This is a genomic window from Lentzea sp., assembly GCF_036380075.1.
In the GTDB taxonomy this organism is placed as follows: Bacteria; Actinomycetota; Actinomycetes; order Mycobacteriales; family Pseudonocardiaceae; genus Lentzea.
On the sequence record NZ_DASVFL010000322.1, the window covers coordinates 1 to 51,285 of the forward strand.

General features: G+C 71.8%; 54 protein-coding genes and 1 pseudogene. 19 read left to right on the plus strand and 36 right to left on the minus strand.

Translation table 11 applies throughout. The features are described 5' to 3' along the window. Window positions 1-1,002, minus strand: a pseudogene (locus VF330_RS33535) (serine/threonine protein phosphatase); the annotation flags it as partial. An 85-nt stretch (window positions 1,003-1,087) separates the two neighbouring features. Here VF330_RS33535 and VF330_RS33540 point away from each other — a divergent pair. Then, window positions 1,088-3,397 carry an ATP-binding protein gene (locus VF330_RS33540; RefSeq protein WP_330855727.1) on the plus strand — a complete coding sequence of 770 codons (2,310 nt, stop codon included), beginning with the start codon at window positions 1,088-1,090 and terminating at the stop codon, window positions 3,395-3,397. A gap of 24 nt (window positions 3,398-3,421) precedes the next feature. On the opposite strand, the gene VF330_RS33545 is transcribed toward VF330_RS33540, so the two are convergent. Both VF330_RS33545 and VF330_RS33550 read right to left on the minus strand, forming a co-directional pair. Beyond that, window positions 3,422-3,835 carry an STAS domain-containing protein gene (locus VF330_RS33545; RefSeq protein ID WP_330855728.1) on the minus strand — a complete coding sequence of 138 codons (414 nt, stop codon included), beginning with the start codon at window positions 3,833-3,835 and terminating at the stop codon, window positions 3,422-3,424. 98 nt (window positions 3,836-3,933) lie between these two features. Beyond that, the gene (locus VF330_RS33550; protein WP_330855729.1) at window positions 3,934-4,416 is read right to left on the minus strand and encodes an SRPBCC domain-containing protein; all 483 of its coding nucleotides are present in this window, start codon (window positions 4,414-4,416) and stop codon (window positions 3,934-3,936) included. Window positions 4,417-4,562: 146 nt separating this feature from the next. Here VF330_RS33550 and VF330_RS33555 point away from each other — a divergent pair, with 146 nt between their 5' ends. Then, window positions 4,563-5,180 (plus strand): TetR family transcriptional regulator, encoded by a 618-nt coding sequence (locus VF330_RS33555; RefSeq protein ID WP_330855780.1) that lies wholly within the window; start codon window positions 4,563-4,565, stop codon window positions 5,178-5,180. Window positions 5,181-5,238: 58 nt separating this feature from the next. Then, on the plus strand, window positions 5,239-6,018 hold the full coding sequence (locus tag VF330_RS33560) for an isocitrate lyase/phosphoenolpyruvate mutase family protein (protein WP_330855730.1): 780 nt from the start codon (window positions 5,239-5,241) through the stop codon (window positions 6,016-6,018). Window positions 6,019-6,046: 28 nt separating this feature from the next. Here the strand turns inward: VF330_RS33560 and VF330_RS33565 are convergent, their stop codons facing one another. The 11 genes from VF330_RS33565 to VF330_RS33615 all read right to left on the minus strand — a co-directional run bounded on the left by VF330_RS33565 (window position 6,047) and on the right by VF330_RS33615 (window position 14,526). Beyond that, complete coding sequence (locus VF330_RS33565; protein ID WP_330855731.1) at window positions 6,047-6,343, minus strand: hypothetical protein; 297 nt, start codon at window positions 6,341-6,343, stop codon at window positions 6,047-6,049. After that, window positions 6,340-6,822 (minus strand): Asp23/Gls24 family envelope stress response protein, encoded by a 483-nt coding sequence (locus VF330_RS33570; protein WP_330855732.1) that lies wholly within the window; start codon window positions 6,820-6,822, stop codon window positions 6,340-6,342. The genes VF330_RS33565 and VF330_RS33570 overlap by 4 nt, the downstream gene beginning before the upstream one ends. 199 nt (window positions 6,823-7,021) lie before the next feature. Next, window positions 7,022-7,681, minus strand: a complete 660-nt coding sequence (locus VF330_RS33575) for a response regulator transcription factor (protein ID WP_330855733.1) — start codon at window positions 7,679-7,681, stop codon at window positions 7,022-7,024. Continuing rightward, window positions 7,678-8,937, minus strand: a complete 1,260-nt coding sequence (locus tag VF330_RS33580) for a sensor histidine kinase (RefSeq protein ID WP_330855734.1) — start codon at window positions 8,935-8,937, stop codon at window positions 7,678-7,680. Before VF330_RS33580 ends, VF330_RS33575 begins: the two co-directional genes overlap by 4 nt. 58 nt (window positions 8,938-8,995) lie before the next feature. Beyond that, on the minus strand, window positions 8,996-9,691 hold the full coding sequence (locus tag VF330_RS33585) for a DUF998 domain-containing protein (RefSeq protein WP_330855735.1): 696 nt from the start codon (window positions 9,689-9,691) through the stop codon (window positions 8,996-8,998). An 84-nt stretch (window positions 9,692-9,775) separates the two neighbouring features. Beyond that, window positions 9,776-9,982, minus strand: coding sequence for a hypothetical protein (locus VF330_RS33590; protein ID WP_330855736.1), 207 nt, complete (start codon window positions 9,980-9,982; stop codon window positions 9,776-9,778). Beyond that, window positions 9,979-10,128, minus strand: coding sequence for a hypothetical protein (locus VF330_RS33595; RefSeq protein ID WP_330855737.1), 150 nt, complete (start codon window positions 10,126-10,128; stop codon window positions 9,979-9,981). The genes VF330_RS33590 and VF330_RS33595 overlap by 4 nt, the downstream gene beginning before the upstream one ends. Window positions 10,129-10,222: 94 nt before the next feature. Next, window positions 10,223-10,810: a TetR/AcrR family transcriptional regulator gene (locus tag VF330_RS33600; protein WP_330855738.1), complete on the minus strand. Its 588-nt coding sequence runs from the start codon at window positions 10,808-10,810 to the stop codon at window positions 10,223-10,225. A gap of 3 nt (window positions 10,811-10,813) precedes the next feature. Then, window positions 10,814-12,268 carry an MFS transporter gene (locus VF330_RS33605; protein ID WP_414675517.1) on the minus strand — a complete coding sequence of 485 codons (1,455 nt, stop codon included), beginning with the start codon at window positions 12,266-12,268 and terminating at the stop codon, window positions 10,814-10,816. A 128-nt stretch (window positions 12,269-12,396) separates the two neighbouring features. Continuing rightward, entirely contained in the window at window positions 12,397-13,266 is an 870-nt protein-coding gene (locus VF330_RS33610; RefSeq protein ID WP_330855740.1) for an ATP-binding protein, read from the minus strand. A gap of 162 nt (window positions 13,267-13,428) precedes the next feature. Beyond that, window positions 13,429-14,526, minus strand: a complete 1,098-nt coding sequence (locus VF330_RS33615) for a hypothetical protein (protein WP_330855741.1) — start codon at window positions 14,524-14,526, stop codon at window positions 13,429-13,431. Window positions 14,527-14,869: 343 nt separating this feature from the next. On the opposite strand from VF330_RS33615, the gene VF330_RS33620 reads away from it, so the two are divergent. Continuing rightward, window positions 14,870-15,532 carry a Type 1 glutamine amidotransferase-like domain-containing protein gene (locus VF330_RS33620; protein WP_330855742.1) on the plus strand — a complete coding sequence of 221 codons (663 nt, stop codon included), beginning with the start codon at window positions 14,870-14,872 and terminating at the stop codon, window positions 15,530-15,532. 27 nt (window positions 15,533-15,559) lie between these two features. Here VF330_RS33620 and VF330_RS33625 read toward each other — a convergent pair whose 3' ends face one another. Beyond that, window positions 15,560-16,060, minus strand: coding sequence for a DUF4232 domain-containing protein (locus VF330_RS33625; protein ID WP_330855743.1), 501 nt, complete (start codon window positions 16,058-16,060; stop codon window positions 15,560-15,562). 179 nt (window positions 16,061-16,239) lie between these two features. Continuing rightward, the gene (locus VF330_RS33630; RefSeq protein ID WP_330855744.1) at window positions 16,240-17,445 is read right to left on the minus strand and encodes an FAD-dependent monooxygenase; all 1,206 of its coding nucleotides are present in this window, start codon (window positions 17,443-17,445) and stop codon (window positions 16,240-16,242) included. A gap of 194 nt (window positions 17,446-17,639) precedes the next feature. On the opposite strand from VF330_RS33630, the gene VF330_RS33635 reads away from it, so the two are divergent. The 3 genes from VF330_RS33635 to VF330_RS33645 are packed head-to-tail and all read left to right on the plus strand — an operon-like array spanning window position 17,640 to window position 20,702. Then, a complete protein-coding gene (locus VF330_RS33635) occupies window positions 17,640-18,770 on the plus strand; it encodes an acyltransferase family protein (RefSeq protein ID WP_330855745.1) in 1,131 nt (376 codons plus the stop codon). 55 nt (window positions 18,771-18,825) lie between these two features. Next, window positions 18,826-20,076, plus strand: coding sequence for a sensor histidine kinase (locus tag VF330_RS33640; protein ID WP_330855746.1), 1,251 nt, complete (start codon window positions 18,826-18,828; stop codon window positions 20,074-20,076). Next, complete coding sequence (locus VF330_RS33645) at window positions 20,073-20,702, plus strand: response regulator transcription factor (protein WP_330855747.1); 630 nt, start codon at window positions 20,073-20,075, stop codon at window positions 20,700-20,702. The genes VF330_RS33640 and VF330_RS33645 overlap by 4 nt, the downstream gene beginning before the upstream one ends. Before the next feature lie 9 nt (window positions 20,703-20,711). Here the strand turns inward: VF330_RS33645 and VF330_RS33650 are convergent, their stop codons facing one another. Continuing rightward, window positions 20,712-21,302 (minus strand): helix-turn-helix domain-containing protein, encoded by a 591-nt coding sequence (locus tag VF330_RS33650; protein WP_330855748.1) that lies wholly within the window; start codon window positions 21,300-21,302, stop codon window positions 20,712-20,714. A gap of 91 nt (window positions 21,303-21,393) precedes the next feature. Here VF330_RS33650 and VF330_RS33655 point away from each other — a divergent pair, with 91 nt between their 5' ends. Further along, on the plus strand, window positions 21,394-22,071 hold the full coding sequence (locus tag VF330_RS33655) for a nitroreductase (RefSeq protein WP_330855749.1): 678 nt from the start codon (window positions 21,394-21,396) through the stop codon (window positions 22,069-22,071). A 27-nt stretch (window positions 22,072-22,098) separates the two neighbouring features. Here VF330_RS33655 and VF330_RS33660 read toward each other — a convergent pair whose 3' ends face one another. Then, the gene (locus VF330_RS33660; RefSeq protein ID WP_330855750.1) at window positions 22,099-23,016 is read right to left on the minus strand and encodes a LysR family transcriptional regulator; all 918 of its coding nucleotides are present in this window, start codon (window positions 23,014-23,016) and stop codon (window positions 22,099-22,101) included. A 188-nt stretch (window positions 23,017-23,204) separates the two neighbouring features. Here VF330_RS33660 and VF330_RS33665 point away from each other — a divergent pair, with 188 nt between their 5' ends. Next, the gene (locus VF330_RS33665; RefSeq protein WP_330855751.1) at window positions 23,205-23,483 is read left to right on the plus strand and encodes a hypothetical protein; all 279 of its coding nucleotides are present in this window, start codon (window positions 23,205-23,207) and stop codon (window positions 23,481-23,483) included. 4 nt (window positions 23,484-23,487) lie between these two features. On the opposite strand, the gene VF330_RS33670 is transcribed toward VF330_RS33665, so the two are convergent. Further along, on the minus strand, window positions 23,488-23,964 hold the full coding sequence (locus tag VF330_RS33670; RefSeq protein WP_330855752.1) for a nuclear transport factor 2 family protein: 477 nt from the start codon (window positions 23,962-23,964) through the stop codon (window positions 23,488-23,490). A gap of 90 nt (window positions 23,965-24,054) precedes the next feature. Between VF330_RS33670 and VF330_RS33675 the strand changes: the two genes are divergently transcribed. From VF330_RS33675 to VF330_RS33685, 3 genes are all read left to right on the plus strand, one after another. Beyond that, on the plus strand, window positions 24,055-24,711 hold the full coding sequence (locus VF330_RS33675; protein WP_330855753.1) for a TetR/AcrR family transcriptional regulator: 657 nt from the start codon (window positions 24,055-24,057) through the stop codon (window positions 24,709-24,711). 186 nt (window positions 24,712-24,897) lie between these two features. Further along, entirely contained in the window at window positions 24,898-25,896 is a 999-nt protein-coding gene (locus tag VF330_RS33680) for a prenyltransferase/squalene oxidase repeat-containing protein (protein ID WP_330855754.1), read from the plus strand. Beyond that, window positions 25,890-26,255 (plus strand): hypothetical protein, encoded by a 366-nt coding sequence (locus VF330_RS33685; RefSeq protein ID WP_330855755.1) that lies wholly within the window; start codon window positions 25,890-25,892, stop codon window positions 26,253-26,255. Before VF330_RS33680 ends, VF330_RS33685 begins: the two co-directional genes overlap by 7 nt. On the opposite strand, the gene VF330_RS33690 is transcribed toward VF330_RS33685, so the two are convergent. From VF330_RS33690 to VF330_RS33705, 4 genes are read right to left on the minus strand one after another with little or no spacing between them, the layout of a single operon-like run. Further along, a complete protein-coding gene (locus VF330_RS33690; RefSeq protein ID WP_330855756.1) occupies window positions 26,252-26,878 on the minus strand; it encodes a hypothetical protein in 627 nt (208 codons plus the stop codon). The two genes, VF330_RS33685 and VF330_RS33690, sit on opposite strands and share 4 nt — an antisense overlap. 3 nt (window positions 26,879-26,881) lie before the next feature. Next, window positions 26,882-27,568 carry a hypothetical protein gene (locus tag VF330_RS33695; RefSeq protein ID WP_330855757.1) on the minus strand — a complete coding sequence of 229 codons (687 nt, stop codon included), beginning with the start codon at window positions 27,566-27,568 and terminating at the stop codon, window positions 26,882-26,884. Continuing rightward, window positions 27,565-28,701 (minus strand): hypothetical protein, encoded by a 1,137-nt coding sequence (locus VF330_RS33700; protein WP_330855758.1) that lies wholly within the window; start codon window positions 28,699-28,701, stop codon window positions 27,565-27,567. The genes VF330_RS33695 and VF330_RS33700 overlap by 4 nt, the downstream gene beginning before the upstream one ends. Beyond that, window positions 28,698-29,027, minus strand: a complete 330-nt coding sequence (locus VF330_RS33705; RefSeq protein ID WP_330855759.1) for a hypothetical protein — start codon at window positions 29,025-29,027, stop codon at window positions 28,698-28,700. The genes VF330_RS33700 and VF330_RS33705 overlap by 4 nt, the downstream gene beginning before the upstream one ends. A 147-nt stretch (window positions 29,028-29,174) precedes the next feature. Between VF330_RS33705 and VF330_RS33710 the strand changes: the two genes are divergently transcribed. Then, on the plus strand, window positions 29,175-29,810 hold the full coding sequence (locus VF330_RS33710) for a transglycosylase SLT domain-containing protein (RefSeq protein WP_330855760.1): 636 nt from the start codon (window positions 29,175-29,177) through the stop codon (window positions 29,808-29,810). A 14-nt stretch (window positions 29,811-29,824) separates the two neighbouring features. On the opposite strand, the gene tatA is transcribed toward VF330_RS33710, so the two are convergent. Both tatA and VF330_RS33720 read right to left on the minus strand, forming a co-directional pair. Further along, the gene (tatA, locus tag VF330_RS33715) at window positions 29,825-30,094 is read right to left on the minus strand and encodes a Sec-independent protein translocase subunit TatA (protein ID WP_330855761.1); all 270 of its coding nucleotides are present in this window, start codon (window positions 30,092-30,094) and stop codon (window positions 29,825-29,827) included. 141 nt (window positions 30,095-30,235) lie between these two features. Further along, window positions 30,236-31,504, minus strand: coding sequence for a hemolysin family protein (locus VF330_RS33720; protein ID WP_330855762.1), 1,269 nt, complete (start codon window positions 31,502-31,504; stop codon window positions 30,236-30,238). Between the two features lie 171 nt (window positions 31,505-31,675). On the opposite strand from VF330_RS33720, the gene VF330_RS33725 reads away from it, so the two are divergent. After that, window positions 31,676-31,939 (plus strand): GlsB/YeaQ/YmgE family stress response membrane protein, encoded by a 264-nt coding sequence (locus VF330_RS33725; RefSeq protein WP_330855763.1) that lies wholly within the window; start codon window positions 31,676-31,678, stop codon window positions 31,937-31,939. Window positions 31,940-32,032: 93 nt separating this feature from the next. Here the strand turns inward: VF330_RS33725 and VF330_RS33730 are convergent, their stop codons facing one another. Continuing rightward, window positions 32,033-33,532, minus strand: a complete 1,500-nt coding sequence (locus VF330_RS33730; RefSeq protein WP_330855764.1) for an FAD-dependent oxidoreductase — start codon at window positions 33,530-33,532, stop codon at window positions 32,033-32,035. Between the two features lie 147 nt (window positions 33,533-33,679). Here VF330_RS33730 and VF330_RS33735 point away from each other — a divergent pair, with 147 nt between their 5' ends. Further along, window positions 33,680-36,889 (plus strand): BTAD domain-containing putative transcriptional regulator, encoded by a 3,210-nt coding sequence (locus VF330_RS33735; protein ID WP_330855765.1) that lies wholly within the window; start codon window positions 33,680-33,682, stop codon window positions 36,887-36,889. A 15-nt stretch (window positions 36,890-36,904) separates the two neighbouring features. On the opposite strand, the gene VF330_RS33740 is transcribed toward VF330_RS33735, so the two are convergent. After that, entirely contained in the window at window positions 36,905-38,140 is a 1,236-nt protein-coding gene (locus tag VF330_RS33740; protein WP_330855766.1) for a DUF1501 domain-containing protein, read from the minus strand. A 4-nt stretch (window positions 38,141-38,144) separates the two neighbouring features. Further along, on the minus strand, window positions 38,145-39,422 hold the full coding sequence (locus VF330_RS33745; protein WP_330855767.1) for a DUF1800 domain-containing protein: 1,278 nt from the start codon (window positions 39,420-39,422) through the stop codon (window positions 38,145-38,147). A 219-nt stretch (window positions 39,423-39,641) separates the two neighbouring features. Here VF330_RS33745 and VF330_RS33750 point away from each other — a divergent pair, with 219 nt between their 5' ends. From VF330_RS33750 to VF330_RS33760, 3 genes are read left to right on the plus strand one after another with little or no spacing between them, the layout of a single operon-like run. Beyond that, window positions 39,642-40,826, plus strand: a complete 1,185-nt coding sequence (locus tag VF330_RS33750) for a sensor histidine kinase (RefSeq protein WP_330855768.1) — start codon at window positions 39,642-39,644, stop codon at window positions 40,824-40,826. Next, on the plus strand, window positions 40,823-41,479 hold the full coding sequence (locus VF330_RS33755) for a response regulator transcription factor (RefSeq protein WP_330855769.1): 657 nt from the start codon (window positions 40,823-40,825) through the stop codon (window positions 41,477-41,479). Before VF330_RS33750 ends, VF330_RS33755 begins: the two co-directional genes overlap by 4 nt. Next, entirely contained in the window at window positions 41,476-42,135 is a 660-nt protein-coding gene (locus VF330_RS33760) for a hypothetical protein (RefSeq protein WP_330855770.1), read from the plus strand. The genes VF330_RS33755 and VF330_RS33760 overlap by 4 nt, the downstream gene beginning before the upstream one ends. A 9-nt stretch (window positions 42,136-42,144) precedes the next feature. On the opposite strand, the gene VF330_RS33765 is transcribed toward VF330_RS33760, so the two are convergent. The 6 genes from VF330_RS33765 to VF330_RS33790 form a co-directional block, all read right to left on the minus strand. Further along, window positions 42,145-43,149, minus strand: a complete 1,005-nt coding sequence (locus tag VF330_RS33765; RefSeq protein ID WP_330855771.1) for a DUF1996 domain-containing protein — start codon at window positions 43,147-43,149, stop codon at window positions 42,145-42,147. Window positions 43,150-43,292: 143 nt separating this feature from the next. Continuing rightward, window positions 43,293-43,679 carry a hypothetical protein gene (locus VF330_RS33770; protein WP_330855772.1) on the minus strand — a complete coding sequence of 129 codons (387 nt, stop codon included), beginning with the start codon at window positions 43,677-43,679 and terminating at the stop codon, window positions 43,293-43,295. 173 nt (window positions 43,680-43,852) lie between these two features. Beyond that, window positions 43,853-45,697, minus strand: coding sequence for a diguanylate cyclase domain-containing protein (locus tag VF330_RS33775; protein ID WP_330855773.1), 1,845 nt, complete (start codon window positions 45,695-45,697; stop codon window positions 43,853-43,855). 341 nt (window positions 45,698-46,038) lie between these two features. Further along, a complete protein-coding gene (locus VF330_RS33780; protein ID WP_330855774.1) occupies window positions 46,039-46,485 on the minus strand; it encodes an ATP-binding protein in 447 nt (148 codons plus the stop codon). 139 nt (window positions 46,486-46,624) lie between these two features. Next, window positions 46,625-47,062, minus strand: a complete 438-nt coding sequence (locus VF330_RS33785; RefSeq protein WP_330855775.1) for an SRPBCC family protein — start codon at window positions 47,060-47,062, stop codon at window positions 46,625-46,627. A gap of 130 nt (window positions 47,063-47,192) precedes the next feature. Beyond that, window positions 47,193-47,849 carry a hypothetical protein gene (locus tag VF330_RS33790; RefSeq protein ID WP_330855776.1) on the minus strand — a complete coding sequence of 219 codons (657 nt, stop codon included), beginning with the start codon at window positions 47,847-47,849 and terminating at the stop codon, window positions 47,193-47,195. A 200-nt stretch (window positions 47,850-48,049) separates the two neighbouring features. On the opposite strand from VF330_RS33790, the gene VF330_RS33795 reads away from it, so the two are divergent. Then, window positions 48,050-48,220: a CsbD family protein gene (locus VF330_RS33795; protein WP_330855777.1), complete on the plus strand. Its 171-nt coding sequence runs from the start codon at window positions 48,050-48,052 to the stop codon at window positions 48,218-48,220. A gap of 90 nt (window positions 48,221-48,310) precedes the next feature. Here VF330_RS33795 and VF330_RS33800 read toward each other — a convergent pair whose 3' ends face one another. Together VF330_RS33800 and VF330_RS33805 are read right to left on the minus strand one after the other, a co-directional pair. Then, a complete protein-coding gene (locus tag VF330_RS33800; protein WP_330855778.1) occupies window positions 48,311-49,213 on the minus strand; it encodes an oxidoreductase in 903 nt (300 codons plus the stop codon). Window positions 49,214-49,299: 86 nt separating this feature from the next. Beyond that, the gene (locus VF330_RS33805; protein WP_330855779.1) at window positions 49,300-51,177 is read right to left on the minus strand and encodes a DUF1996 domain-containing protein; all 1,878 of its coding nucleotides are present in this window, start codon (window positions 51,175-51,177) and stop codon (window positions 49,300-49,302) included. Window positions 51,178-51,285 lie beyond the last annotated feature (108 nt).

Genomic DNA, 51,285 nt, shown 5'->3' on the forward strand with positions numbered 1-51,285 from the left:
CCGCTGGCTGTAGAGGGTCGCGTTGTCGATGGCGAGCGCCGCGCGGGCGGCGATGTCCAGCACGAACTCGCGTGTGGGCACCCGGCGTGCCCCGGCGCGGTGGAAGAACGTCAGCACGCCGAGCACCCGGCCCCGCGCCCGCAGGACCGCGCTCGTCATCAGCTCCAGGCCGACGTCCTCCGGCAGCAGCGACGGCGCAGGGGCGGCCTCATCCTCGGTCAACGGCAACCCGGCCCAGCGGCCGTGGCGCAGGTGGTCCTCCAGCAGGCGTTCGCGCTGCGCGTCGACGTGGGCGGCGGCGATCTGCACCAGGGCGTCGTCGCGCCGGACGTGCACGGCGGCCCCGTCGGCGAGCCCCGGCACGGCCATCCGCACGACGGACCGCAGGGTCTCCTCCACGTCGAGGGACCGGGCGAGTCGCAGCGACACCTCGGCCAGCACGGCGTCCGCCGCGAGCCGGTTGTCGAGCAGCGCCTGGTCGGCGATCCGGTCGTCCGCGGCGATCACGACGTCGGCGATCTGCTCCAGCGCCCGCCCGACCACGTCGTCCTCCGGCTGCTCCGCGAGGCCGACAAGCAGCAGGCCGTTGTCCCCCGCCGCCGCGCGGAACGACGCGGCGACCACCGCGGTCCCGCCGCACTCGCGCACCCGCCCGGCCAGGGCGGGGGCGAACGACGACAGCCGGTCGAGGTCGACCTCGGTGATCCTCGCCTGGCCCGCGGCGCGCACCGGCAGCGCGGAGGCGTTCTCGAACCACGGCACGACGTCCTCGGCGAGTCCCTCGGGGCCGCTGATCACACCGTGCTCGTGGTCGGCCCACCGCACGACCAGCACGCCGCCGTCCGGGCCGATCCGCACGCCGAGCACGCTGCGGACGTGCGGCAGCTCCAGCAGTCCCAGGTAGAGTTCCTTCGCGAAGACCTTGGTACTGCCCGCCGCGAACGCGGTGCGCCACAACGCGTGCAACAGGTCCGGCCAGGCCGGCCCCTCCCCTTCGGTCATCCGGCCGACACCTCCGTTCCGTGTTCACGCCGTCCCGCGAGAGTCTCAGCGACGAACCGCACGCCCACCGGAAGCAGGAACGAGTATGCACGACGATCAGCGACCTCACGGTCCGGGCGAGGACGAGCTGGGTGCCGAGTGGGCGCGCGCCGCGCGGGCGGAGGCGGAGGCGGGCACGACGTCGTTCGACCTGACCGTGTGCCTGACGGAGCCGATCCACCTGCTGGGCGGCATCCAGTCGTACGGCGCGCTGCTGGCGGTGGACAACGCGGGTGTGGTGGAGGTCGCCAGCGAGAACACGACGGCCCTGCTGGGCCACGCGCCGGAAGCCCTGATCGGGTCCGCCGTGGAGGCGTTGATCGGTGGCGAGGGCGTCGCCGCCGTGCGCGCCACGCTGGACGCCCCGACCGGCGACCGTGGGCTGTGCGGGCTCGCGCTGCCGGCCTCGGGCGAGAACTTCGACGTCACGGTGTACCGCGCGGACGGCAGGACCGTGCTGGAGTTCGAGCCCCGCCCCGCGCAGGAGGTGTTCCGGTTCTCCCAGTTCTACCCGCGTCTGCGCACCTCGCTGACGAAGTTGCAGCACGAACGGACCGTCGTCGACGTGTGCGCCTCGGCGGTGGCGGAGATCCGGGCGCTGACCGGCTACGACCGGGTGGTGGCCTACCGGTTCGAGGGCCAGGCCGGTCCCGGCGAGGTGATCGCCGAGTCGGTGGCCGACGGGCTGGAGCCGTGGCTGGGCCTGTGGTTCCCGGCGACCGACATCCCGCCCCAGGCGCGGCGGCTCTACGAGCGCAACTGGATCCGCGTGATCAACGACGTGGACGACGCGACGGCCGCCCTGCTCCCGCGGGTGCTGCCGGGCACGACGGCGCCGCTCGACCTGTCCGACTCGGCGTTGCGCACGGTCTCGTCGTTCCACCTGGAGTACCTGCGCAACATCGGCGTGGCGTCGTCGATGTCGGTGTCGTTGCTGCACTCCGGTTCGCTGTGGGGCCTCATCGCGTGCCACGGCATCACGCCCCGGCGCCTGGACGCCGAGGTGCGGTCGGCCTGCGAGTTCTTCGGCGTCACGCTGTCGCTGCAGCTCGCCGCGCTGGAGGAGGCGCAGACCTCCCAGGCCCGCCACCACACCCGCACGGCGTTGGCGCGACTGGTCACCGAGCTCAACACGGACATCACCCAGTCGGTGACGACCAGCGTCGACCTGCTGCACGAACTGGTCGACGCCGACGCCGTGGTGCTGCGGCTCGACGGGGAGACCACGGTCGTCAGCGGCGGCGACCAGGACTCGCTGCAGCCCGGCCTCGCCGCGTTGTGGGCCGTCGTTCCCGAGCTCACCGCCGGCGCGGTGTGGCGCACGGACAACCTCACCGCGCACGACGCCTCCATGACCCCGCACGCCGAGCACCTCAGCGGAGCACTCGTGCTCGCGCTGGCCGACGGCACCGGCGACCTGATCGCGTGGGTGCGCCGGGAACGCCGGGCCAGCAGGACGTGGGCGGCGAACCCGGACACCCCGGTGCGGCTGGGCGAGCGTGGCGAGCGCCTGACCCCGCGCGGGTCGTCGGCGGTCTACCAGGCCGTGACGCGAGGCCACTGCGTGCCGTGGACGGCGTCGGACGAGGCCGTCGCCGGCGAGTTCGGGCGCGCGATCTCCACGATGGTGCTGCGGCACAACGCCCGCCTCACGACGCTGAACGCCGAGCTCAACCGGGCGAACCGCGATCTCGACATGTTCGCGTTCGCCGCGGCCCACGAGCTCAAGGAACCGTTGCGCGGCATCTTCAACTCGACGGCGTTCATCCGCGAGGACGCCGACGACCTCGACGACACGACGGTCCGCAGGCTCGACACCGTGCAGCGCCTCGCGCAGCGGATGGACGAGCTGATCAACTCGCTGCTGCACTTCGCCCAGCTGGGCCACGGCTCGTTGCGGCGCGAGGAGGTCGACCTGCGCGAGGCCGCGCTGAGCGCGTTGGAGATCGCCGGTCCGAGGCTCACCGAGCGGGAGGTCGAGGTGGCGTTGCCCGCACCGGGTCAGCGGGTGCTGGCCGATCCCGACCGGTTGTCCGAGGTGCTGGTCAACCTGCTGGTGAACGCCGCGAAGTACGCCCGCGAGGAGCACCCGCGCACGGTGGAGGTCAGCCTCGACGGCGACGCGGTGCAGGTGCGGGACAACGGCATCGGCATCCCGCCCGAGCACCGCACCGAGGTGCTGCGGCTGTTCCGCAGGCTGCACAAGCGCGACGCCCGCGGCGGGGGCCACGGCGCCGGGCTGGCGATCGTGCACCGCATTGTCGAACGCCACGGCGGCGAGCTGGGCCTGCACGCCGCGCCGGGCGGTGGCACGACCGTCACGTTCACGCTGCCGCGCGACACCGACCGGCGGTGAGCAGGCCACAAAGGACGGTCGGCGTCAGCGGTCGAGGTCCGACGGCTGGAGGTCCCAGAGCTCCAGCTCCCGCAGCGCCGAGGCGACGTCCGGCACCACCGTCATCGCGTCCAGCAGGCCGAGGAAACCCAACGGCCGCAACACCGAGCGCTTGTCCGTGACGAGCACGAACCGCTGTCCCGACTTCGTGGCGCCGACGTGGGCGGTGTACAGCGCCCCCAGCACCGCGGAGCTGCAGAACCGCACCTCGGTCGCGTCGGCGAGCACCGGGAGGCCGCTGCCCACGGCGGCCTCGAGCGTCGCGGACACCTCCCGCACGGCGATCATGTCGAGCTCACCGGCCATCCGCACGACGCACACCTCATCCGTGCCCAGCGTGGCCAGTGAGAACGGAGGCGGCTGGTCGCCGGCGAGTTCGTGGGATCGGAAGACGTCCACCGAGGTACTCCAGGGAGCGCAGGCCGTGTGAAGCCGGAAGCGGCGCGCTGCTGTTTTGAACACGACCACACGCGGTGAACTCTACGGGTCGGCGTTCGTCAGGACTGCGTCAGCCGCAATGTCGTGTCGGGGCGCAGCGCACCGGTCTCGTCGAGCTCGGCGAGCAGGGCGGGCACGCCGGTGGTGAGCATCCTGGTCCGGACCGAGCCGAGCACCTTGGCCATGAAGAAGCCGCCGACGCCGGTGAACCCGGTGTGGTCGTAGGTGAAGCGGGTTCCCGCGGACGTCGCCTCCAGCCGGTAGCTGACAACGCTGGGCGCCTCGCCCTCCGAGCCGACCCAGGTGTAGCGCAGCAGCTCCTGCTCCCGGACCTCCAGCACCTCGCAGTCGACGATCCCCCGCCAGCCGGGCATCGGCTTGGCGACGAACTGGAACCGGGTGCCCGCCACGGGCCGGAACCCGACGGCACGCGCGCCCTTCCCGGTCGACGTCCAGTACGGGATCAGGTCCGGGTCGGTCATCGCCCGCCACACCTTCACGGGCGAGTGCGGGTAGTCACGAACGATGTGGATCTCGGGCACCGCGGCCTCCTCGGGAGAAAAATTCTGTCGCTGTAAAATTACAGTAGCAGAACTTTTCGTGCGGCTGACCTAAGATCGTCCCCGTGGCGACATCAGAGGCCGGCCCACCGGCCGTCGAGGGACTGCGCGAGCGCAAGAAGCGGGCGATGCGCCGTCAGCTGTCCGACACCGCCGCGCGGATGTTCCTCGAACGCGGCTTCGACGCCGTCCGGGTGGCCGACGTCGGCGCGGCCTGCGGCGTGTCCGAGAAGACCGTCTTCAACTACTTCCCCAGCAAGGAAGCGCTGGTCCTGGACCGGCTCGAGGCGATGGCGGACGCGCTGCGCACCCACCTGTCGAGCGCGGCGCTCCCCCCGGTCGCGGCCATGCTGACGATCCTCGACCACGAACGGCAGGGCATCCTCGCGTCCCTGGCCGCCGATGCCGACTCCGACCGCGCACTGGAGCGGTACCGGAAGTTCGGCGACCTGATCCGCGACACCCCGTCGTTGAAGGCGCACCAGAGCGACACCGCCGACCGGTTCGTCGACATCGCCGCCGAGGCGCTCGCCGTCAGGACCGGGCTGCGGCCCGACGACCCCGAACCCCAGATCGCCGCGGCCGCGCTCCTCGGCCTGTGGCGGTTCCAGTTCCGCTCGCTGCGGACCCACCTGCGCCCCGGCCGCCCGCTGCCGGACGCGATCGACGCCGTGGCCGGCGAGGTCCGCCGCGCCGCCCGGCTGGCCGAGGAAGGACTGGCCACGCTGACCGCGCAACGCGGCTGAGGCCCGCGCGTGCGTCATGATCGTCGCAAGGCTCCAGACGATCCACCGGAAGGCTGACATGACCTCCACGGCAGACAAGGCGGCACGGCTCCAGGCCCTGCACGCGGCACCGGAACTGCTGCTCGTCGTCAACGTGTGGGACGCGATCACCGCGAAGGTGGTCGCCGAGACGCCCGGCACGCAGGCGCTCGCGACGCCGAGCCACGGCATCGCGGCCTCGCGCGGCTACCCGGACGGCGAGAAGATCCCCCGCGACGAGATGATCGCCGAGGTCGCGCTGATCGTGCGCGTGGCGGGCGACCTCCCGGTCACCGCCGACCTGGAGGGTGGCTACGGCGATCCGGGCGGCACCATCGCGCGGGCCATCGACGCCGGCGCGGCGGGCGCCAACCTCGAGGACCAGATGAAGCCGCTCGACGAGTCCGTGCGCGCCGTCGAGGCCGCGGTCGCCGCCGCACAGGCGGCAGGGGTCGACTTCGTGCTCAACGCCCGCACCGACGCGTTCGTCAAGGCGGGCGACCGCGACCCCGAGGACGTGCTCGCCGACGCGATCACCCGCGGCCGCGCCTACCTCGACGCCGGAGCCTCCAACGTCTTCGTCCCCGGCAAGCTCGACGCGACCCAGGTCGAGCGACTGGTCGAGGCCCTGGGCGAACGCAAGGTCAACCTGATCGGCATCCCCGGCTCCATCCCCCTGGACACGGCGCAGAAGCTCGGCGTCTCCCGCGTGTCCTACGGGCCGTGGAGCCAGAACGTCGCCCTCACCGCGCTGGCCAAGCTCGCCGAGGACGTCTACGCCGGCGGCGGACTCCCCGCCGACACCCGCAAGCTGAACTGACGGTTCCGAGCAGTCGTGCTCCGGCCGGTCACCGCTCGGGGTCTGCCAGATCGGCGATGAACACGTTGACCGCTCGGTCGTGCGACCGCACGACCGAGCGGACGGCTGTCGCGACGGTGTCGGCGACGAACGGCACTTCCACCGTCACGCTGACCGTGACAGCTTCCTCGTCGATCCGGACCCCGTTCACCCGCCGGCCGGGGCCGAACGAGGCGATCAGGCCGAAGCGACCGCTGTGCAGGCCCGCCACCGACGGCAGGGACGACACCGCGGCGGCGATCCGTTCGGCCTCGGAGAGCGAGACCTCGGCCGGTGCCGGCGTCACTGGACCCGACCGGTGGGGGCGGGAGCGTCGTCCTCGCCCTCGACGGGCAGGTGCAGGTCGTCCACGGCGATGTTGACCTCGACGACCTCCAGGCCGGTCATCCCCTCGACCGCGGTGATCACGTTGTGGCGCACCACCTGGACGAGCGTGGCGATCGAGACGCCGTACTCCACCACGACCTGCAGGTCGACCGCCGCCTGCGTCTCCCCCACCTCGACCGACACGCCCTGACCGACCGAGGACGACGCACCCGGGATGCGCTCGCGCAGCGCGCTGAACGTCCGCGCCGCGCCGCCACCGAGGGCGTGCACGCCGGGAACCTCACGCGTGGCCAGGCCCGCGATCTTCTGTACCACGACGTCCGCGACCGTCGTCGTTCCCCGAGGCGTCACGGACGAGGCCGGAATCGTCGCCACCTCGCCGGGCTTCGCCACCTTGGCGGCCTGAGGAGCATTCTTCGCCACATTCGCCTCGGTCATGTTCATCTCCCTTTTCGCGTTCGGTAGAACCCGTCACCGGATAGGACCCGGTGGACGCGAAAACGGCACGGCACAGAAGAGTGACTACGGTCACCTGCGCTTTTCCGTTAGAACCGGACACGAACGGGGTAACTGGAGCAGTATTTCGACGAAATGAACCAGGAATGCGCGGACACGGCGCTCTTCTGCCGCCGGGCCGTCACACGAGGCCCAGCTCGTAGGCCGTGATGACCGCCTGCACCCGGTCGCGCGCGCCGATCTTGAACAACACCCTGCCGACATGGGTCTTCACGGTCGACTCCGACAGGTGGAGGCTCTCCGCGATCTCGGAGTTGTTCAGGCCCTTCGCGATGGCGAGGAACACCTCCGCCTCGCGCTCGGTCAGGTCGGCGATCCGCGGGCCGGAGGGTTCGTCCGGGCGCGGGATCCGGTTCGCGAAGAGGTCGAGCATGCTCCGGGTGACCCGCGGGGAGACCAGCGCCTCCCCGGCGGCGATGACCCGGATCGCGCGGGTGAGCTCGTCCGGCGGCGAGTTCTTGAGCAGGAAGCCGCTGGCCCCGGCCCGCAGGCCGCCGAACGCGAACTCGTCCAGGTCGAACGTGGTCAGCACCAGCACCCTGCTCTGGGGCGTGTCGAGCACGATCCGCCGGGTCGCCTCGATGCCGTCCATCCCGGGCATCCGGACGTCCATCAGCACGACGTCCGGCGTGAGCTGTGCCGTGTGGTAGACGGCTTCCTGGCCGTCGGACGACTCGCCGACCACCGCGATGTCGTCCTCGGCCTCGAGAACCATCCTCGTGCCCCGGCGCATCAGCTCGTGGTCGTCGACGATGAGAACGCGGATCTGCGGCGTGGTCATGCTTTTCCTCCGGCTTGCGGCATCTCGACGTGGACGCGCCATCCCCCGCCGGGCACGGGGCCCGCCTCCGCGGTCCCGCCGTAGAGCGCGGCCCGTTCGCGGATCCCGATGATGCCGCGTCCCAGTCCCACGGACTCGGGCCGCGGTCCGGCGGTGCCGTCGTCGGTGACCGTCACGGACGCACCATCCACTCCGGACTTGAGCACCACTGTGACGTGCCTGGGATCGCGGGCGTAGCGCAGGACGTTGGTCAACGACTCCTGGATGATCCGGTAGAGGGCGTTCTGCGCGCCGGGCGACGACGGAGGAGGGCCCTGCACGTCCAGGCGCACCGGCATCCGGGCCGCGCGGAAAGTGGCGACCAGTGCGTCCAGCTCGGCGATGCCGGGGCTCGGCGACAGCGACGGGCCGTTGTCCGCCGAGTGCTCCTCGCCGAGCGCGCCGAGCAGGCGGCGCATCTCCGACAGCGACTGCCGCCCGATGCCGCCGAGCTCGCGCACCGCGTCGCGGCAGCGGACCGGGTCCTTCTGCGCCAGCGCACCGGCGCCGTCGGCCAGCGACACCATGACGGACAGGCTGTGCGACAGGACGTCGTGCATCTCGCGGACGATGCGGGTGCGTTCCGCCAGGGTCGCGATGCGCGCCTGCTGGTCCCGTTCGTGCGCCAGCTGGTTCGCCCGGTCGACCAAGGTTTGGACGTAGCGGCGCCGGCCCGCGACCGAGATGCCCAACACCGCGGCGACGAGCGCGACGGTGGTGTAGAGCAGGCCGGAGACGGTGAGCGAGAACGACGACAGCGGTTCGCCCCGCACGACGACCGCGACGGCGGGCCGCACCAGGACGCCGAGGGCGACCACGGCGGCGAACCCGGTCCAACCGTCGCGAGTGGACCGGTAGACGAACAGGGCGTAGACGGCCAGCGCCATCGCCTGCGGGTCGATCGCGTCGTCCACCGCCATCGTCGCCACCGCGGCGCACATCGCCACCGCGAACGTCACCCACGTGTGCGAGCGCCGGACCGTCAGGGCTCCGGCGGTGAGGACGACCCCTGCCACCGAGACGAGCCAGGGAGCGACCGGCTGCCACCGCCCGGACGACAGCGGCGTGACCAGCGCCCACGCCGACCCCGCGACGAGGTACGCGCAGGCGACCAGCACGTCGACGAACTTCGGGTGCGCGCGCCAGAAACGGCGCAGCGCACCGGGCGGCTGCGGCAGTCCGGCCCCGCCGCCGGACGTCTCCCCCGAAGCTGACACCACGTCACTGTAACCACGGGGAACGCCCGGCCGCGGGCTGAAGTGGATCACCGGTGTCCTACCCCACGCCGACGAGGTCGCGGTTCCTCCGCACGGTTTCATGCTCCGAGGACGGGCGCTGCTGTTCCGTGCGGGACAACGCCACCGCCACGCCGATCACGACCAGCCATCCCATGCCGACGGTGGTCGCGACGAACTCCAGCAGGCTGCCGATGTCCGTGCGCACGTCGAGCAGGCACGAGAGGCCACCCGCCGCGGCGATGACGGCCACCAGCACACCGCACGCCCGCGACACGTGCCGGAGGACCGGGCGAGTGGCGGACAGGGAGACCTGTGCCATCGCGAGCACGGCGAAGGAAAACCCGGCTACAGCCGACACGACGTGCGTCAGGTCCTGCCACGAGAAGGTGTCCCCGAGCGGCACCGGGCACCCGTACGTGCACGGCACCTGCGAGGCGACCAGGAAGAACGACGCCGAGACCGCCACCGACGACGCGGGCGTCCAGCGACCGGTCGCACCGACTCCGCGCAGCGCCCACGCGACCGCGTATCCCCCGGCCACCAACAACAACAGCGCGATCTCGAACCACCTCGCGGTCGGCTCACCGTCGGCGCCCAGGCCGCTCACGTAGAGCGCCCGGTCCACGGTGGACCTCGCGGCCCAGATGTTCACGAGGGAGGCGGACACGAGAACGCTGCCACCGAGTGCCGCCGTCCGACGAAGGTGTTGTGCGGTTTCCTTTTCCCTGGCCATGAAACGACGCTATGAAGAACGTCTGCGCCACGGCGTCGGTCCGAAGTGCCGTCCTGTTGTCGGTCTGGTACCTGGGTACCACGCTCAGACGGTGGCGGCCGCGAGTTCGCCGGCGGCGAAGGCGTCGTGCTCGTAGAGCCAGGAGAGGTCGGGCGTCGTCCGCGTCGTCGGAGGAGCAGGAAGCGAGGAGCACGGCGGCGTCAGCCGTCCCCGGCACCAGGTCTCGACCGGTTCACGCTCGGCGAGCGCGTAGCGGCCGACTCGGTCCACGCGGCGCTGGAGCGTTGTCACCTCGTCGCTCCAGCCCTCGAAAGCCGCGTCTCGGCACCCGCGCAGTCACGGCCGAAGTGGACGGTGCCGGCGGGAAGCGCCTGGCGCAGTGCGGACACGAGGTCCGCCCGGCGGTGCAGCGCCAGCGCCAAGGTCAGGCCTCCCATTCCCGCACCCACGACGGCGACGCGCGTTCCCGGTTCCCGTCACCTCAGGCCACGAGCTCCATTGTGCACAGACACCGCACATGTCCAGCGGTGCTCAGCGCGGCGGGGCGAGGTGGTCCCAGGCGGGTCCGGGCGTGGTGAGGCCGACCAGGAGGGCTTCCAGGTCGGTCAGCGGCTTGCGGTCCGGGTGCTGGTGCCAGGTGGGCACGGCGCTGATGCCGTCGGCCGCGGCCGTGACCAGTGCGGTGACGTGGGGCGGGAGCCCGTCGGCGGACAGGTCGTCGTGCCAGCGGAGGGTGTCCTCGCGGGCGAGGTCGGTGATCTCCGGGACGGCCGCGAGGTGGCTGAGCAGGGGCACGAGGTCGCGGAACTTGCCGGGGTCGTGGGCGAACGCCGCGCTGACCCGGATGTAGGCGCGGGTGAGCCGCCCCGGCGTGGTGTCGTCGGCGTCCACGGCGGCGAGGACGTCGGCGCGGAACCGGTCGAACAGGTCCTGGGCGAGGCCGCGCACCAGGTCGTCCTTGGTGGCGAAGTGGTGCAGGAGGCCGCCCTTGGACACCCCCGCCTCCCTGGCGATGTGGTCGAGGGTGGCGGAGGTGCCGCGGGCGCGGATGCACACGCCCGCGGCGTCCAGCAGCGCGCGGCGGGTGTCCTCGGGGGTGCGCCCGGCTACACGCGGCATGGACTACTCCTCGGTCGACGTCGTGGTGGTGCCGCTCTTCCTACCGGAGGGGATGGTGAACCAGGCGATGAGGGCGGCGATCACCGTGATCGCGGCGGCGGCGACGGACGTGAACTGCATGGCGGTCGTGAACGCGTGCCGCGCCGCTTCGAGCACGCCGGCGCTGTCGCGGACGGCGTTGACCGCCGAGGCCAGGGAGTCCTCCACGGCCGCTCGGGCGGGACCGGTCAGGTCGGCGGGCAGGTCGAGCGCCGCCCGGTAGACCAGGGTCACCGTCGAGCCGAGCAGTGCGATGCCGAGCGCCCCGCCGAGCTCGAACGCCGTCTCGGAGATGGCCGAGGCGGCACCGGCGCGTTCGGCCGGCACCGCGGAGACCACCGCGTCGACGGTGAGCGTCATCGCCACGCCGATGCCCAGTCCCAGCGGGAGCAGGGCCGCCGCCAGCCACAGGGTGTGGCCGGCGCCCTCGGCGACGGCGACGAGCACCAGGCCGAGCGAGGCGAACAGCAGTCCCGCCGCCACCGCGCGGCCGGTGCCCAGCCGTGCCACGAGCACCCCGACCACCGCGACGGCCAGGATGGACGCCGCCGTCGTCGGCAGCTCGACCAGCCCGGCGGCCAACGGGCGCAGGCCGCGCACCAGCTGCAGGTACTGCGAGAAGAAGAACAGCACGCCCATCAGCGCGAAGATCGCGACGAAGTTGGCCAGCACCGCACCGCTGAACGCTTTGTTGGCGAACAGCTCCACGTCGATCAGCGGCGTCCTCAGCCGCCGCTGACGGCGGACGAACAGCACACCCGCGGTCACGCCGACGGTTGCGGCAAGCGCCGACTGGAGGTCCACGCCGGAGCCGATGGCGTGCTTGACCGCGTAGACCAGCGGGACGACGGCCGTCATCGACATCGCGGCGGACAGCAGGTCGAACCGGCCGGGCTGTGGGTTGCGCGACTCCGGCAGCAGGACCGCGCCGGTCACCAGGAACACCAGCACCACGGGCACGTTGATCAGGAACACCGAGCCCCACCAGAAGTGCTCCAGCAGCAGCCCGCCCACCAGCGGCCCCAGCGCCATGCCGCCCGCAGAGGCCGCGGACCAGATCGCGATCGCCCTGGTCCGTTCACCCTGGTCGGGGAACATGTTGCGGATGATCGACAGCGTCGACGGCATGATCGTCGCCCCGGCCACGCCGAGCAGCAGCCGTGCCGCGATCAGCATCTCCGCGTTCGGCGCGAACGCCGCCAGCGCCGACGCCGCGCCGAACGCCGCGGTACCCGCCAGCAGGACGCGTTTGCGCCCGAGCCGGTCGGCGAGCGTGCCCGTGGTGACCAGCAGGCCCGCGAGCGCCAGCGCGTAGACGTCGCCGATCCACAGGATCTGCGTCGAGCTCGGCGCCAGGTCGGCGGTCAGCGACGGCACGGCCAGGTAGAGCACCGTGCCGTCGATGGCCAGCAGCAACATCGAGCCGACCAGCACCACCAAGGCCGCCCACCTGCGCCGATAGGGGGCGGCCACCTTCGTCGCCGTCGAGGCGTCACCGGAGGTCACCCAGTTATTGTACCGGCTGGACGGTTTAATAAGTCGGACGATCAGGCGGTGATGTGCCGCACGACCGCGGCGAGGGCGTGTGGTCGAGCGGTGTCCACCGAGAGCGCCTCGCCGTTCCAGGACGGGAAACTCGCCAGCCGCTGCCGCACGTCGGACCAGTCGCCGGCGTCGTGCCAGCCGGGGATGCCGCGGCTGCGGCCTTCGACCCTGGCGCGGTGGACCTCCTGGTCGGAGCAGTGGCACACGACCGCGCGGAACCCGGCCCCGGCACGGTGCGCGAGGCTGCGCCAGCGGTCCCTCGTCTCCACCCGCTCGGTGGGGTGGTCGAGGATGACGGACTGCCCGGCGGCCAGCTGCCGCAGCGCGAGCGTGGTCAGCAGCTCCTCGGCGATGCCGAAGGAAGCCTCGAAGTGGCGGCCGCCGAACGGGGTCAGCGCGCCGAGCAGCCAGTCGGTGGCGAAGACCGGGATCCCGAGCTCGGCACCCGCGGCGTCGGCCAGCGTGCTCTTCCCGCTGCCGGGCACCCCGGAGAACACGACCAGCCTTGCTTTCGCGGTGGGCGACAGGTCGTAGTCGGCGAAGTCGGCCGGCAGCCTCGGCGTCAGGTCCGTCGGCACCAGTCCGGTGACCCAGGTGCTGGAGATCCGATGCGGACGGGCGTCCTCGACGACGCAGGTCACGACGTCGACGGTGCCGTCGTGGCGGCGGATCCTCCCTCGTGCGGTGGTTTCGTCGACGTCGAGGCCGACCACGACGACCGGCGCGTAGCGCGCGGCTCGACCGCGGGTGACCTCGACGTACCTCTCGGGCGTGACGAAGGCGGTGAACTCGGCCGTGAACACGTCGGACGCGTCGACTCCCCAGCCGGGCGTGCCGCCGAGGCCGTCGAGAACCCATTCCAGTCGCGCCAAGGCGGGACTGGCAGCCAGCCGGTGCACTGATTTCCTCCAGGACGAGTCGGGTGAGGCAAGCCGACCGAGGCTAGCGAGCCCGCCTGGGGAAAAACCGGATGTTCGCGTTGAGCGTGAGTGTGCGGCGCCGACTTCGCCGGCGCCGCACACGAAATCAAGCGCCTATTTCTCCCTGAGCAGGTACACGTTGCCGTTGCCGTCCGCGTCGCTGTTGAAGATCAGATCCGTGTCGTTGATGAACGAGGCGTGCGGGTGCACCGACTCCGTTTCCGACGAGCTCCGGTGTTTGAACATCCTCACGGTGTCGACCTTGTTCGTGCCCGGCCTGATGTAGTAGAAGAAGATGTAGGGCGCCGAGTCCTTCCTGCCGTCGCCCTGGATGATCGTCCGCGCGGGGTTCATCGCGAAGTGGTTGCTGTCCTCCTTGATGTCGTAGCTGAAGAACTCCTCCTTGCGGATGTTGTAGGTGACGACCTGGTCCGGCGTGTCCCCCTGGTCGCGCTGCGCGAAAGCGGCGTTGCGGCCGTTGGACTCCCAGAACGGGTGCACGCCGTTGTCGCCCGGCCCCGTCAGCATCGTGTTCTTCTTCGTGTCGATGTCGACCAGGCCGATCTTGCCGTCGTGGCCCTCGTCGTAGATGTGGTAGAGCAACGTGTCGCCGAGCACCGGGTTGATCAGCACGTGGTCGACGTCCCCGTCGATCTTCCTGACCGTGGTCAGCTCGCCGGTTCTCACGTCGACGAGGACGAGCGAGGAGCGGCGTTCGTCCTTGTCGTACAGGGAGACGGCGACGGTCTTGCCGTCCGACGTGAGCGAGGGGATTCCCTCGATGTCGTACTTCTCGGCGAAGCCGCGGATCTTCTTCTCCCGGTACGGGGGTCGCAGGCTGACGCTGGTGAGCGCCTGGTCCTCGAAGTAGAACGCCTCCTCGGTCTTGGGCGAGACGTTGGCGTGGTCGCCGTCGATGCGGTCGGAGTCCGTCACCTGGACGAACTTCCCGTTGTCGAGCGACATCAGGTAGAGGTTCTCGTGCCCGTCCCGTTCCGACATGAACAGGACCGAGTTCAGCGACGGCACATAGGGGTCCACGTCGAGGTACATCTTGTTGTCGAGCGCTTTGGACGTGGTGAGCTGCACTACCTCGTAATCGGGATCCAGAGCGGGGAGGATCTTCCACTCGGCCCCGAACCGCACACCCTTTCCGGATTCGGCCGCCACTCCTTCCGCCGCGGCGGCACAGGAGAATCCCAACATGCTCACGGAAACGAGAAAAGCCAGAGTTGCTTTCACGACTGAAGACCTTCCAGGCTGGAACGCGAAAGACAGGCCGTTCTCGACTATAGAAATCGGCTCTCCGCTCCACAATGGATCGAACCTCATCCTTTCGAGTGGAGGGAAAGCAGGTCGATCCCACAGTCGGCACACCGAGTTCTCACCACACCGATCGCTATTCCGCGCGGTTGAGAATTCCCTTCCGCGGTCTCCGAAAGACGACCGGCGGTGGGCGATGAGTTTCGCCGTTCCGTCCGGTCTGCCCTCTCGTCCACCCGATCTCGTGACTCTCGTCGCAGAGTGTCATGACCGCCAGGTACAGGAGACAACTGTGAGGCTTCTGCTCACGTCCGCAGGCGTGAAGAACCCGAGCATCCACGACGCGCTGGTCGACCTGCTGGGCAGGCCGATCTCCGACTGCACCGCTCTGTGCATCCCCACGGCGTCGTACGGCCACCCCCTGTCCGGCCCGGCCCCGGCCTGGAGCTTCATCGCCGGCCGGTCACCGCTGCCGATGTGCGACCTCGGCTGGAAGTCGCTGGGCGTACTGGAGCTGACGGCGTTGCCCAGCATCGGCCGGGAGCGCTGGGTCCCGTGGGTGCGGGAGGCCGACGTGCTGCTCGTGAACGGCGGTGACGCGCTGTACCTGTCCCACTGGATGCGGGAGTCCGGGCTGGCGGACCTCCTGCCGTCGCTGGAGGACACCGTCTGGGTGGGGCTGAGCGCCGGGAGCATGGTGCTGACACCCCGGATCGGTGAGCTGTTCGTCGAGTGGACCTCACCGGACGGGAGTGACAGCACCCTCGGGGTCGTCGACTTCTCGATCTTCCCGCACCTGGGCCTCCAGCCGCACAACACCGCGGAGGTGGCCGAGAAGTGGGCGGCCGGCATCGCGGGCCCGGCGTACGCGATCGACGACGAGACGGCCGTCAAGGTGGCCGACGGCGTCGTCGAGGTCGTTTCGGAGGGCCACTGGACGCTGTTCCCCTCGTGACCGCGGCTCGCCGCTGAGCTGAAATCCTCAGCGGTACCAGGCGCGAACGCCCATCCGTCCCGTGCTGCCGAGGTTGATGTAGATGCGCTGCTGCGGCGGCACGGCGACCAGCGGTTGCCGGACGGCACCCGGCTCGGTCGCCAGTTCGACGTGCTCGGCGACCTGCGGCGGTTCCAGCGACGTGTTCGTGTTCCGCCACACGAACTCGCTGCCCGCGGTCTCCCCCGGCTGCACGGTGATCGGCTGAGGCGGATCGTTGAAACCGGGCAGGAACGTGATCCCGCCGGTGCCTTCGAGGATCGCGACGTCCAACGGCCGCCGCTCCACGTCGAACAGGCTCACCTGCGGATACCCGTTGAGGTGCACCGGTTCCGCACCGCAGTTGGCGACCTCGACCGACATCACGCGCAACCCCGACGCCGCCTCGGTGTAGTTCGACGTGAACCGCACCCCGGCGGCGCAGCCGGGATCTTCGGACGCCTGCACCACCGGCCCGCTCGCGACCAGGCCGGCCAGAACGGCTGTCACGGCAACGGCTTTGCCTCCATGTCCCATGCACTCGAGCATGCCACCGACGGAGGAGGATGAGGTGAAACCTTCACAAGACCTCCACGAGGAGGAGAAGGTCCATTGTGGAGTGATCGACCAGGCAGGCGGAGCGCCTCCTCCGACGCGGTGCGGGCGCTATCGAAGATGCGATCAGCCGGTCAGGCCGTCGGCACCCGCTGCCCGTAGTCCTTGAGGGAGAACGGGAGCGTCAACGTCCCGAAGTCCGGCAGACCGCCGCCGGCGTCGTCCTCGCCGACGAGCACGCTGCGCCGCATCGACTCCTGCTCCACCGCGACGTCCTGGTTGCGCGTCACGTACTCGCGCAGCTCGTCCTCGTAGGCGGCGGCGCCTGCGGCCGGGTCGTCCCGGTGCGCGGCGAGCTCACCGGCCAGGACGTACGCACCCACCATCGCGACGCTGGTCGCCTGGCCGGTGCCCAGCGAGACGGCGTAGCCCGCGTCGCCGGCCAGCACGACCCGCCCGCGCGACCAGCGGTCCACGCGGACCTGGGTGAGCCGGTAGAGGTGGAAGTCGGGCGCGTCCATCATGTGCCGCACGATCTCCGGGATCACCCAGCCCCCGGCGGCCAGGCGTTCGGCCACCACGCGCTTCTGGCCGGCGACGTTCCGCGGGTCGTACTCGACCCGGTCCTCGGTGTCGAAACCCACGTAGGCCCTGGCGGGAACGTCCTTGCGCAGCCCCATCACCAGTGCGCCGATGGCCGGTTCTTCCTGCTGGCAGAGGATCTGCCAGCGTTCGAGACCGAGGAAGTTCGGCATGCTGAACACCGCGACGAGGTTCTCGCCCATGACGTGCAGGAACCGCTCGTCGGGGCCGAAGGCGAGGCGCCGCACGCCGGACCCGACCCCGTCGGCGCCGACCACGACGTCGAACCGGCGCGGCGCGGCCGTGGCGAATGTGACGTCGACGCCCGTGTCGTCCTGGGTGAGCGAGGTGATGGTGTCGCCGAACAGGAACTCGGCCTCGTCGCGCACGGCTCCGTACAGCACTTCGCAGAGGTCGTCGCGCATGATCTCGATGTCCGAGCTGTCGAGCTGCCCGCCGGTGAGAGTTCCCTCCGTGCTGCGGAAGACCTCCCGTCCGGCCGGGTCGACGACGGCGATCCCGGTGAGGTTCGTGCCCCGCTCCCGCAGGACGGCGTCCAGGCCCATCCGCTCGGCGACGGCCAGGGCGGGTCCCCGCACGTCGATCGCGTGGCCGCCGGGACGGAGCCGGGGCGCCACCTCGACGACCGTCACCTCGAAGCCGTGGCGGGTGAGCCAGTAGGCGGTGGTCAGGCCGGCGATGCTGGCGCCGGAGACGAGGACGCGTCGAGCGGAGGGTTTTTCGTTGGTGGAGAACATGAAAACCACGCTATGAGCCGCATTGCTCGCTGTCCAAGACAAAGAACAGACCGCTGTGAGACCTCCGGGGCAACGGTGTCGACTGTGGACTCCGGCCATCCTCCGATCGGAGGATGGCGGGGTCGACCGCATCCACCGCCGTCCCGGCCCGCGCGGTCGATCCGGCGCGTTCCCGCGGACGCGAGGCTGTGCGCATGGCCCTACCCGACGTCGTCCGCACCTCACGTCCGGCACGCATCCCTTCCCTGGACAACCTCCGCGTCTTCCTGACCGTCCTGGTGGTCGCGCACCACTCCGCGGCCCCGTTCGGCAACCTCGCCCTCTGGCCCAACTGGCAGCGACCCCCGTCGGCGGCCGCGGCGGTGCCGCTGGACCTGCTGCTCCTCGCGAACCAGACGTTCTTCATGGGGTTCTTCTTCCTGCTGTCCGGGTACTTCGCGCCCGGCGGTGCCGACCGGCGAGGGCCGCGCGGGTTCGCGGCGGAGCGGTTGAGGCGGCTGGGGATTCCGTTCCTCGCGTTCCTCGTGCTGCTGCGCCCGTTCTTCGTCCTGCCCATCTACCTCGACCTGCCGGCCGCGACCAGGCCGTCGTTCGCGGTCCACTACTTCACCGCCTGGGAGGTCGGGCCTGCCTGGTTCCTGGAGGTGTTGCTGATCTTCTCTCTCGCCTACGCGTTGCTGCGGCACCTGCGCGGGACCGCGGAGCCCATCACGCCGCAACCGTTGCGGCGGTGGCAACTGCTCACGTTCGTGGTCGTGCTCGGCGTGGCCACGTTCGTGTGGCGGATCTTCGTGCCGCTCGGCACCTACGAGCCGGTGCTCGGGCTGCCCAGCCCCGCCTACCTGCCGCAGTACGTGCTGCTCTTCGCCGCCGGTGTCGTGGCGTACCGCCGCCGTTGGTTCGAGTCGCTCCCGCGGAGGTCGGGCTGGTTCGGCGTGCTCCTCGTGGCGGTATCAGTCGTGCCGATGGCCTTGGGTGGCTACCGGGGTTTCGTGGAGGCGGACGAACTGGCGGGCCATGACGTCGCCTACCTGTTGCTGGCCTTGTGGGAGGCGCTGTTCGCCGTCGGCGTCGTGCTGGTCCTGCTGCGCGCGTTCGACCGCTTCGCCGCCGGTACTTCGCGCCTGAGCCGCTACCTCGCCGACAACGCCTTCGCCGTCTACCTCGTGCACGCACCGGTCATCGTCGGCGTCGTGGCCGTACTGCACCCGCTCGACGCGGCGCCCGTGCCGAAGTTCCTGCTGACGCTGGTGCTTTCCGCAGCCGCGAGCTGGGCGATCTCCGGTGCGCTGCGCCGTGTGCGTGTTGTGCGGTCCGTCGTCTAGTGGCGACTTCTCCATGCCGGGGAACGGGCGTGCGATCATTGGCGGGGTGGGCGTCGTGGCCGAGTTGCGCGAGGAGTTCGACCGCTGGGAACGCAGGGAGTCGGCGGTCCTGAAGGTTCTCCCCTACCCGCTGCTCGCGGTCAGCCTGGTCTTCACCCTGCTCCAGCCGCTGTGGAACGCGCCGGTGCACCTGCCCGGCGTGCTCGGGCTCTCGGCGCTGCTCGTCGCGTGGCTCCTGTGGTTCCACACCCTCCACCCCGGACTGCACGACCGGGCTCGGGTGATGGCGCTGTACTACGCGGGACTGGTGGCGGTGACGGCCTGCCTGGTGGTGCTCTCGCCGTGGTTCGGCTTCTTCGCCTTCATCGGTTACGTGCACGCCTTCCAGTACCTGGAGGGCCGGTGGCGGTACGTCGGCGTGGCCGTCACGGCCGCGGTCTCGGCGGTCTCGCACGTCGGAGGGGCGGACTCCATCGCGGCCGGCCTGTGGTGGCAGTGGCCGGCCGTCAGCGCCGTCACCGCGGTGCTGGCCACGGTCGCCTTCTACTCGGACGTGATGTCCGACCGGCGCGACCACCGGCAGAAGCGGGCCCTGGCCGAGCTGGAGGCCGCGCTGGCGGAGAACGCGGCCCTGCAGGCCCGGCTGCTGGTGCGGGCCCGCGAGGCCGGTGTGCTCGACGAGCGGCAGCGGATGGCGCGGGAGATCCACGACACCCTCGCCCAGGGGCTGGCCGGCGTCCTCACCCAGCTCCAGGCCGCCGAGCAGGCGTCGGACGACCCGGCGGAGTCGCGCCGGCACGTGGCGAACGCGGTGGGACTGGCCCGCGAGAGCCTCACCGAGGCCCGCCGGTCGGTGCACGCCGTGGGACCGTCCGCGCTGGCGCGGGCCCGTCTCCCGGAGGCGATCGGCGACGTGGCCAGGCGCTGGTCGGAGGTGCACCGCGTCGAGGCGGTGCTCACGACGACCGGTGAGGTGCGGCCGATGCACACCGACGTCGAGGTGGCCTTGCTGCGGACCGCGCAGGAGGCACTCGCCAACGTCGCCAAGCACGCGCGGGCCGGTCGGGTCGCGCTGACCCTGTCGTACATGGAGGACCTGGTGACGCTCGACGTGCTCGACGACGGGGTGGGGTTCGCGCCGGACGCCCGGCCCGCCGGTGGCTCCGCGGACGGGGGCTTCGGGCTCGCCGGGATGCGGCAGCGGGCAGGGCTCCTCGCGGGACGGCTGGACGTCGAGTCCGAGCCGGGCGGCGGCACCGCGATCACGGTGACGGTGCCCGCGATCCCCGCCGGCGGTGAGGGGTGATCTCGCTGCTGATCGTCGACGACCACCCGGTGGTGCGGGACGGGCTGCGCGGCATGTTCGGCGCGGATCCGCGCTTCGAGGTGGTCGGCGAGGCCGGTGACGGCGCGGAGGCCGTCGCGGTCGCGGAACGCCTGCGCCCGGACGTGGTCCTCATGGACCTGCGGATGCGCGGTACCGACGGCGTCACCGCGATCCGGGAGCTGGCGAGGCGCGGGGTGCCGTCGCGGGTGCTGGTGCTGACCACGTACGACACCGACAGCCACGTGCTGTCGGCCATCGAGGCGGGCGCCACCGGCTACCTGCTCAAGGAGGCGCCGCGGGAGGAGCTGGTCCGCGCGGTGCAGGCCGCGGCGCTGGGACAGGCGGTGCTCTCCCCCTCCGTCGCGACCCGGCTCGTGGGGCAGGTGCGCAGGCCGGCCCCGGCACCGTTGTCGCAGCGCGAACGCGAGGTGCTGGAGCTGATCGCCCGGGGCTCGACGAACCGCGAGGCGGCGAAACGGCTCTTCATCAGCGAGACGACGGTGAAGACGCATCTGCTGCACGTGTACGCGAAGCTGGGCGTCAACGACCGCGCGGCCGCCGTGGCCGCCGCGTTCTCCCGCGGCTACCTGACGCCGCCGGACTGACAGGCGTGCCTACGCGTCGCGGCGGCGTGGCGCGTGGTCGAGGAGGACCTCGGCGGCCGCACGGGCGTGGCGGCCGTAGTCCGGGTCGTTGAGGACCATGGCGCGGCTCGCGGCGCCGTCGGCGAGGGTGACGAGCTGCTCGGCGAGCGGCTGCGGGTCGTCGACGCCGAGCTCCGCCACGAGGTCGGTGACCAGCGTGAGCATGAGGACCTTCTGCTCGCGGGCGAACTCGTGCACCCGGTTGGCGGGGTCCGGGTGCTCGGTCGCGGCGTGCAGGAACGGGCAGCCGTGCACGATGCCGTCCGGCCACGGCTGCACCGTGAACATCGCCAGGATCCGGTCCCGCGGCGGCACGTCGGCGCGCTTCAGCGTCTCGAGCAGCGTGTAGCCGGAGCCGAGGATGGACGCCAGCTGAGCGAGGACCAGGTCCTCCTTCGTGGGGAAGTGCGCGTAGAGGGTCCGCTTGGAGACCGGTGCCTCAGCGGCGATGTCCTCCATCGTCGTCGCGGCGATGCCACGCCGGGCGAACAGGCTGCCCGCGGCGGTCAGCACGCGCTCCCGGCCACCTCGCCCCGCCCGCCGCACAGGTTCTGCGCTCATCACCCAACTATACGACAGCGTTTACATAGCCGGGCGGGATCCGCTACGGTCGCTCAAGTAAACGAAACCGTGTACTTGAGGAGTGACACCGATGACGACGGAGCTCGCCGAAACCGCGGGCCGGCTCATCCGGGGCCGGCGCGCGACGAGGGCGTTCCTGCCGGACCCCGTCCCGCAGGAGACGATCGAGGCCGTCTTCGGCTTGGCCGGCACGGCCCCGTCGAACTCCAACGCGCAGCCCTGGCAGGTCGAGGTGGTCAGCGGAGCCGCACGGGACGAGCTCGCCGACGCACTCGTGGCCGCCCACCAGGCCGACCGGCGGACACCGGACTTCCCGTACGACGACAGCATCTACTCGCCCGTGCACCAACGCCGGCGGGCCGCTTTCGGCGCCACGCTCTACAACGCGCTCGGCATCGGCCGCGGCGACCGGGACCTGCGCGCGTCCTACGACCTCAAGAGCCTGCGGTTCTACGACGCTCCCCACGTCGCGCTGCTGTACGCGCCCGAGTCGGGCGACCCGAGGCTGACCGCGGACGTCGGCATGTACGCGCAGACCCTGCTGCTGGCCATGGCGGCGCACGGGATCGCCAGCTGCCCGCAGGGAATGCTGAGCTTCTACAGCGAGACCGTCCGCGAGACGCTCGGCGTCTCCGGCGGGAAGCTGTTGCTGGGCATCTCGTTCGGCTACGCCGACCCCGACGACCCGATCAACGCCGTCGAGGTCGGCCGCGAACCCTTGCTGGAGACGACGCGCTTCCACCGCTGAAAGTTGTCCACTTCGGACTGTCCTCGTTCAGGACGACCCGTCGGTCTGCAGGAGCGGCCGCACTTCCTCGGCGCTCTCGACGAGCATGCGCACGACGGGGAGGTCCGCGTCCCTGGAGCGCCAGGCCACCACACCGGTCAGCTCGATGTCCAGGTCGCCGAGCGGGCGCCACACCATCGAGGTGAACGGGGTGACCAGGGCGGCCGTCCTGCGCGCGAGGAACGTGACGCCGTCGCCGATCGCCACCAGCGCCAGGAGCGCCTCCAGGTCGGCGATCTCCGTGATCGCGCCGAGGTGGACGCCCTGCGCCTGGAACGCGGAGACCACCCCGGCGTGCAGCCGGGGGTCGAGCTCGCGCGGCTCGAGGACCACCCGCTCCCCCGCGAGGTCGCGCACCCGGACCTCCTCGCGGGACGCGAGCGGGTGGCCGCGGGCGACCAGCAGCCCGAGCCGGTCGCTCACCATCTCCAGCGAGGACAACGCCTCGTCGGCGGGCCGGTGGGTGCCGCAGGCGAAGGTGATCGTCCCGTCGCGCAGGGCGGTCCACTGCTCGGTGCCGCTCATCGCCACGAGCTCGAGCCCCACCCGCGGCGCTCGCCGGCGGAACGCGGTCATGAGCGACGCCAGCGCACCGGTGAACGTGGCGCCCTGCTCGAACCCGATGACCACGGTGCCCTGCCGGCCCTGCGCGACGTCCCGAGCCTCCTCGACGGCAGAGGAGACGCTCGCGAGCACGCCGCGGGCCCGTTCCGCGAAGACCTTCCCGGCGGCGGTGAGCCTGATCCCGCGCCCGGCCGGTTCGAACAGCTCGACGTCCAGCTCCTGCTCGAGGTCCTTCATCTGACGGCTCAACGGGGACTGCGAGACGTGCAGCTTCTCCGCGGCCCTGCGGAAGTTCTGCTCGTCGGCGATCGCCACGAAGTACCGAAGGTGTCTCAGCTCCACCGTTGCTCCTGAGGTCTCACAGGAAAGCTGTCGCCGTCACAGGTCGACGTCCCCCATCCAACCCGAACGCGCCTGGTCACCGGGACCGGCCACGCATGGCCGGGGTGGTGGCCTGTCCCCGCACGACGTCCTCGTCGTGCGATGGGCGGCGGAAAAGCCCGGCACGACCCCCGTAGCGGAGGAGACAGATGGCCAGCGGCCCGGAACGATCACGGCAGGCAGCGAGGGAGGCGGCGAACGACCCCCGGCGGTACGCCGCCAGGCTCGACCCGGTCCACGCCGACTTCCTCTGCGGGCTGGACGAGCCGGAGGGCGTGACCCGCGGCAGCGGCGCCGGCGAGGTGGTCCTCACCGCCGCGGCCGTCGCCTACCTGCAGCAGCTCCCGCTCCAGCGGGACTGGCACGTCGACTCCGGCAGGAGGTGGATCTACCTCGAAGCCCGCCCGCACCCGTTGAGGCAGCTCTGACCGGTCAGGCGGCGGTCCGCCACGCGTCGCCGCGGTCCCGCTGCATCGGCGGGGTCTTGAAGTGGGCGTAGGAGTACTTGCCGGTGATCGCGCCGTCGGCGTCGAAGTGGAAGACGTCCATGCCGTGCCAGACCATGCGCGGGCCGTGCCGGAGGGCGCCGAGCAGGCGCAGCAGGGGGTGGATGCGGCGGGCGTGCGGCTTCGCGACGTCGATGCGGCACGCCCAGCGGATCGCGACGCGCCGGCCGGGCTCGTCGACGAGCTTGTCGTAGACGTCGAACCGCATCGCGCCGTACCTGCCCGCGAACTGGGGCGCGAACTCGGCGCGGATGGCGTCCTTGCCGCGGTGCCGCGCGCCGTCGCCCGGCTCGTACTCGGCGTCGTCCGCGAAGTAGGCCATGACGCGGTCCAGGTCGTTGTCGTTGAAGGCGTCGACGAAGCCGTCGACGGTCGTGGACAACGTGCGCGAGTGCTGGGTCATGCGGGACCTTCCGGGTGGGCGGGAGCGTGCGGCGCCACGTTAAAGGAACACCGTACTTTTAACCAGCTCCTTGGTAGGGTCGCATCTCACATGGACACGTCGTTCCGCCGGGCGAGGCAGCCGGAGCAGAAGGAGCAACGGCGCGAGACGATCCTCGCCGCCGCCCGCGACCTCGCTCTCGAGCGCGGCGTGGCCGGGGTCAGCCTCGGCGACATCGCCACCGCCGTCGGGCTGGTGAAGTCGAACGTGCTGCGCTACTTCGGCACCCGCGAGGAGATCTACCTCCAGCTCACGATGCGCGACGGCACCGCGTGGGCCGACGCGGTGACCGAGCGCCTGGGCGACGCCGAGGGCATCGGCCGGATGGCCGCCGCGCTCGCGGACTCCTTCGAGGAACGGCCGCTGTACTGCGACCTGATCAGCCACGCGGAGACGATGCTGGAGCACAACGTCTCGATCGAGGTGCTGCACACGTACAAGCTGTGGGCGATCGCCATGTACGGGCGCGTGGGCGGGCGGATCGCCGCCGTGTGCCCGGAGCTGACGGAGCAGGAGGGCGCCTCCGTCGTGTTCGCGGCCGGGGCGTTCGTCGGCAGGCTCCACCCGATCACCCGGCCGCCGGCGGCACTGGCCGAGCTGTACGCGCGGGAACCCGGGATCGCGGCGGTGTTCCCGCCGTTCGGGCCCGCGCTGCAGCGCTTCGTCGCGGCGACCGCCACCGGCCTGCCCGCGGTGCGGAGTCAGTAGCGGGAGACCGGTGCGCGGACGGTCCCCGGCGGTGTGAGAGTCTGGGGACGTTCAGCGCGGAGCGGGGGAAGTCCGGTGAGAGTCCGGCGCTGTCCCGCAACGGTGTGCCTCTCCTGAGGCGAGCCCGGTCGCCCGATCCGCGCGGTGTCACCAACTCCTGTCGTGGATGTGCGGGAAAGAGTTCTGATGAGACGTCTGGTGCTCGCTGCTGTCCTTCTGCTGGGCACGGCCACGGCCACCCCCGCGGTGGCCGCCACGCACGACAAGGCCGACGCCGCCGCCGGATGGCTGGCGCGGCAGCTCGTCGACGGGGAGCGGTTCGAGTCCGACTTCGGCGGCGAGAAGTTCCCCAACCAGGGCGGGACGATCGACGCGATCTTCGCGTTCGCCGCCGCGAGGGCTTCGGACGCGAACGCCGAGAAGGCGATCACGTGGCTGGCCAGGCCGGAGATCACCACCGGCTACCTCGGCACCGGCACGGAGTCCTATGCGGGAGCCCACGCCAAGCTGTTGCTCGCCACCCAGGTGCGGCACAAGAACGGCACCTCGTTCGGTGGCGTGAACGTGGAAGCGGGCCTGCGGGCCCTGCTGACGCCGTCCGGCCGCTTCTCCGACCGCTCCGAGTTCGGCGACTTCTCCAACGCCTTCACGCAGTCGCTCGCCCTGATCTCGCTGGACCGCACGTCCGGCGGCGCGCCCGCGGCGTCGGTGGCGTTCCTGGCCGGCACCCAGTGCGCGGACGGCGGGTTCCCGCAGGACTTCGGCCTGACGCCGTGCGTGAGTGACGTCGACTCGACGGCCATGGTCGTGCAGGCGTTGCGCGCCACCGGTGACGGCGTCAACGCCACCGAGGGCACGACGTGGCTGGCGGGCAAGCAGAACGCCGACGGCGGCTTCGCGGTCGGCGCCACCGCGTCGAACGCCAACAGCACGGGGCTCGCGGCCCAGGCGCTCGCCGGACACCGTCCGGTGGCCGCGGCGAAGGCCGGGAAGTTCCTGCGTTCGCTGCAGGTCGGCTGTTCGGGACCGGTCGCGGACCGCGGCGCGATCTCCTACGACGCAACGGGTTTCGACCCGGCGACGGCGCCGCGCGCGACGGCCCAGGCGGTTCTCGGACTGACCGGCGTGAAGCTGGCGGACCTGCGCGGCGGCGGCCGGTCACAGGCCCCGACGCTCGCGTGCTGAGCCGGGAGAACGGGATCAGGAGCTCACGGGTCACCGTCTGCCGCGGCTGTTGCTGCGGCACGGAACGCAAGCACCCCGAGGTCGACCACGACCGGCAGCTGGAGGTGCTGCGCGGCCGGCTCCCGTCGGTGCGCGTGGCCGACTGCCTGGACGCGTGCGAGGTGTCGAACGTGGTCGTCGTCCAACCCAGCCCGGCCGCGCGGGCGGCAGGGGCGAAACCCGTGTGGGTGGGGTCGATCCTGGACGACAGCGCGCTGCACGGCGTCGCCGACTGGGTCGACGCGGGCGGTCCCGGTGTCGCCGCGCCACCGCCCTCGATCGCCGGCCTCATCGTGGCGACGCCGGGACCGAAGTCCTAGGTGTGCTGACCTGAGAGGTTGGCGTGGGCGGTCCGGACCGATTGCTCGGCCTGCGGGTCGCGGAAGTCGAACGCCGAGCCGTCCGCGAACTCGATCCGCACGAACCACTCCGGTTGCACCTGACGGCCCAGTGGCACGGCGGCGAACCGCCGTGCCACCGCGACCGGCGCCTCCCACCACGTGACGAGAGGCGCCACCTCGCGTTGAGGTTCCCGTGCCCGGCTGAACAGGCCGCCGCGCTCGGGTTCGAGCACGCCGCCCTCCACCACGAGCCCCAGGCGCCGGTTGCTCAGCAGCAACCAGCACTCGTCCCTGCCTGCGGTGAACAGGTCGGCCCACCGCACGGCGGTCTGCTCGGGGCCGCGGGCGTGCGCCCAGCCCCAGACAGCCGGGTCGTGCGCCCATTCGTCGGTGCTGAACCGGCCGCTGCTCACGGCGGCGGTCGGCAACGGCCAGTCCGGTTCGGCGATGGCGGCTTCCGGAACTTCCCCGGCCACCGAATGCGGCGCCCTGCCCGCGGAACCGATGTGGCCCTTGCGCTCGACGGCCCACACGATCTGCTCGCCCGCGCGGACCCAGTGCTTCTGGGCGATCTCCGCGAGCTTGAACCTGTCCCTGGGCACGGGTCACCCCTGTCCGTTGGCCATGGCGAGCAACCGGTGCGCGTTCTCCGGCGACGAGGTGAGCACGTCGATCCCCGTTCCGTCCACGAAGGACACCCGCAGGGCGTGGACGTCGCGCGCCTGGTACTGGCGCGGCAGCTTGCGCTCGGCGAGCGACACCGCGCCGATGTGCTCCCGTGGGACCTCGGCGACCGTCGTGACCTCGGCGGTGGCCACGGGGACGTGCGGCGGATAGGCGCTCTTGCCGCTGAAGACGTCCCTGGCACTCTTCGCGAACCCGCTCACCCTGTCGAGGAAACCCCTCTCCTGCTCGGGTTCCGCCGGTTCCTCGACCAGGGTGACCTGGGCGAGCCTGCGCGGTGTGAGCACCAGCCACGAGACGCCGGGAACCGGTTGGCACAGCCGGGTCGCGATGCCGGCGGCCTGCGGTCCCCACACCACGACGTGCGGTGCGTCGGCACCGCCGTCCTCCGGGCCGCTGCCCGCGAAGGCGGCGTCCACCACCCCCGCGGCCGCATTGCCGAAGGCTCCGGCGACCTTGCCCAGCGCGCCGCGCTCGGGCCTGCCCTGCCAGTCCAGGCCGGTGAGGTCGTACCGGGTGCTGCTCGCGGTCGTGCCCGCGCAGAGCAGGACCGGCTCGCCGGGCAGGCACCACGACTCCCGGATCGCGAGGACGCCGTCGAGCTTCACCAGGAGAACCCGCGTTCCTGGGCGTCGCGGCGCTCCTCCTCGGACGGCTTGTTCCGCGCGGCGTCGTAGGCTTCCCGGCTGCCGAACGTGATGGCGCCGTCGACCGCCGTGCCCACGCCCGCGTCGAACAGCGCGCCGGTGATCCTGGTCTGGCCGCCGAGCGCGCCGGTGAGCACGGTCTGCGCGATGTTGCCCGCCAGCGCGCCCTCCCCGGTGACGCCCTGCATGAACCGGTTGGCGGTGGTCGACGCGAGCGACGTGCCGTCCGCCCTGGTGACGATGTTGACGATCGGGTTCGAGCCGAGGTGGCGGCCCGCGAACTGCTGCGCCATGTTGCCGCCGCGCAGGCCGTTCATCCGGTTGATCACCTGGCGCAGCGGGCCGCGCAACCGCACCAGCAGCTTCTCGATCTGCTGCACCGCCTTGAACAGCTCCATCTGGAGCTTCGACACGCGCATGGAGATCCGCACGCCGGTGCTGCCGACCTGCACGGTCGTCGTCGCGCCCGCCGCGGCGACCGAACCGCCCGCGGTGACCCACGACGCGGCCAGTGCGGCGAGCCACTGCACGATCAGGCCGATGATCAGCTCGGTGAGGACGTCGATCACGAACTCGACGAACATGTCGAAGAGCTCGGCGATCGTCTCCAGGGTCTGCTTCAGGCCGCGGACGTCCTCCGCCAGCGCCTCGACTCCGCCCGCGAACTCGGTGACCTGCTTGCGGAAACCGTCACCGGCCGCGCCCTGCCACATGGCCGTCGTGGTCTCGGCGCGCTTCTTCTCCGCCTCGGCGACCTCGTCGAGCCACTTCGCGACCTCGTCCCAGCCCTCGCCGGTGGCGCGCATCTGCTCGGGGTCGCCGACCGCCCATTCCGCGAGCTCGATCAGCGGGCTGAGCACGATGGAGACGAGGAAGCCCAGTCCGTTGTCCAGCAACGCCTGTCCGGGGCTGGCGAGGGTCTGGAGCAGCTCCATCCGGCCGGAGACCGTGGCCGCGGTCATCTGCGGCGGCGAGGTGGCGTCCGCCAGGTCGGCGACCGCGCTGTAGGCGGAGCTGCCGCGCCCGGCGGCCTGCTCGAACCAGTTCTTCTGCTCACCGTCGTTGAGATCGGTGAACGAGCCGGGTCCGGTCATCGCGCACCGCCCCCGAGACCCTTGCCGATCTGCCCGAACGCCTGCGAGATGCCCTGGTCCACGCCCTGGTAGACCTCGAAGCTCTCCTGCAGCTGCGCGCCCGTCTGCTTCAGGAACCCCTGCGCGTCGGTCGCGAGCTGCTGACACTCCTGCAGACTCTTGAAGTAGCCGCTGCTCAGACCGACCGCGTCACCGATCGGCCCGAAGCACTGGTCGTCGACCCTGGCCTGCTCCAGCAGCTTCGCCAGCGCGCCGAACTTCTCCGCGAGGCTGTCGCTGCCCCGCGCGAACGCCGTCAACGCCTCCGGCTGGACGTGGAAATCCACGACTCCCCCTAAATCCCCAGTCACTCGCACCGCGGCCCTTCGACGCGATCTTGGTCCGGTCGGTTCCGCGCGGCGGGTCGAGGCTACGCCAAGCAGCCCCGCCGCGTCCGTACGATGGGGTGAGGACGTCGACACCGGGGAGTTCCGATGAGGGTGCTGCTGCCGGCGCTGCTGGTCGCCCTGAGCGCCTGCTCGCCCCGCCCTGCCGAGGAGCCACCTCCTCCCGTCGCCACGACGTCGAGCGCGGCACCGGTCCCGTCCTCGGCGGCCCCGTCCTCGACAGGCCTGTCGGACAAGCAGGACCCGCGGCGGTACGCGCAGCAGACGCGCACGCACGCCGCGGCCGCGGGCATCAGCCCGCAGCTGCTGATGGCGATCCTCTACAACGAGTCGTACAAGCCGCACGACCCGGCGCTGGAACGGGCCTGGCAGAAGATCGACCCGGATGCCGCGTTCGGCGTGGCCAACATGCACAAGGCCGCCTTCGACGAGACGAAGCAGGGGCGCGACTTCGCCGCGCGGGACTGGCAGGAGCTCCCCGACGACCCGGACCTGGCGGTCGCCGCCGCGGCGTGGCACCTGCACGACCTCGGCGCGCAGCTCCCGCGCTCGTGGGCCGGCGACTACACGCGTGACGAGCTGCTCGCGCTGGGCTACAACGCCGGTGCGGGCTCCATGCTGGCCTTCGCGAACAAGGCGCAGCCCGGCGCGCTCGCCCAGTCCTATCTGGACCGCCTGCGGACGAACTGGCCGCAGGCGGAGGAAGCGCTCCGCACCGGCTGAGAAACGCGCCGGGCTCAGTTCGCCGGTTTGTGGCCCTGCTGGGCGTTCCTGAGCTGCTGCTGGAGGTCGTCGATCTGCTGCTGGAGCTTCGCGACCTGCGACGGTTCCTCCGCGACGGAGTCCGCCCGCACGTCCTCCTCCTGCCGCAGCCCCGAGGACTCCGCCTTGAGGATCTTCGCCGAACGTCCCAGCGACCGCGCCATCTCCGGCAGCTTCTTGCTGCCGAACAACAACACGATCACCACGCCGATGATCAGCAGCTCGGTTGCTCCCAGGTTGCCCATGCGTTCACGTCCTCCCGTCGAACCCCCATCGACAATAGCGCGCCCGGACAGGCGTGCGAGGTCACGGAAACAGCCACCACACATCGTCCAAAACGGACTTGGAACCGAAGGCGCGGGACACGGTCCGAAACGGTCTTTCCCTCAGCTGGTCTTGCGCATGCGCACCGACGTGATGGCGTGCCGTGCGACCGCGAGCACTTCGATGTCCCAGCCGGAGACCTTCGCCACATCACCCGGCCGTTCCGGGATCCGCCCGAGCACCAGCAGGACCAGCCCGGCGACCGTGGAGTAGTTGCCCTCCGGTGCCTCGGGCAGCTCGACGCCGACGTCGACGAGGTCGTGGATCGGGAACGTCCCCGGCAGCACCAGCGAGCCGTCCTGGGCGGTCTTCACGGCCATCACGTCGCGGTCGGTCTCGTCGTAGATCTCGCCGACGATCTCCTCCAGCAGGTCCTCCAGCGTGACGATGCCGTCGACCGCGCCGTGCTCGTCCACCACCAGCCCGAACTGCTCGTGCTCGGTCTTGAAGCGCCGCAACGCCTCCGACACCCGCACGGAGTCCGGGAAGACCACCGGGTCCCTGACGACGTCGGTGAGCTTGCAGTCGTCGTCGAGCAGGTCGCGCAGGTGCACGACGCCGATGACGTCGTCGATGTGGCCGTTGCGCACGACCGGTGCGCGCGACCGCCCGGACGCGGCGAGCTCGGCGCGGGCCGTGGGCACGTCGAGGTCGTCGGCCAGCACGAACACCAGCCGCCGCGGCACCAGCACCTCGCGCAGACGCCGTTCGTGGATCTCCAGCGCGCCGGTGATGATCTCGCGCTGCTCGGCGTTGAGGCCGCGCTGGCTCTCCACCAGCTCCCGCAGCTCCTCGGGGGTGAGCTGCTCCGACTCGGCGTCGGGGTTGCCGCCGAAGACCCGCACGACCAGGTTGGTGGAGGCGCTCAACGCCCACACCGCGGGCCGCGAGACCGTCGACAGGAAGTCGAGCGGCTTGGCCACGAGCAGGGCCCAGCGCAGCGAGTACTGCATGGCCAGCCGTTTGGGCGCCAGCTCGCCGAACACCAGCGTGAAGAACGTGAGCACGATGGTGACGAGCGCCACCGCCACACCGGACGCGGCACCGCCGAGGAAGCTCAGCAGCGGCACGAGCGGCTCCGACAACGACACCGCGGCCGTCGCCGACGCCAGGAACCCGGCGAGCGTGATGCCGATCTGGATGGTCGCCAGGAACCGGTTCGGGTCGCGGGCGAGCTTCACCAGCGTGCGCGCGGCTCCTCCGCCGTCGCGTTCCAGGGCGCGCAACTGCCCCTCGCGCAACGAGATCAGTGCCATCTCGCTGCCCGAGAACAACGCGTTGACCAGCACGAGCACGCCGACAAGGGCGATGTTGAATCCGTAGCCGTCCATTCGGCCTTCGTCACTCCCCCGCTGTGCAGTTCGCAGTGCGACCACGCTAGCGGCTGGACGCGCGTCCCACCGGTTCAGGTTGATCATCACAGTTTCGCGGGCGGGCGGTTGAGCGATGATCGGGTCGGGTAGCCGGGGTGAGCAAGGCAATCGAGACTTCAGGAGGGTGACGTGATCGGGTTCATCGTCGCCGGACTGATCATCGGCGCGCTCGCCCGACTGATCAAGCCCGGCAAGCAGAACCTCGGCATCGTGGCGACGCTGCTGCTGGGGCTGGTCGGCTCCGTCATCGGCGGCACCATCGCGAACCTGCTCGGCACCGGCGACATCTTCGAGCTGAACGTGCTGGGCTTCATCATCGCCGTGATCGCCTCGGTGCTGCTCATCGGCACTGCGGAGGCCATCGCCGGCCGCAACCGCACCAGCGTGCGGTAACCACCGGCTCGAACGCGGGAAGGGCCCCGGACACCACCACGGTGTCCGGGGCCCTTCCCGTTGCACCCCTCAGCGCGAACTCCGGTCCGAGCGTCAGGACGCCGTGCCGAACCACCTCGTGGCGGCGCGTTCGAACGCCCGCGGGTCGACGGGCCCGTCGGCGGCCCAGGCGACGGTGCCGTCCGGCCGGACCAGCACCGCGGCCAGCCCGAGGTCGTCCCGCGCCGTCCCCGCCGTGTAGTCGACCTGCGTCTTCCAGCGCGCCGCGGAGTCGCGCAGGACCTGGTCCGCGGTGAAGTCGAGCAGCACGGCCCGGCCGTCCCGCATCAGCCCGGCGAGGCGGGTTCCGTCGCCGAAGCGGAAGTCCGGGGCGTCGCGACCCGCCAGCGGGTGGTCCTCGGCCACGTCGTGGCGCAGCCAGGCGCCCGACATCTTGCGGTACACGTACGTCGCCCCGTCCGGCGTCGCGATCAGGTCGCGCAGCACTCCCTGGACGGCCTGCGAGTGCAGGTCCGGTCCCATCGCCGCGACCTGGGCGCGGGTCCATTCGAGCACCCAGGCGCCGATCGGGTGGCGTTCGCGTTCGTAGGTGTCGAGCAGGTCGTCCCGGGAGTCTCCGCGCACGACGGCGGCCAGCTTCCAGCCGAGGTTCACGGCGTCGCCCAGGCCGGTGTTGAGGCCCTGACCGCCCAGCGGCGAGTGGATGTGCGCGGCGTCGCCCGCCATCAGGACGCGGCCGCGGCGGTAGGTGGACGTCTGCATGGCCCGGTCGGTGTAGGTCGAGGCGAGGTGGACCTCGGTGATCGTCACGCCGGTGCCGGAGACGCGGCGCAGCACGTCCTGCAGGTGCTCGCGGGTCAGCGGCCGCGAGCGGTCGAACGTGCCGCCGTCGAAGTCCATCATGCCGATCCCGCCGCCGGGCATCGTGAGGTACATGCCGGTCGGCGTGAGGTTGAACCACGGCTTGAGCTGCTGAGGATCGTCGAGGTCGACCTGCGCGACGTAGCCGGTGAAGCGCGGGCCGGTGCCGACGAACTCGAACCCGGCGAGCTTGCGCACCGCGCTGTGCCCGCCGTCGCAACCGACGAGCCACCGCGCCGGGTGCTCCTCGCCGTCCACGTGCGCGACCACGCCGTCCTCGTCCTGCGTGACGTCCGTGACGGCGGCACCACGGCGGATCTCGACGCCGAGCTCCGCCGCCCGTCCGGCCAGGAGGGTCTCGACCGCCTCCAGGTTCACCACCGCCTGCTGGTTCGCGGGGCTGGGCAACCGGAAGGTCTGCGTCTCGAGCTCGACGTCGGCCGGGTTGATCATCATGCCGGCGAAGTGGCCGTGCGGCTGCGGGGGCGCGGGCTCGGCGTCCGGGTCGTAGGGGATACCGGCCGCCGCGAGAACCGGCGCCAGCATGCCCCGGCGGTAGAACGCCTCGACCGACGCGGCCGACAGCCCCCGCGTGCCCAGCGGCGCCCTCTTCCACGCGGAGCGCGGTTCGGCGTCCTTCTCCAGCACCAGCACGGAACAGCCCGCGAGACCCAGCTCGCACGCGAGGAAGAGCCCGACCGGGCCGGCTCCCACGATCACTACGTCATGCACGGGTGACTCACCTTCCGAAGTGCGTTTTCCTGTGTTCGTCGGACAGGCGAAGGCTCCCGTGGAGCGCTCACACGGCACACACGCGACGCACACGCGGCACGTGGGTCCCGGTCAGCGCGGTGGGTGCGGTCTGCCAGAGTTGGCGCCGTGACGGTGGACGTGCGCGTGGCGGTTCTGGGTCCGCTGGAAGTGCACGTGGACGGCGCCCCGGCGCAGCTCGCGGGGAACCGGGTGCGCGCCGCGCTCTGCCGGCTCGCGGTGGCGGTCCCCCACCCCGTCGGTGTCGACGAGCTGATCGACGCCGTGTGGGACGGCAGTCCTCCCGGCGGGGCGGCGCACGCCCTCCAGTCGTTGGTCACCCGGCTGCGTGCGGCCCTCGGCGACTCCGGTTCGGTGCTGATGGACTCCCGCGGCTACCGGATGCCGTTGACCCGCGACGCCGTCGACGCCCTCCTGTTCCAGGACCTGCTTTCCCGCGGCCGTCGTGCCGTGCGCGAGGGCGACGACGGGAGCGCGTTGACCGCGTTCGAGCAGGCGCTCGCGCTATGGCGCGGACCGGCGCTGACCGGGGTGCCGGACGCGCCGTACGTGCCCGGTCTGACCGCCGAGCTGGAGAACCTGCGCCTGGACGCGGCCGCCGGGCGGTTCGCCGCCGCCCTGTCCCTCGGCCGGGCCGACGACGTGGTGGCCGACCTGCGGAAGGTGGTGGACGAGCACCCGCTGCGCGAGGACTTCGCCGCCCAGCTGATCACGGCGCTCGCCGCGACCGGCCGGGGCGGCGAGGCGCTGACCGGCTACGACCGGATCCGCCGCGAGCTGGCCGGGCAGCTGGGCGCGGACCCCGGGCCGGAGCTGCGCGACCTGCACCTGCGGCTGCTCGGCGGTGAGCTCACGCCCGCCCCGGCGCGACGCCGGCCGCCGAGGGGCCTGGGCACGCCGTTGACCAGCTTCGTCGGCCGGGAGACCGAACTGGACCGCGTCCGGTCGTCGGTGGCCGCGCACCGGCTGACCACGCTGGTCGGGCCCGGCGGCGCGGGTAAGACGAGGCTGGCCACCGAGGTGGCGCGCGGCGGGCAGGGCGAGGCGTGGATGGTGGAGCTGGCGCCGGTCACGTCCGGCACCGGCGTCGCGCGGGCCGTGCTGGACGCACTCGGTCTGCGCGAGGCCAGGCTGCGGCCGGACCAGTCCGGTCAGGACGACCGCGAGCGGGTGCTGGACGCCGTCAGCGAGGCCACCGGGTTGCTGGTGGTGGACAACTGCGAGCACCTGCTGGACTCGGTCGCCGAACTGGTCGCCGATGTCGTGGCCGCCGCACCGGGAGTGCGGGTGCTGGCCACCAGTCGTGAACCGCTCGGGCTGACCGGCGAGGCGCTGGTCCCCGTCCCGCCGCTCGCCCTGCCGCCGCCCACCGCTGGCGTCGAGGAAGCCGTTCGGTACCCGGCGGTCCGCCTGTTCCTGGACCGGGCCTCCGCCGCCCGCCCCGGCTTCGTCCTCGACGACACCACCGTGGAGGACGTGGTCGCGGTCGTCCGCGGGCTCGACGGCCTGCCGCTGGCGATCGAGCTGGCCACCGCCCGGCTGCGGGTGCTGCCGGTCGCCGAGGTCGCGCGCCGGCTCTCCGACCGGTTCCGGCTGCTCACCGGCGGCGACCGGGCGGGCCTGCCGCGCCACCGCACGTTGCGGGCGGTGGTGGACTGGAGCTGGGAGCTGCTGACGGAACCCGAACGCGCGCTGGCGGAACGGCTCGCGGTGTTTCCCGGCGGGGTGACCGAGGAGGCCGCCGCGGCGGTCTGCGCCGACGAGCTGGTACCCGCCGAGGACGTCGGTGAGCTGCTGATGACGCTCACCGAGAAGTCGCTGCTGCGGACCCGGCACGACGTCCCGCTCCGCTACCGGATGCTGGAGACGCTGCGCGAGTACGGCCTGGAGCGGCTGGCCGAACAAGGCCTGGCGGGCACGGCGCGCGACCGGCACGCCGGCTACTTCGCGAACCTCGTCGACGAGCTGGAACCCGTGCTGCGCGGCCGTGACCAGCTGGGAGCGCTGGCCACCCTGCGCGCCGAGGAACCGAACATCGTCGCGGCCCGGCGGCACCTGTTCGACTCGGGACGGCTGCGCGACTCGGTGATGATGACCCTGGCGACGGCGTGGCTGGGCAGGATCACCGGCGACACGCACGAGGCGGGCTGGCTCGACGAGCTGGTCGCCGCGCACGACGGCGTCGACGAGCCGCACCTCGTCCACGCAGAGGCGTTGCGGGTCATGTCCACTTTGGACGAAGGTCGGGACGTGGGCGGCGACGAGGTCCGGCACCGGCTGGCCGACCTGCTCCGCCGGCGCCGGGTGAACCCGGTGCCGTCCCCGTACGGCAGCCTGGACGCGGTGCTGGCGATCCTCCCGGCGCTGGCCGGGCTCGCCGACGACGGCGAAGCCGGCACCTCACCCGATCCGTGGATCCGGGCGGTGCGGCACGTCGCGGCCGCCAACCGGGCGGAGAACAGCGGCGACTCGGACCGCGTCCGGCGGGAAGCCGAACTGGCGCAACGGGAGTTCCGCGCGACCGGCGACCGGTGGGGCATCGCGGTGGCGCTGAGGACCAGGGCCCAGCTGCGGGTGGTGGACGGCGACCTGCCCGGCGCCCTGGCCGACCTGGAGGCCGCCCGGTCCGCCGCCGAGGAGCTGGGCGCGACCGACGACGCCCGTTTCCTGGCGCTGAGGATCGCCTGGCTGCTGTGGTCGCTGGGCCGCACCGCCGAGGCACGCCGTGAGCTGACCGGCATCCGCTCCGGCGGCGGAAAGCCCTGGCGGGGCGGCGAAGCGGACCTGGTGGTCGACGCGACGACGGCCGGCATCGAGTGGACCGACGGCCACCACGACACCGCCTTGCAGCTGGCAGACCAGGTCCGTGCCCGGCTGCGGGCCGAGGACGCGGCCAAACCGGTGCGCGGACACGTGGTCACCACCGTGCTCGGCGCGGTCGCGGTCGTCTACGCCGTCGCCGCCGAACGGTGGCCGGAGCGCCTGGACGACGCCCTCGACTGCCTCGGCCAGGCGCACCCGGCCGCCCTGCGCACCGAGGACAGCCCGGTCATCGCCCTGCTCGCGCCGGGCCTCGCGCAGGCGGCCGCGGCGCTGGGCAGGCCCGGCGACGCGGCGGAGGTCCTGGGCGCGGCGGCCCGTCTGCGCGGCGGTGACGGCGGTGGCGACGTCTTCACGGCCCGGTTGCGGGCCGATCTCGGCGAACGCTTCAACTCCCGCTACCGCGCAGGCCGTGAGATGGACAGGAGCGCGGCCATCGCGAGGATGGATCCGCGCTCCCTCACCGCACCCGCGGGGTTTCAGTCCACAACGGACTGAAACCCCGCGGTCCGTTCAGGTGAAGAGGTCCCCCACCCGTCCGTTATGGTCCTTGATCACCCGGCCCGGTTCCGTGCCGAGCACGCGGTCGAGCAGGGTGGCGTACACGTCGCGGAAGTCCGTGGTCTGCTTGAGGTCCCCGTCGTCGAGGTCGGCCAGGTCCGGCTGCTCGCCGTGGAACCCGCCGCGGACGTTCGCGCCGAGCACGAACACCGGGCCCGCCGTCCCGTGGTCGGTGCCGTCGCTCGCGTTGGCGCGCACCCGCCTGCCGAACTCCGAGTAGACCAGCACGACGGCCCGCTTCCCCACCCTGCGGACGAACGGGGTGAGCGCACTGTCCAGTTCGGACAGCAGCCGCTGCTGGGTGGCGCGCTCGTCGGAGTGCGTGTCGAACCCGCCCAGCGACGCCGAGTACACCCGGCAGGGGGCACCGGCCTCGATGAGGCGGGCGACCACGTCGAGCTGGGCGCCGAGGGCGCCACCGCCGCCGGCCGACGAACCCTTGTCGCGCTGGTCGTCCGGGTCGTCGCCGGTGATCTGGCCGCCGGACGGCGATCCGGTGAGGGTCGTGGCGGTGTGCCGGACGTCCGCGATGGAACGGGCGACCCGCGCCTGCCAGTGCTCCTCGCCGTCCGACACCGCGCCCAGCGCGGAGAACGCGTCCCCGAGCGGGCCCGACGGCAGCTTCAGGCCGTTGAGCGGGAACGACGCCGCCGCGGTGCGTTCGCCGGCGAGCAGCGGGGGCAGCAGCGGTTCCACCGACAGCGCGCGCAACGGGTCGTCGCCCGCGGTCTCGTCGAGCCAGCGGCCCAGCCAGCCGGACGGCACCGACGTGCGCGGCGAGGCGGTCTGCCAGATCGCCATCGACCGGAAGTGGCTGTGGTCGGGCTGGGCGTAGCCGACCCCGCGCACGATCGCGAGCCCGCGTTCGTCCCACAGCTGCTTGAGGCCCTTCATCCCGGGGTTGAGGCCGAGCCCCTCCCCCAGCCCGAGCACCTCCTCCGGCCGGTAGGCCAGGTCGGGTCGGGCGTCCTGGTAGACGCGGTCCTCGGCGGGGACGACGGTGTTGAGGCCGTCGTTGCCGCCGTAGAGCGTCACGACGACCAGCACGCCCCTGCTCGGGTCGAGCGGGTTGTCGGCCGCGGCGCTCATGAGGTCGTCCCAGTTCACGCGGGTGGCGCCGAAAGCGAGGGCGCCGGCCGCGGTGACACCGGACAGCGTCAGGAACCTGCGTCGGGTCAGCGTGTCCACGAGCTCACCTGCTCACCACGTACTCGGGGGCGCTCGCCGCCACGACGACGAGCTGCACCGGGTTTCCGATCACCTTCTCCAGCGCGGCCTTCGTGCGGTCCGACCAGGAGTCGACGCCGAGCAGGCGCCGCACGCCCTCGATCCGGTCCGCGCTGCCGATGGCGTTCTTCACGGAGGCGCGTTCGGCCACGAGCTTCGCCAGGTCGAGCCGGGACGGCCACGCGGCCGTGGTCAGCCACGCGCCGCCCGCAGGCCAGCCGCCGACGCTCGGCGGCCGGAACGGGACCTGCCCGAGGCCGCGCAACGACCGCAGCACCGCGTCGGTCTGCTTCTCGTTCAGGTCCCGCGGTTTGACGTCGAGCGCGCGCATCAGGCCGACCGCCCAGTCGACGGGTTGTTTCACCAGGACGTTCACGGAGTCGCGGAACGCGGCCTCGCCGGCCAGGGCGCGCAGCAGCGACCGCGTGTCGCGCCGGAACGCCGTCACCAGGCGCGCGAGCACGTCGGCGGCCGGCGGCTGCGCGGACACGAGCCGGAACCACACCCTGCCGACGACGAACTCCGGGCTCTCGGGTCTGCCGAGGACGAGCGCCACCAGGGACTGCGCCGTGTACCGGCCGGTCTGGCCGAAGACGCGCTTCTCGCCGTCGTCGTGGCGTTTGGCCACCAGCTCTGCCTTGCCCGAGTCCGCGCGCACGGTCCACCCGGTCAGCGACCGCGCGGCCTCCCGGACGTCGATCTCGTCGTAGTGGCCGATCCCCAGGGTGAACAGCTCCATCATCTCGCGGGCGAGGTTCTCGTTGGCCGCCCCGACGCGGTTGTCGTTGCCGTCGAGCCACACCAGCATCGCCGGGTCGACGACGAGCGCCTGGGCCAGGTCCGCGAAGGGCCCGAGGCCGAGCCGCCGGAACGTCTCGTTCTGCGCCAGCATCAGCGCGGGTGAGCGCACCTTCTGCTCGCTCGTGGCGAAGTGCCCGTGCCAGAACCACGTCATGCGTTCGGCCGCGGGGCCGCCGGCGGTGACCATGCGGTCGAGCCACCACTTGGCCAGCGCGCGTTCGTCCTCGGTGCGCCGGCGGGCGGCTTCCTTCTTCGCCTGGTCGTCGCCCTTCGCCGGGCGGGCGGGGGCCGCCGGTCGCGGCGCGGGAGCACCCGCGGGACCGTCGGTCAGCAGGGCGTCGAGGGCCGCGCCGTACGGGAGGTCGAGGTCTCCTGGCCGCGGTCCCACCCCCAGCCGGTCGTGCAGCCTCCTCACCGCGGCGCGTTCGTCCAGTTGCACCATGACGGACAGTCTTCGGTGCTGTGGCGCCTTGTGGCGAGGCAATGCGGGGATCTTCAGAGTTGCTTCAGCGCACGGGCGCGGCCCCGGTTCCCGGTCAGAACCGGGACGCGACCGGAACTCGCCAGACCCGAGAGAGCGCTCTCACAAGACGGTTGATCTGCGCTACAGTCCAGTCACCCCTAGTACTCGACGACGAGGTCAGGTGGAGGTGCCGGGCGCGTGACTCCCCCCGCGAACCGGGTCGTGGCCGCCGCCTCGCTGGGACGGGCCGTGCTGCTCGGCCGGGCCGCTCTCACGCTGACCGCCACCGGCGTCGGGCTGCGCGTGCTCCCCGACCCGCGGACGGCGCTCGCGGTGTCCGTCGTCGTGGTGGTCTCCACGGCCGCCGGGCTGGTCGTCCTCGCCCACCGTCCCGACGTGGTGCGGCACTCGGCAGGGGTGGTCGCCGCGGACTCGGTCGCCGTGCTGGCGGTCCTGGTCGCGAGCCGGGGTGGCGTGCCGTTCTTCTGCTTCGCCGCGGGCGCCTGCGCCCTGGGCGGCGTGCTGCTCGGCATGCGCGGGCTGGTGCTCTGGGTCCCGCACGCCGCGCTGGGCTACTGGGTGGCCGGCCACCTGCTGCGGACCGGTGCGCCGAGCCCGCACATCGCCGTCTTCACGCTGGCGTTCCCCCCGGCGGACGTCCTCGCCGGGATCGCCGCCGCGGTCGCCACCGGAGCCCTCGTGCGCTACGTCGACCTCTCCGTGGACGTGGTCGCCTCGGCCCAGCGCTCGGCGGCGGCCTCCGAGCGGGCCCGGCTGGCCCGTGAGCTGCACGACTCGGTCGCCAAGACCCTGCGCGGCGTCTCGTTCGCCGCGCTCGCGCTGCCGTCGTCGTTGCGCAGGCAGCCCGAGCTCGCCGAGCAGCTGGCGAGCACGGTCTCGCGCGGAGCCGCGGCGGCCGCCAGGGAGGCGCGCGAACTGCTCACCGGGCTGCGGCTCGACTCCCCCGACCAGGACTTCACCGCCACGCTGCGGCGGATCTGCGACCGCTGCGCCGAGTCGTCCGGGGTCGCGGTGCGACTCACGGCCGCGCCCGTCGACCCACCGGCCGACGTGCGCTACGAGCTGAGTCGCATCCTCGACGAGGCCCTGCGCAACGCCGTGCGGCACGGCAACCCCCGGCGGATCACGGTGACCCTCACCCGGACCGATCGCCTCCGCCTGCGGGTGCGCGACGACGGCGACGGCTTCCGCGTCCCGGCCGACTTCTCCGTCCTCACCGCGGGGCACCACTTCGGAATCGTCGGCATGGCGGAACGCGCTCGCCACGCCGATGGCGCGCTGGTGGTGACGTCGGAACCCGGTGGCGGCACGACCGTCGAAGTGTCGGTGCCCGCCGAGTGCCTCGCCAGGACGGCGTCATGATCGACGTCCTGGTCGTGGACGACAACCCGATCGTGCGGGCGGCGCTGTGCGGCTTCCTCGACGGCACCGGGTCCGTGCGGGTCGTGGGCGAGGCCGGGGACGGCCGGCAGGCGCTGACCCTCGCGCGGCGGCTGCGCCCCGCCGTGACCCTGCTGGACCACCGCATGCCGATCGCGGACGGGTTGTCGGTGCTCGGCGACCTGTGCCGGTGCACCGCCGTGCTCGTGCTCACCAGTGACGCGGACCCCGGCCTGGTGGGCGACATGCTGCGCGGTGGTGCGCGCGGGTACCTGGTGCACGGCGAGTTCGATCCCGACGAGCTGCTCCGCGCGGTGCTCGCGGTCGCTCGCGGCCAGGGGTGGCTGTCCGCTCCGGCGGCGGCCGTCGCCGTGTCCGCCGTCCGCGAGCAGGCCGACCGGCAACGGGCGGAGCACGAACAGGCGGAACGGCAGCGGCAGCACCAGATCCGGACAGGACTGACGCGACGCGAGGAGGACGTGCTCGGGCTGGTGGCGCAAGGACTGTCCAACGCGGCGATCGCGCGCCGGCTGCTGGTCACCGAGAAGACGGTGAAGAACCACCTGCACCACGCCTTCGCCAAGCTGCACGCGGGCAACCGCACCGAGGCCGTGCTGCGCTGGACCGGCCGATGAGCGCCGGCGTGGCGCAGCGCCGGGTACTGGTGCGGCGGCTGGGGTGGACGGCGCTCGCCGCCGGGGTCGCGGCGGCGGCCGTGCTGGTGACGCCGGTGGTCGTCCCGTTCTCGCCGCCCGCGCAGGTGGCGCCGCCGCCCACGTCCGTGGTCACGTCTTTCGTCGTCACCTCAACGGTTGTCGTCGTTCCGCCCGCCGCCACCCCGTCAGCCGCTGTCCCGTCCCGTGAACCGGTGAAGGCCGACCCGCCGGCCCCGTCCGCTCCGCCGCCGCCCGCGTTCCGGAGCATCACCGTGCACGCGGCCGATCCGGCGAACCTGCGCAACGGCGCGCGCGTCATCGAGTGCGCGAGCTGCCGCGGTGGCAGCCGGGTCGGCTACATCGGCGGCCCGAACACCCTCGCCATTCGCCTCACCGGAGTGCCCGCGGCCGGGACCCGCACCCTGACGATCGTCTACGAGACGGAGGAGCCGCGGACGCTCGTGGTCGCCGTCGGTGACGGTGCGGCGCAGACCCGGCGGCTCACCGGGGCGGCGAGCCTGCTGATCCCGGCGACCACGACGCTCGAGGCGTTCGTGCCCGCCGGGGACAGCTGGGTCAGGTTCTTCAACGACTCCGGCTCGGCACCGGACGTCAACGAGCTCGTGGTGAGCTGAGGCCGGAGGTCAGAAGTTCCCGGCCGTGTTGCACTGCACCACCTGCACCACGCAGTCCTTCACGCGGTGCCCGAGCGCGTCCTCGTCCCAGGCGGCGAACACGTCGCCGTGCATGGACGAGGGCAGTCCCGAGGCCAGCCGGAAACCGTCCGCGCTGCCACCGGTCGGGTAGGAGATGGAGAACGTGACCGCGGGGATGGGCACCGGGAACTGGTCGGTGCACCGGCCGCCCTGGCCGAACGCGACGTGGCTCTTGTGGTCGGGGCTGTCGAGGTGCTGCCCGTCCCAGCACTCGGGGAAGCGCATGGTGAAGTGCAGCGTGCCGCCGTCGCACACCGGCCAGTTGCCGTCCCGGCTGCGGGTGGCCCCTTCCAGCGGGCCGCCCGCGCAGTAGAACTGGTTGACCGCGCCGGCCGGGGTCGGCACCTGCCGGGTGGCGTCGCCCACGACCATCCGCAGGCCCTGCGGCATCGGGAGGGTCTTCGACTTGTCGCCGAGCAGCGACCCGTAGTAGACCACCACCTGCTTCGGCTGGACGGGCTGGTCGCGTTCGTACAGCGTCGGGACCCAGTACGCCGAGTGGTCCTGCACCGGCTGGCAGCTCGACGCGGTGAAGCGCATCAGGTCGTCGAACGTGGTGTGCGCGTTGGTCCGGTCGTTGCCGATGAACGAGTGCATGTGCGACGCCCCCGGCAGCCCCGGCAGCACGATCGGGTCGTCCGGCGCCGAGTGGCTGTACGTGCACGTGGCGTTGAACTCGGCGTTCCGGTTCGCGTTCGGCGGCACGGTCCTCGGCGTCATCGCGCGGAACGCCGCCAGCTGCGCGTTCCACTTCGCCTGGTCCACCGGGATCCACGCCCCCGCCGCCCGCGGCTGGTCGTTCCCGGGCACCGGACCCGCCTCCGCGCCTCCGTGCGGCACCAGCACCGCTCCGACGACCGCCAGCACGGCGCCGGCGAGTCCGAGCCGACCGGCGGGCCTCTTCCCGCCGACCGGCCTCCTGTCACCTGACACGGCTTCCTCCTTCGCTCGCAGCACCACCGCTGCCAGCCGAAGCTAGGGCGCCGCGACGCCGGGTTCCTGAGCCGGAAGTCCCAGGGCTGCCCAGGTCCGGGACCCAGGTGGGAGCCCGGTCGCACCGGGCTCCCACCCGCGACCTACAGCTTCACCAGGTACACCTTCGCCGATCCCCAGCCCTCGGGACCGGTGACGCGCACGAGGTGACAACCGGCCGTCAGCGTCAGCACCCGCGTGCGGTACGTACCGGCCGCACCACCGACGTACCCCAGTTCCACGCCGTCGACGTAGGTGTTCCAGTACGACACGCCCGCGACCTCGTACTCGACCGCGTACGAGCCGGCGGACGGAGCGGTGGCGTCGAAGTCGTGCACACCGGTGACGGTGCCGAGCAGCTGCCTGCTCTCCGACTGCGCGACGGCGGACGCGCTGGGTGCCGCGACCGCGTCCGTGGCGCCGGTGACGCCCACCGCACCGAGCACCGCGAGCAGCGCCGCTCCGACGGCGACCTTCTTCCCGTGCTTCACCAAGGCTTCCTGCCTCCCCTGTCGGGACCTTCTCGGCGTGGCGGCGGAGAAGACTCTCCGTCAGTCCGATGTGGACTGTCTTCGTGAGAGCGCTTCCATGCTTGCGGGTGCGGACGATCGCTGTCAAGGACGACCGGCGCCGCGTGAGCACCGTCGGACACCGCCGGACCCGCTCACCCCATCGAGAAGACGCGACCCGCCCAGACCTCGGCCTCCTGCTGGGTCTCGTACTCGTCCAGGTACGGACCCGCCGCCACGACCACGCCGAGCGCGTGCAGCCGTTCGGCGTGCTCCTGCGAGACCACGCCGTTGGCGCCGACCTTGACGCCGAGCTCCTCCGCGCGGTCGACCACGTACCGCACCTGGCGCGTGGCCCACTCCGGCGGGTCGTCGAGCGCGACCGCGGCCACGACCGGCCCGACGAACATCGCGCCGGGCACCGGCAGGTCCAGCGCGGCGATGAGCTCGATGTCGGACAGCCCCGCGACGTCCAGCACGAACACGATGCCGAGCCGCGTCAGGACGCCGATCGACTCCTTCAGGTCGCCGCGCACGTCCAGCAGCGACGCGCTGTTCGTGCACAGCATCAGCCGCCCCGCCTCCAGGCCGTGCCGTTCGAGCTCGGTGCGCACGATGCCCACGAGGTCCGCGTCGATCGCCATGCGCCGGGGCAGGTTCAGGCACACCACCGGTGCGCCGTCGCCGAACCGGGCGCGCCAGTCCGCGGCGGTCTCCACCGCCTCGGACAGCAGGTGCCTGCCCAGCGGCAGCGTCATGCCGGTGAGCTCCGCGAGCTCGTACACCTCGTCCGCGTGCAACCGGCCGGCCTGCGGATGCCGCCAGCAGAGGCAGGCCTTGAGCGACGTCACGACCGGGGCGTCGGGCAGGACGACCTGCGGCCGGTAGACGACGCCGATCTCGCCGGTCTCGATCGCACCCGCCAGTGACGCGGCCAGGTAGTAGCGGTCGCGTGCCGCGCGGTCCGTCTCCTGGTCGAACAGCACCCACTGCGACTTGCCGAGCTCCTTGGCGCGGTGCAGCGCGACCTCGGCGGACCTGAGCAGCGCGCGGTGGTCGGACCCGGCCGCCTCGGCGACGACGATGCCCACGCTCGCGCTGACACCGACGCCGGCCGGGCCGTGGTAGACGGGCTGGGCGAGCTTGCGGAGCATCTCCTCGACCCGCGCCACCACGGACTGGTGCGTGAGCCTTCCCCTGATCGCCACCGCGAACTCGTCGCGGAACAGCCGGGCGATGAAGGTCCCCTCGCCGGCGAAGATCTGGCGGAGCGTGCCCGCCACGGCGCGCAGCACGAGGTTCGCCACGTCCGGGCCCAGTCCGTCGTTGATCACGCCGAACCCGTCGAGGTCCAGGAACAGCAGGGCGATCTGCTCACCGCCGCCGGCGGTGGCGACCTCGCTCTCGACCTTCGACCGGAAGTAGGCGTCGTTGGGCAGCCCGGTCAGCGAGTCGTGCAGCGTCTGGTGGCGGAAGGTCTCCTGCAGCTGCCTGAGCTCCTGCACGTCCTCCAGCAGGAACAGCACGGCCGCCTCGGTGTCCGGCAGCGCGGCCGCGGACAGCCGGACGGTTCTGCTCAGCGCGTCCGAGACGCGGATCTCCACCTCACCGCGGACGACCTGGTCCGGGCGAGCGCGGACCTGCTCCGGAGCGTCCGCCAGCAGCCGCCGGCTCAGCTCGTCCGCCGCCAGGTCGCCGATGCCGAACCCGGTCGGCGCTCCGGCCGCCGCTGCTTCGGCCAGCTCCGCGAACACCGCGTTGGCGGTGACCACCGTTCCCGCCGCGTCCGTGATCGCGGCCGCCGTCGGGCACGTCTCGAAGACCGTGTCGAAGCGGAGGCGGGCACGCGCACCGGACCGGTCGCCGTCCCGCAGCAGCCGGTCCAGCCGCCCGGCGACCAGCTCCTCCAGCTCTTCGTCCGACCGGGTGGAATTCCGGAGGTCGGCCACCCATCTGCGAGCCAGGTCGGCTATGTCGGGTGCGCTGTCGGACTCCGTCACGCGGACACCTCACACCAAGTTGTTCTCGCCGCACAAGGGCATTCGCCCCCGCGTTCGGCCAACAGGGTGACAAAGGGGCCCCTCGCCCATCCGGATCACCCGGATGGGCAAGGGGGTCACGTGGCGCCGTCCCGAGCCGGCTGAACCGCATCCGGCGGATCCACGCACACCAGGTTCGTGACACGACGGCGTGCGGATTGCCTTTCTCGCGCGGTCAACCCGATCCGGTGAACCGGAGACGACGGCCGCCGCACTTCCCCACGTCGCGACGCCCACGCGCGGGTTGAGAGTCCTTTGTGGATACATTCGGCCCCCCGGTGGTCCACTGAGGACGCTCGGTCTCACCCGGCGTCGGTCAGGGTGAGCTCGGCCCAGACGGTCTTGCCCTTCTGCCGCTGCTCCTGGCCCCACGCCAGCGAGCACGCGGCGATGAGCGCGATGCCTCGGCCCCCGCCGTTGTAGGCCGGTCGCTGACAGGCCTCGTCCCGGCACCCGTCGTCGACCTCGATGCGCATCCAGCCACCGCGGCGGACCAGCCGGACCTCGCGCGGTGGCTCACCGTGCCGCAGCGCGTTGGACACCAGCTCGTCCAGCACGATGACGACGTCGGCACAGCGGTCTTCGGGCAGGTCGGCCAGCAGGCCGCGCGCCCAGTTGCGGACCCGCGCCATCTCCGAGAGGTCGTCGGCGACCGTCAGCGCGGCGACGGTGGTGCCAGGCTCGCCGAGCGGCACCTCGGTCTGCCTGCCCTCGCCACCACCGGGCGTGTACCGGCTCGTCGCGGTCATCGCGGCCCCACTTCCTTCCCTGCTCGTCGTGCGCGTGCCGAGGTGCCAGCGGCGTCACAGCTCCCGGGGAGATGTTCGCCGCGAGCACCCCGGACGGTTCACATCCATTCCAGGCGACGTCGACTCACAGCGCCGAATTTCAGCGCCCGAGGCCGTTGAGCACGTCGGAGAGCTGGCGTTCGGTGTCGTTGCCGAGCTTCTCGAAGACCACCTTGGCGATCGGCGTCGCGAGCTTGGCCGCGCCGTGGAACTCCAGCTCGTTGGTGTAGGTGATCTTCGAGCCGGTGCCGTCGGGCGTGACGTCGATGGTCTCGGTCGAGGTGGCCGTGTCGTTGCGGCCCACCAGGACGACGCGTTCGTCGGTGAGCTGCTCCAGCGTGTACGTCAGCTCGGTGGTGATGCCGGCGATCTTCGAGGTGTTGTGCCACGACGACCCGACCCGGACGGGACCGCTGTCCTCGCGGACGCACCGCTCGGTGCCCGGATCCCACTGCTCGGCGTTGCCGAAGTCGGCGAGGTACGGCACGACAACTGCGGGACCGGGCTGGACGGTGAACGTGCGCGAGACGGTGGACATGGTCGCTCCCTCGTGGATGCTCGTGAAGTGCTCCGGACACCAGGCCCCCGGATACCCGTTCACCGGGCCGCTGTACCGAAACGTGCCGAACCACGCATGCGCCCAGTCCACTCCGGACCGCGTGCGCCCGCTACGGCGCCAGCGCGGAGCCGGACCGGATCTGGGCGATCAGCACGTCGAGATCGGCCACCGGAGGGATGTCGGCGGCCGTCGCCGTGAGCAGCCGCGCGGTCTCGGCCACCGCGCGTTCGTCCTGCCACGGCTCGGGGATGCCCGCGATGCTGGCCTTCCCGTCCGGGCCGCGCGTGATCGTGACGGCGTCGAGGCGGTGCCGCACGAGGGGACGCGCCGGGTCGAGCGAGAAGTGGTCGAACACCAGGGGCGTGCCGACCCCGCCGTGCCCGGCTCCCTCCAGCTCGTTCTGGTCGAACCTCAGCAGCGCCCGCCGGACCGAGCCGTTCCGGAGGCGTTCGTCCCGCAGCAGGATCGAGTACCGGCGGGCGGGGTCGACGCGCACCTCGCGGTCGTCGGCGTTGTCGAGCAGGCGGGCGAGCGCGCGGTACCGGGCGGCCATCGGCGGTGTCACGTGCCGGTCGGCTTTCAGCTCCGCGCGCACGAGCCAGGCTCCCGCGAGTGCGACGAGGACGCAGGCCACCGCGACCGCGACACCGAGCCCACCCAAGTGGACCAAGGGCACGACCACGGCGGCCGCGACCGCGACCACGAGAGGTGTGCCCACGAGGACGCGGCGCACCCACCTCGGTGGTGGTGAGGACGAGCGACGCATGCGGCCTCCCGGGCTGGGTCTGTCGTGAGGTGATCGGCCCGACCGGTACCGCTGTTACGCCGCGCGGTCACGTCACGCGCGGCGGCGTCGTGTGAGGCCCGACTCCATCCTGTTTCGGATTTCGCCGTCCAGGGCACTCCCGGGCCAACGTGCGCACCCGAGTTTCGGTTTCGGGTGTCGAGGAAGGAAGAGGGAACGACATGGGCGCCGATGACAAGCTGGAAGCCAAGGGCGACGAGCTCAAGGGCAAGGTGAAGGAAGGCGTCGGCAACGCCACGAACGACGAGGGCCTGCGTGCCGAGGGTCAGGCCGACCAGACCAAGGGCCACCTCAAGGAAGCGGTCGAGAAGGTCAAGGACGCCTTCAAGTAAGGCAGTTCTGACAGCACCGGCCCCCGCAAGTCGCTGCGGGGGCCGGTCGTCGTGCTTTCAGTCCACAGAGGACCGCGTGGTGGGCGTGCGTCACTCCCCCGGCTTCGCGGTCAGCGGGAAGCTCACCCCGGTGAGCCGCTCCGACGTCTCCCACAGCCGGCGCGCCAGCACCGGGTCGCTGGCCGCCGCCGAGCGTCCGACCAGCGCGGGGTGGCCGTGCAGCTCGAACCGGCCGTCCGGGCCCACGTAGCTGGCACCCGGCAGGTCCTGGGTGGCCGCGTACAGCGACGGCAGCGCGCCCTCGAGCTCGGTCTGCGCCAGGTAGCGGCCGGCGATGTGCACGATCTTGACGAGGTGCCGGTTGCGACCCTTGGTCCCCAGGTTGCTCGCCGTGTAGCCGGGGTGCGACGACAGGGCGCGCACCGCCGAGCCGGCCTCGCGGCAGCGCCGTTCCAGCTCCAGGGTGAACAACAGGTTCGCGAGCTTCGAACGGCCGTAGGCCCGCACCGGCGAGTAGCCGGCACGGGCGAAGTCCAGGTCGTCCAGGTCGAGCACACCCGCCTTGTGCGCGCCGGAGGCCACGGTCACCACGCGATCGGTGATCGACGGCAGCAACAGGTTCGTCAGCGCGAAGTGGCCGAGGTGGTTGGTGCCGAACTGGAGCTCGAACCCGTCGGCCGTGTGGCCGTGCGGGGTCATCGCCACCCCGGCGTTGTTGACCAGGACGTCGATCCCGCCCTGCCAGCCCTCGGCGAACGCGCGCACCGACGCCAGGCTCGCGAGGTCCAGTTCGCGGACCTCGGTGGTGCCTCGCATGGTGGCCGCCGCCCGCTCACCGGCGGCGACGTCGCGCACCGCGAGCACCGTGCGTGCTCCCGCCGCGGCGAACGCGCCGGCCGTGCCGCGGCCCACGCCGCTGGCCGCGCCCGTCACGACGACGGTGCGGCCGGTCAGGTCGGGCAACTGGTCCGCGGTCCACCGGGGTTTCGTCATGATCGCCAGCTTAGGCGCCGACGCACGAAGGAGCCTCCCCGGACTTCGAGTCCGGGAAGGCTCCCCTGCAGTGGGTCAGATGGTGGTCAGGAGCACTTGCGCCCGTCGTTCACGCACTTCACGATCTTGGCCATCGTCTGGTCGGAGTTGACGTTGGCGAAGTCGTTGTGGTCGGAGAACGGGTTGTGGTTCTCCTCCGGGAACGCGTCGAGCTGGTACTGGCCCTTCTGCTGGACGTCGCGGGAGATGTTGTAGGAGATGCTGATCCGCAGCTGCGGGATCGCCTTGAAGCCCTGCGGGCACGCGCCGGTCTGCTTGTCGGCGAACCGGACGTGGTCGCGGTGGTTGGCGCTGTCGGCGTTCTGACCGTCCCAGCAACCCGGGAAGTCGTGCACGCGCATGACCTTGCTGCCGTTCGGGCAGACCACGTACTTGTCGGAGAGGCGGTCCTCGAACCCGCCGCAGGTCCACGTCGCGCGGGCGTTGGCGGGGCCGCGGCTGGTCGGCTTGGCGTCACCGGTGACCATCTTGAGGAACTGCGGCATGCCGGTGACCTTGCTGGTCGCGTTGCCGCGGTACTCGATTTTCACCTGGGCCGGCCGGACGATCTTGCCGTTGTTGCCGACGAGTTCGAGGTTCTTGCCGGTGGGCGCGGCCAGCGGCGGGGCGGCGGTGGTCGTGGCGGCAGGCGGGGTGGTCGTGGTGGCACCGTTGTTGTTGCCGCCGTTGTTGTTGCCGTTGCCGTTGCCGTTGCCGTTGTTGCCGTTGTTGTTGCCGCCGTTGTTGTTCTCGCCCTCACCGTTGTCGTTGAGGCCGCACTTCGCCAGGCGGTCCAGGCCCTGCGGCTTCTCGCCGTTGCGGCCGATCGCGATCGCGATGCGGTCGAGGGTCGCGACCCGCTTGTCCTTCAGCGGCCCGAGGATCGCGTTGTCGATGAAGTTGGCGCCGCCCTGGCCCTTGGTGGTCACCAGGCGCTGGTTGGCCTCGGCGATCTGCTTGTCCAGCAGGTCGAGGTTGTTGTCCACCTCGTCGAGGGCCTGGTCCGGAACACCGTCCAGCGCGCCGCGCACGGACGGGCACTTGATCGTGGGCGTCGCGGCGTCGTTCTGCTCCGCGTTGTTCTGCTCGGCCTGCTGCAGAACGCCTTCCGCGGCGAACTTGCGCGGCTTCGACGAGTGCTCGCCGTGCCCACCGCCGCCGTGGCCGTGGCCCCAGCGCAGGTCGCAGTCGGCGAGCGGCTTCAGGTTCGGCTTGCGCGAGGACCGGGCCAGCGCGTTCGCGATGCGGTCGAGGGTCGCCGCGCGCTTGTCGCGCAGCGGGCCGAGAACGGTGTTGTTGACGAAGTTCGGGTCAGCGGGGTTCTGGGCGCGCGACACCCGGTCGTTGGCCTCCCTGAGCTGCTGGGCGAGCTGCTGGAGGTTCCGGATGATCTCGTCGCGCACCCGCTGCGGAACGGCGGGCAGGCGCTCGGCGACACCGGGGCACGCGACCTCGCCGGGGCCGTTCTCCTTGACCTTGTCCGGGTTGGAGCCGACGTCCTGCGGGTTGGCCTTGGGGTTGATGCGCACGACCGGCCAGAAGTAGGACGAGCGGTCGCCGTTGCGGCAGGTGGTCTCCGAGTCGAGCAGGCTCTCGTCGGTCGACTCCGCGCTGATCGACAGGTTGCCCACGAAGTCGTGGACGTGCTGCGCGCCGTGCTTCAGACCCGGCTGGGCGACCGGGTTGTCGGCGCTGAACTTGCCCTGCTCGTTCGTCCCGCAGTCGACCGTGAACACGCCGGCGGCGCCGTTCTTGCCGACCTTCGGATCCACGACGTTCTTGCCCACCTGCTCGATGGGCACGAACGCACCGAGCGGTGCCGGGTCACCGTTGTTGGCGGCGAGCGCCACGGCGGCGGTGCCCGCTGCGACAACGGCCACCGCAGACAGCGAAGCGATCAGGCGGAACTTCCGTCTGTCCGTCACGCGGTGCGTCATACGTCCTCCTCGTTCATGCGGCGCATGACCGGGGATACGTACGGTGTCGCGGATCGGCTCAACCGAATTGTGACCGTCGAACAAAATCGAACGTTG

What these genes read in the sequence shown, in the direction of transcription:
- VF330_RS33720 (WP_330855762.1), bottom strand. Translation starts at nt 31,504, where the DNA reads ATGGACGGCTACGGATTCAACATCGCCCTTGTCGGCGTGCTCGTGCTG.
- VF330_RS33595 (WP_330855737.1), bottom strand. Translation starts at nt 10,128, where the DNA reads ATGGGAGGCCTGACCTTGGCGCTGGCGCTGCACCGCCGGGCGGACCTC.
- VF330_RS33795 (WP_330855777.1), top strand. Translation starts at nt 48,050, where the DNA reads ATGGGCGCCGATGACAAGCTGGAAGCCAAGGGCGACGAGCTCAAGGGC.
- VF330_RS33575 (WP_330855733.1), bottom strand. Translation starts at nt 7,681, where the DNA reads ATGACCACGCCGCAGATCCGCGTTCTCATCGTCGACGACCACGAGCTG.
- VF330_RS33670 (WP_330855752.1), bottom strand. Translation starts at nt 23,964, where the DNA reads ATGACCCAGCACTCGCGCACGTTGTCCACGACCGTCGACGGCTTCGTC.
- VF330_RS33780 (WP_330855774.1), bottom strand. Translation starts at nt 46,485, where the DNA reads ATGACCGCGACGAGCCGGTACACGCCCGGTGGTGGCGAGGGCAGGCAG.
- VF330_RS33585 (WP_330855735.1), bottom strand. Translation starts at nt 9,691, where the DNA reads ATGGCCAGGGAAAAGGAAACCGCACAACACCTTCGTCGGACGGCGGCA.
- VF330_RS33555 (WP_330855780.1), top strand. Translation starts at nt 4,563, where the DNA reads ATGCGCCGTCAGCTGTCCGACACCGCCGCGCGGATGTTCCTCGAACGC.
- VF330_RS33710 (WP_330855760.1), top strand. Translation starts at nt 29,175, where the DNA reads ATGAGGGTGCTGCTGCCGGCGCTGCTGGTCGCCCTGAGCGCCTGCTCG.
- VF330_RS33665 (WP_330855751.1), top strand. Translation starts at nt 23,205, where the DNA reads ATGGCCAGCGGCCCGGAACGATCACGGCAGGCAGCGAGGGAGGCGGCG.
- VF330_RS33655 (WP_330855749.1), top strand. Translation starts at nt 21,394, where the DNA reads ATGACGACGGAGCTCGCCGAAACCGCGGGCCGGCTCATCCGGGGCCGG.
- VF330_RS33745 (WP_330855767.1), bottom strand. Translation starts at nt 39,422, where the DNA reads ATGGTGCAACTGGACGAACGCGCCGCGGTGAGGAGGCTGCACGACCGG.
- VF330_RS33560 (WP_330855730.1), top strand. Translation starts at nt 5,239, where the DNA reads ATGACCTCCACGGCAGACAAGGCGGCACGGCTCCAGGCCCTGCACGCG.
- VF330_RS33605 (WP_414675517.1), bottom strand. Translation starts at nt 12,268, where the DNA reads ATGTTGCTGCTGGCCATCGACGGCACGGTGCTCTACCTGGCCGTGCCG.
- VF330_RS33700 (WP_330855758.1), bottom strand. Translation starts at nt 28,701, where the DNA reads ATGACCGGACCCGGCTCGTTCACCGATCTCAACGACGGTGAGCAGAAG.
- VF330_RS33600 (WP_330855738.1), bottom strand. Translation starts at nt 10,810, where the DNA reads ATGCCGCGTGTAGCCGGGCGCACCCCCGAGGACACCCGCCGCGCGCTG.
- VF330_RS33675 (WP_330855753.1), top strand. Translation starts at nt 24,055, where the DNA reads ATGGACACGTCGTTCCGCCGGGCGAGGCAGCCGGAGCAGAAGGAGCAA.
- VF330_RS33785 (WP_330855775.1), bottom strand. Translation starts at nt 47,062, where the DNA reads ATGTCCACCGTCTCGCGCACGTTCACCGTCCAGCCCGGTCCCGCAGTT.
- VF330_RS33800 (WP_330855778.1), bottom strand. Translation starts at nt 49,213, where the DNA reads ATGACGAAACCCCGGTGGACCGCGGACCAGTTGCCCGACCTGACCGGC.
- VF330_RS33650 (WP_330855748.1), bottom strand. Translation starts at nt 21,302, where the DNA reads ATGAGCGCAGAACCTGTGCGGCGGGCGGGGCGAGGTGGCCGGGAGCGC.
- VF330_RS33760 (WP_330855770.1), top strand. Translation starts at nt 41,476, where the DNA reads ATGAGCGCCGGCGTGGCGCAGCGCCGGGTACTGGTGCGGCGGCTGGGG.
- tatA (WP_330855761.1), bottom strand. Translation starts at nt 30,094, where the DNA reads ATGGGCAACCTGGGAGCAACCGAGCTGCTGATCATCGGCGTGGTGATC.
- VF330_RS33630 (WP_330855744.1), bottom strand. Translation starts at nt 17,445, where the DNA reads ATGTTCTCCACCAACGAAAAACCCTCCGCTCGACGCGTCCTCGTCTCC.
- VF330_RS33540 (WP_330855727.1), top strand. Translation starts at nt 1,088, where the DNA reads ATGCACGACGATCAGCGACCTCACGGTCCGGGCGAGGACGAGCTGGGT.
- VF330_RS33570 (WP_330855732.1), bottom strand. Translation starts at nt 6,822, where the DNA reads ATGACCGAGGCGAATGTGGCGAAGAATGCTCCTCAGGCCGCCAAGGTG.
- VF330_RS33635 (WP_330855745.1), top strand. Translation starts at nt 17,640, where the DNA reads ATGGCCCTACCCGACGTCGTCCGCACCTCACGTCCGGCACGCATCCCT.
- VF330_RS33680 (WP_330855754.1), top strand. Translation starts at nt 24,898, where the DNA reads ATGAGACGTCTGGTGCTCGCTGCTGTCCTTCTGCTGGGCACGGCCACG.
- VF330_RS33790 (WP_330855776.1), bottom strand. Translation starts at nt 47,849, where the DNA reads ATGCGTCGCTCGTCCTCACCACCACCGAGGTGGGTGCGCCGCGTCCTC.
- VF330_RS33755 (WP_330855769.1), top strand. Translation starts at nt 40,823, where the DNA reads ATGATCGACGTCCTGGTCGTGGACGACAACCCGATCGTGCGGGCGGCG.